The 57,517-nt window shown below is 64.7% G+C and carries 49 protein-coding genes (1 of these 49 cut by a window edge); 20 read left to right on the forward strand and 29 right to left on the reverse strand.

Features of this window, described 5'->3' with window-relative positions:
• The 4 genes from PMI15_RS03155 to PMI15_RS03170 all read left to right on the forward strand — a co-directional run.
• On the forward strand, positions 1-491 hold a 491-nt coding region (locus PMI15_RS03155; protein WP_036837314.1), incomplete at its 5' end, for a histidine phosphatase family protein.
• Positions 492-512: 21 nt separating this feature from the next.
• Positions 513-1,481: a 5'-nucleotidase gene (locus PMI15_RS03160; protein ID WP_007863576.1), complete on the forward strand. Its 969-nt coding sequence runs from the start codon at positions 513-515 to the stop codon at positions 1,479-1,481.
• Positions 1,482-1,507: 26 nt separating this feature from the next.
• Positions 1,508-3,319 carry an ABC transporter ATP-binding protein/permease gene (locus PMI15_RS03165; protein ID WP_007863579.1) on the forward strand — a complete coding sequence of 604 codons (1,812 nt, stop codon included), beginning with the start codon at positions 1,508-1,510 and terminating at the stop codon, positions 3,317-3,319.
• On the forward strand, positions 3,312-4,928 hold the full coding sequence (locus tag PMI15_RS03170; RefSeq protein WP_007863581.1) for an MFS transporter: 1,617 nt from the start codon (positions 3,312-3,314) through the stop codon (positions 4,926-4,928). The genes PMI15_RS03165 and PMI15_RS03170 overlap by 8 nt, the downstream gene beginning before the upstream one ends.
• A 47-nt stretch (positions 4,929-4,975) precedes the next feature.
• Here PMI15_RS03170 and queC read toward each other — a convergent pair whose 3' ends face one another.
• Together queC and PMI15_RS03180 are read right to left on the reverse strand one after the other, a co-directional pair.
• Complete coding sequence (queC, locus tag PMI15_RS03175; protein ID WP_007863583.1) at positions 4,976-5,698, reverse strand: 7-cyano-7-deazaguanine synthase QueC; 723 nt, start codon at positions 5,696-5,698, stop codon at positions 4,976-4,978.
• 22 nt (positions 5,699-5,720) lie between these two features.
• Entirely contained in the window at positions 5,721-6,899 is a 1,179-nt protein-coding gene (locus PMI15_RS03180) for a fumarylacetoacetate hydrolase family protein (protein ID WP_007863585.1), read from the reverse strand.
• A gap of 148 nt (positions 6,900-7,047) precedes the next feature.
• Between PMI15_RS03180 and PMI15_RS03185 the strand changes: the two genes are divergently transcribed.
• The 4 genes from PMI15_RS03185 (at position 7,048) to PMI15_RS03200 (ending at position 10,253) form a co-directional block, all read left to right on the forward strand.
• Positions 7,048-7,821, forward strand: a complete 774-nt coding sequence (locus tag PMI15_RS03185) for a 2-keto-4-pentenoate hydratase (protein WP_007863587.1) — start codon at positions 7,048-7,050, stop codon at positions 7,819-7,821.
• A gap of 102 nt (positions 7,822-7,923) precedes the next feature.
• Positions 7,924-8,727, forward strand: a complete 804-nt coding sequence (locus PMI15_RS03190; protein ID WP_007863591.1) for an isocitrate lyase/phosphoenolpyruvate mutase family protein — start codon at positions 7,924-7,926, stop codon at positions 8,725-8,727.
• Between the two features lie 160 nt (positions 8,728-8,887).
• Positions 8,888-9,334, forward strand: a complete 447-nt coding sequence (locus PMI15_RS03195; protein WP_007863593.1) for a carboxymuconolactone decarboxylase family protein — start codon at positions 8,888-8,890, stop codon at positions 9,332-9,334.
• Positions 9,335-9,356: 22 nt separating this feature from the next.
• Positions 9,357-10,253 carry a sigma-70 family RNA polymerase sigma factor gene (locus PMI15_RS03200; RefSeq protein ID WP_007863596.1) on the forward strand — a complete coding sequence of 299 codons (897 nt, stop codon included), beginning with the start codon at positions 9,357-9,359 and terminating at the stop codon, positions 10,251-10,253.
• Positions 10,254-10,255: 2 nt separating this feature from the next.
• Here the strand turns inward: PMI15_RS03200 and PMI15_RS03205 are convergent, their stop codons facing one another.
• Both PMI15_RS03205 and PMI15_RS03210 read right to left on the reverse strand, forming a co-directional pair.
• A complete protein-coding gene (locus tag PMI15_RS03205) occupies positions 10,256-10,666 on the reverse strand; it encodes a DoxX family protein (RefSeq protein WP_007863597.1) in 411 nt (136 codons plus the stop codon).
• Positions 10,667-10,729: 63 nt separating this feature from the next.
• Positions 10,730-11,632 carry a LysR substrate-binding domain-containing protein gene (locus PMI15_RS03210; protein ID WP_007863599.1) on the reverse strand — a complete coding sequence of 301 codons (903 nt, stop codon included), beginning with the start codon at positions 11,630-11,632 and terminating at the stop codon, positions 10,730-10,732.
• Between the two features lie 187 nt (positions 11,633-11,819).
• Between PMI15_RS03210 and PMI15_RS03215 the strand changes: the two genes are divergently transcribed.
• The 6 genes from PMI15_RS03215 (at position 11,820) to PMI15_RS03240 (ending at position 19,052) form a co-directional block, all read left to right on the forward strand.
• Positions 11,820-12,731 carry a hypothetical protein gene (locus PMI15_RS03215; RefSeq protein ID WP_007863601.1) on the forward strand — a complete coding sequence of 304 codons (912 nt, stop codon included), beginning with the start codon at positions 11,820-11,822 and terminating at the stop codon, positions 12,729-12,731.
• A 36-nt stretch (positions 12,732-12,767) separates the two neighbouring features.
• Positions 12,768-13,712, forward strand: coding sequence for an ABC transporter permease (locus PMI15_RS03220; protein ID WP_007863602.1), 945 nt, complete (start codon positions 12,768-12,770; stop codon positions 13,710-13,712).
• Positions 13,709-14,530: an ABC transporter permease gene (locus PMI15_RS03225; protein WP_007863605.1), complete on the forward strand. Its 822-nt coding sequence runs from the start codon at positions 13,709-13,711 to the stop codon at positions 14,528-14,530. The genes PMI15_RS03220 and PMI15_RS03225 overlap by 4 nt, the downstream gene beginning before the upstream one ends.
• Positions 14,527-16,191 carry an ABC transporter ATP-binding protein gene (locus PMI15_RS03230; RefSeq protein WP_007863608.1) on the forward strand — a complete coding sequence of 555 codons (1,665 nt, stop codon included), beginning with the start codon at positions 14,527-14,529 and terminating at the stop codon, positions 16,189-16,191. The genes PMI15_RS03225 and PMI15_RS03230 overlap by 4 nt, the downstream gene beginning before the upstream one ends.
• Positions 16,192-16,233: 42 nt before the next feature.
• On the forward strand, positions 16,234-17,793 hold the full coding sequence (locus PMI15_RS03235; protein ID WP_007863611.1) for an ABC transporter substrate-binding protein: 1,560 nt from the start codon (positions 16,234-16,236) through the stop codon (positions 17,791-17,793).
• Positions 17,794-17,918: 125 nt separating this feature from the next.
• Positions 17,919-19,052, forward strand: a complete 1,134-nt coding sequence (locus tag PMI15_RS03240; protein WP_007863613.1) for a C45 family peptidase — start codon at positions 17,919-17,921, stop codon at positions 19,050-19,052.
• Positions 19,053-19,068: 16 nt separating this feature from the next.
• Here PMI15_RS03240 and PMI15_RS03245 read toward each other — a convergent pair whose 3' ends face one another.
• Positions 19,069-21,342 carry a hypothetical protein gene (locus PMI15_RS03245; protein ID WP_007863615.1) on the reverse strand — a complete coding sequence of 758 codons (2,274 nt, stop codon included), beginning with the start codon at positions 21,340-21,342 and terminating at the stop codon, positions 19,069-19,071.
• A 411-nt stretch (positions 21,343-21,753) separates the two neighbouring features.
• On the opposite strand from PMI15_RS03245, the gene PMI15_RS03250 reads away from it, so the two are divergent.
• Positions 21,754-22,041 carry a hypothetical protein gene (locus tag PMI15_RS03250; protein WP_007863616.1) on the forward strand — a complete coding sequence of 96 codons (288 nt, stop codon included), beginning with the start codon at positions 21,754-21,756 and terminating at the stop codon, positions 22,039-22,041.
• Positions 22,042-22,088: 47 nt separating this feature from the next.
• On the opposite strand, the gene PMI15_RS03255 is transcribed toward PMI15_RS03250, so the two are convergent.
• The 23 genes from PMI15_RS03255 to PMI15_RS03365 form a co-directional block, all read right to left on the reverse strand.
• The gene (locus tag PMI15_RS03255) at positions 22,089-22,493 is read right to left on the reverse strand and encodes a hypothetical protein (RefSeq protein ID WP_007863618.1); all 405 of its coding nucleotides are present in this window, start codon (positions 22,491-22,493) and stop codon (positions 22,089-22,091) included.
• Between the two features lie 2 nt (positions 22,494-22,495).
• A complete protein-coding gene (locus PMI15_RS03260) occupies positions 22,496-24,880 on the reverse strand; it encodes a tetratricopeptide repeat protein (protein ID WP_007863621.1) in 2,385 nt (794 codons plus the stop codon).
• Positions 24,881-25,038: 158 nt separating this feature from the next.
• Complete coding sequence (locus PMI15_RS03265; protein ID WP_007863622.1) at positions 25,039-25,368, reverse strand: hypothetical protein; 330 nt, start codon at positions 25,366-25,368, stop codon at positions 25,039-25,041.
• Between the two features lies 1 nt (position 25,369).
• Positions 25,370-27,640 carry a hypothetical protein gene (locus tag PMI15_RS23925; RefSeq protein ID WP_007863623.1) on the reverse strand — a complete coding sequence of 757 codons (2,271 nt, stop codon included), beginning with the start codon at positions 27,638-27,640 and terminating at the stop codon, positions 25,370-25,372.
• 50 nt (positions 27,641-27,690) lie between these two features.
• Positions 27,691-28,860, reverse strand: a complete 1,170-nt coding sequence (locus PMI15_RS03275) for an HlyD family efflux transporter periplasmic adaptor subunit (protein ID WP_007863624.1) — start codon at positions 28,858-28,860, stop codon at positions 27,691-27,693.
• A complete protein-coding gene (locus tag PMI15_RS03280; protein ID WP_007863625.1) occupies positions 28,857-31,031 on the reverse strand; it encodes an ATP-binding cassette domain-containing protein in 2,175 nt (724 codons plus the stop codon). Before PMI15_RS03280 ends, PMI15_RS03275 begins: the two co-directional genes overlap by 4 nt.
• A complete protein-coding gene (locus tag PMI15_RS03285) occupies positions 31,028-32,395 on the reverse strand; it encodes a TolC family protein (protein WP_007863626.1) in 1,368 nt (455 codons plus the stop codon). Before PMI15_RS03285 ends, PMI15_RS03280 begins: the two co-directional genes overlap by 4 nt.
• A gap of 538 nt (positions 32,396-32,933) precedes the next feature.
• A complete protein-coding gene (locus PMI15_RS03290; RefSeq protein WP_157214520.1) occupies positions 32,934-34,364 on the reverse strand; it encodes an HlyD family type I secretion periplasmic adaptor subunit in 1,431 nt (476 codons plus the stop codon).
• 2 nt (positions 34,365-34,366) lie between these two features.
• Positions 34,367-36,553: a type I secretion system permease/ATPase gene (locus PMI15_RS03295; RefSeq protein WP_007863629.1), complete on the reverse strand. Its 2,187-nt coding sequence runs from the start codon at positions 36,551-36,553 to the stop codon at positions 34,367-34,369.
• A gap of 263 nt (positions 36,554-36,816) precedes the next feature.
• Positions 36,817-37,530 carry a Crp/Fnr family transcriptional regulator gene (locus PMI15_RS03300; RefSeq protein WP_157214522.1) on the reverse strand — a complete coding sequence of 238 codons (714 nt, stop codon included), beginning with the start codon at positions 37,528-37,530 and terminating at the stop codon, positions 36,817-36,819.
• 136 nt (positions 37,531-37,666) lie between these two features.
• The gene (locus PMI15_RS25255; protein WP_157214523.1) at positions 37,667-38,446 is read right to left on the reverse strand and encodes a hypothetical protein; all 780 of its coding nucleotides are present in this window, start codon (positions 38,444-38,446) and stop codon (positions 37,667-37,669) included.
• Complete coding sequence (locus PMI15_RS03310) at positions 38,415-39,515, reverse strand: FAD-binding oxidoreductase (protein ID WP_007863653.1); 1,101 nt, start codon at positions 39,513-39,515, stop codon at positions 38,415-38,417. Before PMI15_RS03310 ends, PMI15_RS25255 begins: the two co-directional genes overlap by 32 nt.
• Positions 39,512-40,447, reverse strand: a complete 936-nt coding sequence (locus PMI15_RS03315) for a 4-hydroxyproline epimerase (protein ID WP_007863660.1) — start codon at positions 40,445-40,447, stop codon at positions 39,512-39,514. Before PMI15_RS03315 ends, PMI15_RS03310 begins: the two co-directional genes overlap by 4 nt.
• A 322-nt stretch (positions 40,448-40,769) precedes the next feature.
• Positions 40,770-41,321 (reverse strand): hypothetical protein, encoded by a 552-nt coding sequence (locus PMI15_RS03320; RefSeq protein ID WP_036837321.1) that lies wholly within the window; start codon positions 41,319-41,321, stop codon positions 40,770-40,772.
• A gap of 359 nt (positions 41,322-41,680) precedes the next feature.
• Entirely contained in the window at positions 41,681-42,913 is a 1,233-nt protein-coding gene (locus PMI15_RS03325; protein ID WP_007863662.1) for an ABC transporter substrate-binding protein, read from the reverse strand.
• A gap of 41 nt (positions 42,914-42,954) precedes the next feature.
• Entirely contained in the window at positions 42,955-44,898 is a 1,944-nt protein-coding gene (locus tag PMI15_RS03330; RefSeq protein ID WP_157214524.1) for a HAMP domain-containing protein, read from the reverse strand.
• Between the two features lie 272 nt (positions 44,899-45,170).
• On the reverse strand, positions 45,171-46,232 hold the full coding sequence (locus PMI15_RS03335; RefSeq protein WP_007863666.1) for a bifunctional nicotinamide-nucleotide adenylyltransferase/Nudix hydroxylase: 1,062 nt from the start codon (positions 46,230-46,232) through the stop codon (positions 45,171-45,173).
• Positions 46,233-46,238: 6 nt separating this feature from the next.
• Entirely contained in the window at positions 46,239-47,939 is a 1,701-nt protein-coding gene (locus tag PMI15_RS03340) for an NAD+ synthase (RefSeq protein WP_007863668.1), read from the reverse strand.
• Between the two features lie 15 nt (positions 47,940-47,954).
• Entirely contained in the window at positions 47,955-49,148 is a 1,194-nt protein-coding gene (gene pncB / locus PMI15_RS03345; protein WP_007863670.1) for a nicotinate phosphoribosyltransferase, read from the reverse strand.
• Positions 49,149-49,214: 66 nt separating this feature from the next.
• On the reverse strand, positions 49,215-49,706 hold the full coding sequence (locus PMI15_RS03350; RefSeq protein ID WP_007863672.1) for an NADAR family protein: 492 nt from the start codon (positions 49,704-49,706) through the stop codon (positions 49,215-49,217).
• 27 nt (positions 49,707-49,733) lie between these two features.
• On the reverse strand, positions 49,734-50,597 hold the full coding sequence (locus PMI15_RS03355; protein WP_007863674.1) for a hypothetical protein: 864 nt from the start codon (positions 50,595-50,597) through the stop codon (positions 49,734-49,736).
• Positions 50,598-50,668: 71 nt separating this feature from the next.
• Positions 50,669-51,601: a hypothetical protein gene (locus PMI15_RS03360; RefSeq protein WP_007863676.1), complete on the reverse strand. Its 933-nt coding sequence runs from the start codon at positions 51,599-51,601 to the stop codon at positions 50,669-50,671.
• A 24-nt stretch (positions 51,602-51,625) separates the two neighbouring features.
• Complete coding sequence (locus PMI15_RS03365) at positions 51,626-52,678, reverse strand: SPFH domain-containing protein (RefSeq protein ID WP_007863678.1); 1,053 nt, start codon at positions 52,676-52,678, stop codon at positions 51,626-51,628.
• A 130-nt stretch (positions 52,679-52,808) separates the two neighbouring features.
• On the opposite strand from PMI15_RS03365, the gene PMI15_RS03370 reads away from it, so the two are divergent.
• Positions 52,809-53,525 (forward strand): NUDIX domain-containing protein, encoded by a 717-nt coding sequence (locus tag PMI15_RS03370; protein WP_007863680.1) that lies wholly within the window; start codon positions 52,809-52,811, stop codon positions 53,523-53,525.
• A gap of 27 nt (positions 53,526-53,552) precedes the next feature.
• On the opposite strand, the gene PMI15_RS03375 is transcribed toward PMI15_RS03370, so the two are convergent.
• Positions 53,553-54,116, reverse strand: coding sequence for an RNA 2'-phosphotransferase (locus PMI15_RS03375; RefSeq protein WP_007863682.1), 564 nt, complete (start codon positions 54,114-54,116; stop codon positions 53,553-53,555).
• A 123-nt stretch (positions 54,117-54,239) separates the two neighbouring features.
• On the opposite strand from PMI15_RS03375, the gene PMI15_RS03380 reads away from it, so the two are divergent.
• The 4 genes from PMI15_RS03380 to PMI15_RS03395 form a co-directional block, all read left to right on the forward strand.
• Positions 54,240-55,145, forward strand: a complete 906-nt coding sequence (locus PMI15_RS03380) for an ADP-ribosylglycohydrolase family protein (protein ID WP_007863683.1) — start codon at positions 54,240-54,242, stop codon at positions 55,143-55,145.
• Between the two features lie 198 nt (positions 55,146-55,343).
• Entirely contained in the window at positions 55,344-55,877 is a 534-nt protein-coding gene (locus PMI15_RS03385) for a thioredoxin family protein (protein WP_007863684.1), read from the forward strand.
• Positions 55,878-55,938: 61 nt separating this feature from the next.
• A complete protein-coding gene (locus tag PMI15_RS03390) occupies positions 55,939-56,679 on the forward strand; it encodes a response regulator (RefSeq protein WP_007863685.1) in 741 nt (246 codons plus the stop codon).
• A protein-coding gene (locus PMI15_RS03395; protein WP_007863687.1) for a HAMP domain-containing sensor histidine kinase crosses the window boundary here: on the forward strand, positions 56,676-57,517 show its 5' portion. The gene runs 484 nt beyond the window's last position; the window shows 842 of its 1,326 coding nt (coding positions 1-842); the start codon lies at positions 56,676-56,678; the stop codon falls past the right edge of the window. Before PMI15_RS03390 ends, PMI15_RS03395 begins: the two co-directional genes overlap by 4 nt.

A 57,517-nucleotide genomic window follows, 5' to 3' on the forward strand; every position in this document is an offset into this window, starting at 1 on the left:
ACGTGGCGGCCGACGCAGCCGCCACCACCGAATGCGCGCAGGCACTGGCCAGGCTGCTTCCCCCCGGCACCCGCGTCAGCCATTCCCCGCTGCAACGATGCGCACAACTGGCGCAAGCCCTGCACGAATTGCGGCCCGACCTGGCCTGCGCCAGCGACCCCCGGCTGCAGGAAATCGACTTCGGCGCCTGGGAAGGCCGCGCCTGGCAAGACATCGCCCCGGCCGAACTGCAGTCCTGGACAGACGGCTTTGCCGACTACGCCGTGGGCGGCAGCGGCGAAAGCACAAGCCAGGTGATGGCGCGCGTCGCCGCGGCCTTTGATGAACTGCAAGGCCGTTCCGACACGCTGTGGATCACGCACGCCGGTGTCGTACGCGCCGTGGAACTGATCGCACGCGGCGTGCGTCAGATCGCCAGGGCCGACGAGTGGCCTCCAGGTGCGCCGGCGTACGGACAATGGTGCACACTCGAACTAAACACCCACTCCTGAAACCCAGACAAGGCACAAAAAATGGCAGCAACCCTGGATGGTCAGCTCGTGGTGGCGATCTCGTCGCGCGCGCTGTTTGATTTTGAGGAAGAAAACCAGGTCTTTGAAAGCGGCATGACGGCCGCGCCGCCGCCCGGCGTCAAAAAAGACGCGGCCTATATGAAGCTGCAGCTCGAACGCCTGGACGTGCCGGCCAAGCCCGGCGTGGCCTTCTCGCTGGTCAAAAAGCTGCTGGCCTTCAACGACGCGCCCGAAAGCGCCGGCGAGGCCGCCAGCCCCGCGGCGCCCGCGCAGCGTGTGGAAGTCGTGATCCTCTCGCGCAACGACCCGGTCTCGGGCATGCGCGTGTTCCGCTCGGCCCAACACTACGGCCTCAAGATAGAGCGCGGCACCTTCAACCGCGGCGAAGCGCCCTGGCGCTACCTCAAGCCGCTGCACGCCAACCTGTTTTTGTCGGCCCACCTGAGCGACGTGCGCGACGCGCTGGCCGCGGGCGTGCCGGCCGCGCAGGTCTACCCGCATTCGGTACGCGCCAGCGATGCCCATCCCAACGAAGTGCGCATCGCCTTTGACGGCGACGCGGTGCTGTTCTCGGACGAGGCCGAGCGTGTGTTTCAGGCCCAGGGCCTGTCCGCCTTCCAGCAGCACGAGCGCGACAAAGCCTCGCAGCCGCTGCTGGCCGGCCCCTTCAAGCCCCTGCTTGAAGCCCTGCACCGGTTGCAGCAGGTCGGCACCTCGCACATGCGCATACGCACGGCGCTGGTCACCGCACGCAGCGCCCCGGCGCACGAGCGCGCCATACGCACGCTGATGGACTGGAACATCGAGGTTGATGAGGCCATGTTCCTGGGCGGCCTGGCCAAGGGCGAGTTCCTGCGCGAATTCGAGCCCGACTTCTTTTTTGACGACCAGACCGGCCACGTCCATTCCGCCGCCCAGCACGTGCCCTCGGGCCATGTGGCCAGCGGCGTATCCAACCAGCTTTCCTGAACTTCGAACAACAAAGAACGCCCGCCATGAACCAGACGCCCCCTTCCGGCCTGCTCGCCAAGTTCAGCGCTTTCAGACAATTCTGCGCGAGGGTCTGGGCGCTTTCAGCGCCCTACTTCCGGTCGGAAGAAAAATGGAAGGCGCGCGGCCTGCTGCTTGCCATCGTGCTGCTCAACCTGGGAACGGTTTACATGGCGGTGCAGTTCAATGACTGGTACCGCGTGTTTTACGACGCGCTTGAAAAACGCGACCAGACCGTCTTCTGGCAGCAGATGGGCCGGTTCAGCTACCTCGCCTTTGGGGCGATCATCATCGCCGTCTACAAGTTCTACCTGACCCAGTTGCTCCAGATGCGCTGGCGCGCCTGGATGACCCGCGACTACCTGCAACGCTGGCTGTCGCACCATGCCTTCTACAAGATGGAACTGGCACGTTATTCCGCGGCCACCGACATCAACGCCAGCCCCGACAACCCGGACCAGCGCATCCAGGAAGACGTGCACTCTTTCACCACGTCCACGATCTCATTGAGCATGGGCGTGCTCAACGCGGTCGTGACGCTGGTCAGTTTTGTCGGCATCCTCTGGACCTTGTCGGGTCCGCTTGGCTTCACCCTGGGTGGCAGCAGCTACGTCATCCCGGGTTACATGGTCTGGGCCGCGGTCGCCTATTGCCTGGTCGGTAGCGTGCTGGCGCACTACATCGGCAGGCCGCTGATCAAACTCAACTTCATGCAGCAGCGCTATGAGGCCAACCTCCGCCACCATCTAGTGCGGGTGCGCGAGTACAGCGAATCCATTGCGCTGGACCATGGTGAGGCCGTGGAGCGCGGCCAACTCGACGGGCGCTTCACGACAGTCCTTGCAAACTACCTGAACCTGATACGCGCCAACAAGAAACTCATCTGGTTCCAGAGCTTCTTCGGCCAGGCCGCCTTGATCTTTCCTTTCCTGGTCGCGGCGCCCCGCTTCTTCAGCGGTGCCATCCAGCTGGGCCAGCTGATCCAAATTTCCTCGGCCTTCGGCAAAGTGCAGGATTCCCTCAGCTGGTTTGTCGACAACTACGACACGCTCGCCAGCTGGCGCGCCACCACCGACCGCCTGACCAGTTTTGAGGACAGCATGATCGCGCAGACCCAAGACAATGAAGCGCTTGTCACCACTGCATCAACCGAGCTTGAGTCCACAGGCCTCAAATTGGCGCTGCCCACAGGCGCAGTGCTGCTGGCGCAGGCCTCGTTGAAAGCCCACACCGGCGACCACATCCTTCTGAAAGGCCCGTCAGGCAGCGGCAAATCCACTCTGTTCCGCGCCTTCGCCGGCATCTGGCCTTTTGCCAGCGGCAGCATCGCCAAACCCGGCAATGCGATGTTCATTCCGCAACGCCCCTATTTCCCCAATGGCTCGCTGCGCGATGCACTGGCTTATCCGGAACCCGCCACAGCCTACAGCGATGACGCCCTCAGGCAGGCGCTGGAGGAGGCCCTGCTGCCCGACCTGGCGACAAGGCTTGACCAGGAAGACACCTGGAGCCAGAAGCTTTCGGGCGGTGAGCAGCAGCGCCTGGCGATCGCGCGCGTGCTGCTGAAAAAGCCCAAGTGGATCTTCGCCGATGAAGCCACCAGCGCACTCGACGAAACCGCCGAAAAGACGCTGTACGAGCGTTTGCTCACGCTCGTGAAATCGTCGGGCGGCGCCATCATCTCCATTGCCCACCGGCCCAACGTTGCGGCCTTTCACGACAAACAATGGACGCTGCAAAAGCAGCCGCCCGGCTCAGCCGCCCTGTACAGCCTGACGGCCAGTCAGATCCCCGGAGGAAGCGCCGCGCATGCCTGAAGAAATGTCCAGACCTCCCGCGCCGGAGCCCGCCGACCTCTCCGCCTGGGCGCCCATCAAGCGCCCGGTGTTCCGCATGCTGTGGAGCACCTGGCTGGTCGCCAACATCTGCATGTGGATGAACGACGTGGCGGCCGCCTGGATGATGACCTCCATGACCACCTCACCGATCTGGGTGGCGCTGGTGCAGTCGGCCTCCACCTTGCCGGTGTTCCTGCTGGGCCTGCCCAGCGGCGCGCTGGCCGACATCCTGGACAGGCGGCGCTACTTCATCATGACGCAGTTCTGGGTGGCCGTGGTGGCCACGCTGCTGTCCATCACCGTGATCTCGGGCGTGATGACGCCGCCGCTGCTGCTGGCCCTGACGTTTGCCAACGGCGTGGGCCTGGCGATGCGCTGGCCGGTATTCGCCGCCATCGTGCCCGAACTCGTGCCGCGCGTACAGCTGCCCGCCGCGCTGGCGCTCAACGGCGTGTCCATGAACGCCTCGCGCATCGTCGGCCCGCTGGTGGCCGGCGCGCTGATCGCCGGTGCCGGCACCGAATACGTTTTTGTGCTCAACGCCGTGCTGTCGGTGATCTCCGGCTTTGTCATCATGCGCTGGCGGCGCGACCATGCGCCCAGCCCGCTGGGGCGCGAGCGCCTGGTCAGCGCCATGCGCGTGGGCCTGCAGTTCGTCGGCCAGTCGGCGCGCCTGCGCTCGGTGCTGCTGCGCATCGCCATCTTCTTTTTCCACTCCACCGCCCTGCTGGCGCTGCTGCCGTTGGTGGCGCGCGGCCTGCACGGCGGCGACGCCGGCACCTTCACCCTGCTGCTGGCCTCCATGGGCGCGGGTGCCATCGTGGCCGCGCTCAACCTGCCGCGGCTGCGCCAGATGATGCCGCGCGACGTGCTGGTGATGCGTTCCACGATGCTGCAGTCAGTCTCCATGGCGGTCATGGCGTTTGCGCCCAATGCCTGGGTGGCGGTGCCGGCCATGGTGCTCAACGGCATGGCCTGGATCACTTGCGCGAATTCGCTCAGCGTATCGGCCCAGCTGGCCCTGCCCGACTGGGTGCGCGCCCGCGGCATGTCCATGTACCAGATGGCCATCATGGGTGCCAGCGCCGCGGGCGCCGCGTTGTGGGGCCATGTGTCTACCCTGAGCAGCGTCTCCACCGGCCTGCTGGTTGCCGCCGCCAGCGGCACGGTGGTGATGCTGGTGGCGCAGCGCCTGGTGTCCGACCTCAGCATCGAGGAGGACATGACGCCCTCGCGCCAGTTCAAGGCACCCGTGGCCGAAGAGCCGCCCGGCGTGGGCAATGTGGTGGTGACGATTGAATACCTGATAGACCCGGCGCGCGCCGACGACTTCCGCGCGCTGATGCAGGAAAGCCGGCGCAGCCGTTTGCGCCAGGGCGCGCTCGAATGGGAACTGCTGCGCGACGTGAACAAGCCCGGCCGCTTTGTCGAGCAGATCGTCGACGAATCATGGACCGAACACCTGCGCCGCTTCGACCGTGTCACCGCGAGCGACGTGGTGCTGCGGGAGCGCAAGCTGGCGTTTCATATCGGCGAGGAGCCGCCGGTGGTATCACGCTGTGTCGTGGAAAGCCTTGTGCGGACTTAGGCGGGCGTTACTCCTTCCCCCAGAGGGGGAAGGAGCAAGACTGCAGCTCAGCCTACTGCTGCGTAACGCTCAAAGCCACGCGCGCGCAACTCGCAGGCCGGGCAAGTCCCGCAACCATAACCCCAGGCATGCCGGTGCACACGGTCGCCCAGGTAGCAGGTGTGGGTGTGCTCGATGATCAGGTTCACCAGCGCTTCTCCGCCCTGCGGCTCACCCGACTTCTCGCCGACCTCGTGCGCCAGCCGCCAGGTGTCGGCCTTGTCTATCCACATCAGCGGGGTTTCGATCAGGAAGCGTTTGTCCATGCCCAGCGAGAGCGCCAGCTGCATGGCTTTCATGGTGTCGTCGCGGCAATCCGGGTAGCCCGAAAAATCGGTTTCGCAGACGCCGGTGACCAGCACCTGCAGGTCGCGCCGGTAGGCCAGCGCCGCCGCCAGCGTGAGGAAGAGCAGGTTGCGCCCCGGCACAAAGGTATTGGGCAGGCCCGAGCTTTCCATCTTGAAGGCCACGTCGCGGGTCAGCGAGGTGTCGCTGACCTGGCCCAGCACCGCCAGGTCCAGCAAATGGTCTTCGCCGAGCTTGTGGGCCCATTGCGGAAACTGCGCCTTGATTTCGCGCAGCACATTGAGGCGCGCCTCCAGCTCCACCTTGTGGCGCTGGCCGTAGTCAAAGGCCACGGTCTCCACGCGTTCGTATTTGGACAGCGCCAGGGCCAGGCAGGTGGTGGAATCCTGCCCGCCTGAGAATAAAACGAGTGCGGATGTATGCATGCCGATCGCCTCCTTCCTGTGCTTACAGCAGCTTTCGCTTCGCCAGGCTTTGCATCAGCGCCGAGATGCCGAAGGTCCAGGGCGCGGCCTTGTCGGAGGTGGTCACGCGGTTAACCAGGCTGCCCAGCTGCGGCGTGGCCACCGTCACCACGTCGCCCACCACGTGGGTAAAGCCCTGGCCGGGGCCGTGGCGGTCCTGCGTGGGTGCGAACATGGTGCCCAAAAAGAGCATGAAGCCGTCAGGGTACTGGTGGTTGGCGCCTATGGCCTGGGCCACCAGGTCCAACGGGTCGCGGCTGATCTTGCTGAGCGAGCTGCCGCCCTTCATCTCAAAACCCTCGGTGCCGGTGACCGTCATGTTCAGGTCGCTGCGGCGCACGTGGCTGATGTTGAATTTGTCGTCGAACAGGCGGATGAAAGGGCCTATGGCGCAGGAGGCGTTGTTGTCCTTGGCCTTGCCCAGCAGCAATGCGCTGCGGCCTTCGAAGTCGCGCAGATTGACGTCGTTGCCCAGCGCCGCGCCCACCGTCTCGCCGCGCGAATTGACGGCCAGCACGATCTCGGGCTCGGGGTTGTTCCAGTGGCTGTGCGGGTGTATGCCCACTTCGGCGCCGGTGCCCACCGCACTCAGCGGCTGGCTCTTGGTGAAGATTTCGGCGTCGGGGCCTATGCCCACTTCCAGGTACTGCGACCACACGCCCTGGGCGATCAGCACTTCCTTGAGTTTGTCCGCCTCGGGCGAGCCGGGCTTGATGCTGCTGAGGTTGTCGCCGATCACGCCGACCACGGCCTTGCGCACCGCCTCGGCCTTGCTGGCGTCGCCGCGCGCCTGCTCCTCGATCACACGCTCCAGCATGGAGGCCACAAAGGTCACGCCCGCCGCCTTGAGCGCCTGCAGGTCGCAGGGTGCCAGCAGCCAGGGCAGCGCGGGCTTGCGCGCATCGGCCGCGGAATTGGCCAGCACCTCGGCCGTGCCCGCCAGGCGCGGCAGCGAAGGCGCGGCAGCACGTACGGCCTTGGCCACATCAGGCAGTTCCAGCAACTGGCTGGCCGTCGGCGCCACGCTGGACAGGTCGAACACGCTGTCGGGTGTAGCCAGCACGAGCACCGGCCCCGTGCCCTCCACCCATACGCGCCCGACCAGCAGGGCATCAGCGGCATCAACAGGCAGGACGGAAGCAAGGCTCAGGGAGTTTTTCATGGTGGTAATGAGAAGAAGTGTGCCCAAAAACCGGGCCGAAGCCGCCAATACTACAGGGACTGCAGGGAAAGGGCGGAGTGGCGCCGCCGCTACACTGAAATGCCTGCGGCTCAGGCCGACCGCCTCCCAACTCCCTCCTCCCATCACCATGCCCCTCACTCCCGAACAAATCACGCAAGCCGCCACGGAACTGACCGCCCGGCGCAACAGCGGCAAGCCCGGCCCTCGCCTGCCCGAAAACTGCCGCCCGCTGGAACTCGAGGACGCCTGGCAGGTGCAGCTTGCCGTCACCCGCAGCCTGGGCCAGGCGGTGGGCGGCTGGAAGGCCTCGCCACCCAGCCCCGGCAAACTCGTGGTCGCACCGATTTACCAGCCCGCCATCAGCCGTGCCACCGTGTGCAGCGTGGCGTTTCCGGCGGACAGGGACCTGGGCAGCGTGAAGGTCGAGCCCGAGCTGGCCTTTGTGCTGGCGAAGGATTTGCCCGCGCGCGAGCAGCCCTACACCGAGGCAGACATCGACGCGGCCGTAGGCAGCGTACATGCGGCACTCGAGATCTGCGCAAGCCGCTATGCCGATCCGGCAGGCCTTCCTTTTCCCGAGATGCTGGCCGACGGCCTGGTCAACAACGGTGTGTGGCTGGGGCCCGAACTGGCCGCGCCCGAGGCCGCGGCCTTTGAGCTGCACTGGCAGGCCGGCGATGAGCCCCGGCAAACCGCCCAGGCCCGGCACCCCAACGGCGACCCGCGCGCGCCGCTCTACTGGCTGGCGAATTTTTTGTGCGAGCGCGGCCTGGGCCTGAAGGCCGGCCAGGTCGTCATCACCGGTTCCTATGCCGGCGTGCTCACGGTGCCGGCCGGCCAGCCCCTGAAATTCGACTACGCGGGCCTGGCCCGTTTTGAGCTGGAATTCCGCAGGGGCTGAGCGGCTTTCCCAAAGTGCTTGGTATATAGGGCAGGAAATGGCCGGCACCGACGCCGCGCCTTGCTAAGCTGGTGCTTTCCTTTTTATCCAGCGGAGACACTCATGCAAGCCCTTCACCACCAGCAATTCCTGAAACTCCACCAGGCCGGCAACCTGCTGCTGTTGCCCAATGCCTGGGATGCCGCCAGCGCGAAGATTTTTGAGGCATCCGGCGCCGGCGCCGTCGCGACCAGCAGCGCCTCGCTGGCCTGGGCCTGCGGTTATGCCGACGGCGGCGCGCTGCCGTCCGAGGAATTGCTGCACGCCGTCGGCAACATCGCGCGTGTCCTGAAAGTACCGCTCACGGTGGACATGGAAGACGGCTATAGCGCCGACCCGGCTGAAGTGGGCCGGCTGGCCGCCGAACTTGCGGGCAAAGGCGCCGTGGGCATCAACATCGAAGACGGCAGCGAGGCCCCCGCGCTGCTGGCGGGCAAGATAGGCGCCATACGCGCCGCGCTCAAAGGCAAGCCGCTGTTCATCAACGCGCGCACCGACGTCTACCTGCGCCGGCTCAAGGTCGAAGGCAGCCCGGCCCAGGCCAGTGTTGAGCGTCTCAAGCTCTACCAGGCAGCCGGCGCCGACGGCGCTTTTGTGCCGGGCCTCACGGCCCTGCCCGAGGTGCAGGAGATCAGCGCGGCCGTCAGCATGCCGCTGAATGTGATGGCCATGCCCGGCCTGCCGGCGATTGCCGCGCTGCGGGCGGCCGGCGTGCGGCGCCTCAGCGCGGGCCCGGCCCCCTTCCAGGTGGCTTATGAACATGCCAAAACCAGCGTCGAGGCCTTGCTCAAACAAGACCTGTCGCCGCTGCTGGGCCCCAAGCTCGACTATTCGGCGATGAACGCCCTGCTGGCAACCGACCGCTGATTCCAGGGCGCCGTCCCCGCCGCCGTCGCCTGAATCCCCCGGGGTTCAGGCGATTTTTCATTGAAGGGGATTTTTTGGGGCCAGGCGTCACAAACGACGGGGCAGGATCGTCAATACGGTGTGACACCCAACTTTTAGACTTTTTTGAAAGGAAACCACCGTGACTGCCACCACCACCGCCAACACCGCCCCCGTCCGTATCGACCTCGCCATTCCCGAGGTTTACCCCGCCCTGCTCAAGGCCAGTGAAACCATAGGCAGCCAGGGCCTGGACAAAAAACTGCACCACCTGATCCACCTGCGCGCCTCGCAAATCAACGGCTGCGCCTTCTGCGTGAAGATGCACCTGCGCGAAGCCCGTGAAGACGGCGAAACCCAGGATAGGCTGGACCGCCTCGTCGTCTGGGCCCATGTGAACGACTTCAGCGAAGCCGAAAAAGCCGCGCTGGCCTGGACCGAAGCGCTGACCGAGCTCGACCACAAGACCGATTACGCCAGCCTGCGCGGCCGCCTGCGCCAATCGTTCTCCGACAAGGAAATCGGCGCGCTGACCGCTACCATAGGCATGATCAACCTCTGGAACCGCATGCAGGTCTCGGCTCACTAAGGCAAGCTAAGGTTCACGCACCATGACAAGCATCGACCCCACCGCCGTGTTTGAAGAAAGGCGCAGGCATCTATTCGGCCTCGCCTACCGCATCCTCGGTTCGCGGGCCGATGCCGAAGACGCCGTCCAGGACGTCTTCATCAAATGGCTGGCGGCCGACCACGCCAGCATCGCGACGCCGGCCGCCTGGCTCACCACCCTCTGCACACGGCATTGCATAGACATGCTGCGCGATGCCCAGCGCAGCCGGGTCGACTATGTCGGCACCTGGCTGCCCGAACCGATCCAGACCAGCACCGACGAAACGCCGGAAACGCATGCGCTGCTGGCTTCATCCCTGAGCATGGCTTTTTTGCTGCTGCTGGAGCGGCTCACGCCCAAGGAGCGCGCCGCCTACCTGCTCTATGAGATTTTTGACACGCCCTACCCGCAGATCGCCGAGATGCTGGACATGGAAGAGGCCGCCTGCCGCAAGCTGGTGTCGCGCGCCAGCGTCAACATCGCCCAGGGCAAGGTGCGGCACGTGACACCGCCCCAGGTGCAGGACGGCCTGCTCAGTGCTTTTCGCGAAGCCATCACCGCGGGCAGCACCGAGGCGCTCGCCAGCCTGCTGTCGGACGACATCGCCGTCTGCGCCGACAGCGGCGGCAAGGTCAGTTCCATCGAAGGCGTTTTTCAAGGCAAGGGCAGCGTACTCACCCTCATCAGCACCCAGCTGGCGCGCTACTGGGCCGCCTACGAATGGCTGCCCTGCGAGATCAATGGCGGCCACGCCATCCTGCTGCGCGCGAACAACGGCGAGATCGCCGCGGCCATCACCTTCGCCTACAACGAAGAAGGCAAGGCTACCAACATCTACATCATGCGCAACCCCGACAAGCTCGACGGCCTGCATTTCGGGCCGGAGGCAGTGGCCTAGGCTTATTTGCGCGAAGCCCGCAAGGCGTCAAGTCCCCAGGCGCCACCGCCCGCCGCGGCCAGGAACAGGAAGACAAAGCAGAACAACACAGCCGACTCGCCGCCGTTCAGCATGGGCGACAGCACAAAGCCCTTGGAGGCATGGCCGATGAAATAGGCAAATGCCAGCAATCCGGACAACACAAAAGCCACGGGCCGCGTGAACAGGCCCAGCAACAGCAACGCGCCGCCAAAGAGTTCCAGAATGCCGGCCGCGCCCAGCATGGACATCAATTGAAGGTTGTCAAAGTAGGCCACATGGGGAAAGCCCAGCAGCTTGGCCGAGCCGTGCTGGATCAGCAGGTAGGCCGAGACGATGCGCAGGACGGACAGCGCGCGTGAAGTGAGTTGGTTGTTGTTGCCGGCAAACGCCATGGGAATCCTCCGTTAAAAGGATGTGTGACGGGGGCGGCGCCAAAAAGTTCAGTGCGCCTTGGCTCAGCGCGCGGCCGGCGCCGCGCTTTTTTCGGCCAGCAGCTGCACCAGGTGCTGGCGTATCACCGAGGTGATGTGCTCGCGCTTGCCCTGCTCAAGCATGCCGATCAGCCGCGTCGGGGGCCGGCCCGGCAGCGGCAGCACACGCAGCAGCGCATCGTTGGCCCAGTCGGCATTTTTGGCGTGCGGCACGATGGTGATGCCGACGTTCTGGCGCACCAGTTCGATGATGGCCGACATCGAACTGAGCTCCAGGAAATCATGTGGGACCACGCCCAGCTTGCGCAAGGTCTGCTCTATGCGTATGCCGCTGGGCGTGCGCCTGTCGAAGCGCAGGAAGGGCTGCTCGCGCAGCAGGTTCCTGAAGTCGCTGCCCGGCGGCGCGATCTGGACATTCGCGACGACCGTGAGCGGCTCGGTGTAGAGCGGTGTCCAAAGCATGCCCTTGAGTTCCTGCTCCGGGTCTTCAACAAACACCGCCGCATCGAGATCGCCGCTTTTGACACTGCGCGCCAGGCTGCTCGACTCCTGCATCACCAGCCGCACATTGAGGCGCGGGTACAGCGGCTTCATCCTGACCAAGGTGTGCGAGAGCAGCCCCATCGCCGAAAAAATGGAGCCCATCGTCACCGTGCCGGCGATCTCGCCCTCATCGTCCAGGCCTTCCCGCATCTGGTCGTAGTAGCCGACGATTTTTTCGGCGTGGGGAATCAGCGCGCGGCCGGAGACCGACAGCACCACGCCGCGCCCGGAGCGCTCGAAGAGCACGGTCTTGAGTTCGGTCTCCAGCGCGCGCATCTGCAGCCCCACGGCCGCCTGCGTCAGCGCGACGCGGTCGGACGCCGCGGCGAAAGAGCCGCCTTGCGCCACGACGAGAAAAGTCCTCAGGAAGCGGATGGTGCTCACGCGGGATCGGCCTCAATACAAAAGAATAACTTTATCATCTAACAACATAATATAGATATATTTTTTAAACCGGATGGAGAACAATCCGCCTTAACAGGGTTGTGTGACGGACCGGTGTCTCTCCCACCAACACTTGCAGCGCGGCATCAAACAGGCCGCTTTCGAATCTTTTTTGTGGTGGTGATGTATGTCTGAAGTGCTCTCAGCGAATGCCGCAACGGCGCCAAGCCCGTCTTTCGGCGACAAACGCGCGGCGGCCATTTACGACCTGGGCCACAGCACGATTTTTGCGTCGCGCACCGACCCGCGCTTTTCCTATTGCACCTATGCGCCGCCGCACCTGCACGAGGCCAAGCAGCCCATGCAGCTGGTGGTGGTGGTGCACGGCACGGGCCGCGCCTTCACCGAATACCGCGACGCCTTCGCCGCCTTCGCCAAATGGAACGACTGCATCGTGCTGTGCCCGCTGTTCCCGGCCGGCCCGCAGGGCGACGGCAACCGCGACGGCTTCAAGCACCTGCGCGAAGCCGACATCCGCTACGACCAGATCCTGCTGAGCATGGTCGACGAGGTGGCGGTCAAGTTCGGCTGCGATTTTTCCAAGTTCGCGCTCTTCGGGTACTCCGGCGGCGGCCAGTTCGTCAACCGCTTCGGCCTGCTGCACCCCGAGCGCCTCTGGGCGCTGTCCATAGGCGCGCCGGGCTCGGTCACGCTGATAGACCCCCAGCAGGACTGGTGGGTGGGCGTGCGCGATTTCGAAAAACGCTTCGGCAAGCCCCTGAACCTGGCCGCCCTCAAGGAGCTGCCGGTGCACATGGTGGTCGGCAAGGCCGACATGGAAACCTGGGAGATCACCCACCGCGAAGGCGGCAAGTTCTACATGGCCGGCGCCAACGACGCGGGGAGCACGCGGCCCGAACGGCTGGAGACCCTGCGCAAGTCCTTTGTACAGGCCGGCGTGAATGTCACCCTGGACCTGGTCGACAACGTGCCGCACGACGGCCTGGCCTGCGTCGGCACGGTGCAGGACTTCCTCGCCGCCGTGCTGGGCGACCTGCGCATAGACCAGCGTCGCCAGGCAATCAGCCGGGCGCCCTGATGCCCTCCACATCCCAGCCCTGAAAGCCAGACCCCCATGCTACGTTTCGCGCTGGCCCGCCTGGTGATGGCGATACCGACCCTGCTGATCGTGGCGGTCGCGGTCTTTGTGCTGATACGGCTGATTCCCGGCGACCCGGCCCAGCTGCTGCTGGGCGACCTGGCCGACCCGGTGCGTCTGGCCGACCTGCGGGCCCAGCTCGGCCTGGACAAAAGCTGGCCGGTGCAGTTCGGCATCTGGGGCCGCCATGTGCTGGGCGGCGACCTGGGCGTGTCCATCACCACCGGCGAGCCCGTGCTGCAGCTGGTGCTGAGCCGCTTTGCGGTCAGCGCGCAAATCGTGCTGGTCGCCGTGTTCTTCGCCGCGGTGGTTGCGGTGCCCGCCGGCATGATCGCCGCCTGGAAGCAAAACCGCCTGCCCGACCTGATGCTGGTCGGCGCGGCCACCCTGCTGGTGTCCATCCCGACTTTCTGGCTGGGCCTGTTGCTGCTGCTGTTTTTCGGCCTCAAGCTCGAATGGCTGCCGGTGGTCGGTTATGTCTCGGTCATGAACGACTGGAAGTCCGGCCTGCTTTATCTCCTGATGCCGATACTCACGCTGTTCCTTCATGAGATCGGCGTGCTGATACGCATGGCCAGGGCCAGCACGCTGGAAGTGCTGCGGCTGGACTACATCACCCATGCGCGCGCCAAGGGCCTGTCCGAGCGCGCCGTGCTGGTGCACCACGCATTTCGCAACTCCTTCGGCCCGACCTGGACCTTGATAGGCCTGGTGCTGGGCAACCTGCTGGGCGGCGTGGCCGTGGTCGAGACCGTGTTCACGATTCCCGGCCTGGGCCGCCTGCTGGTCGATGCCATCTTCGCGCGCGACTACCCGGTGATCCAGGGCTGCCTGCTGCTGGTGGCCGTGATCTATGTGGTCACCAACCTGGTGATTGACCTCTGCTATCCGATCTTCGACCCCAGGGTGCTCGCGGAATGAAAAAATTTCTCACTCCGCAGGCCCTGATCGGTTTGCTCATCATCGGGCTGATCCTCGCGGCGGCCGTCCTGGCCTTCTTCTGGACGCCGCATGAGCCGCTGAAGATCAACTTCATGGCGCGCCTGAAGCCGCCCAGCGCCACCTATTGGCTGGGCACCGACGAGTTCGGCCGCGACGAGCTCTCGCGCCTGATGGCGGGCGCCTCCAACAGCATGTGGATCAGTTTCCTCACGGTACTCTTTTCCATCACCATGGGCACGGCCATCGGCGTTTTGACCGGCTTTGTGCGCGGCTGGACCGACCGCGTCATCATGGCCTTCATCAACGCCCTGCTGGCCTTCCCCGGCCTGCTGCTGGCGCTGGCGCTACTGGCGGTCTTCGGCGCCAACAAATACGGCATCATCCTGGCGCTGGGCCTGGCCTACACGCCCTCCGTCACGCGCATTGTGCGCGGCACGGTGATGTCGCTGCGCGAAAAGGAGTTCATCGAATCCTCGCGCGTGCTCGGCAATTCAGAGCTTTACACCATGTTCCGCCACGTGCTGCCCAACTGCGTGGCACCGCTCACGGTGCTGGCGACCTCGATGTTCGGCTGGGTCATCCTCGCGGAAAGCGCGCTGTCCTTCCTGGGCCTGGGCGTGCCGCCGCCGGCGCCCACCTGGGGCAATATGCTGGCCGCGGCCCGGCCTTTCATGGCGCAGGCGACCTACCTTTCCATCTTCCCGGGCCTGTGCATCGCGCTCACGCTGCTGGGCATCAACTTCCTGGGCGATGCAGTGCGCGACCTGCTGGACCCGCGCATGAGGGGCATCGAATGACGCAACTGGTGGATGTCTCGGCCTTAAGCCTTTCCATAGGCAAAGGCGGCCGTGAAATCGTGCGCAACGTGTCGTTTACCGTCGCACCCGGCGAGATCGTCGGCATCGTCGGCGAATCGGGCAGCGGCAAGACCCAGGCGGCGCGCGCCATCATGGGCCTCACGCCGCAGCCGCTGGTACGCAGCGCCGGCCGCATTTTGTTTGAAGGCGAGGACATGGCGGCCGTGGGCGACGCACGGCTGCGCAAGCTGCGCGGCGCGCGCATAGGCATGGTGTTCCAGGAACCCATGACCTCGCTGAACCCCTCGATGACAATCGGCCGCCAGCTCGACGAGGGCCTGGCCCTGCATAGGCCCGAGCTTTCGCCGGCCGCGCGCCGCGACAAAGCGCTGGCCATGCTCGCGCGCGTCGGCATCAGCGACCCGCAGGCCGCGCTGGCCGCCTGGCCGCATGAATTTTCTGGCGGCATGCGCCAGCGCATGATGCTGGCCTCGGTCATGCTGCTGGAGCCCGCGCTGCTGATCGCCGACGAGCCGACCACGGCCCTGGACGCGCTGGTGCAGCGCGACGTGCTGGAACTGATGGTCGGGCTCACGCGCGAACACAACACCGCCGTGCTGCTGATCAGCCACGACCTGCCCATGGTCGCGCGCTACACCCAGCGCATGATCGTCATGCAGCAGGGCGAGGTCGTCGAAGCCGGCGACACCGCCGCCCTGCTGGCCGGCCCCAAGCAGGACTACACCCGCAAGCTGCTCGAAGCCATCCCGCGCCGGCAGGCCGCACGCGCGATTGCCGACGACCAGCCCGTCATCGAAGTGCGCAAGCTCGTCTTCGACTATCCCGGCAAGCGCAAGTTGTTCGCCAAAACCACGGCCAAGCGCGTGCTGCACGGCATAGACCTGGTGGTGCGCCCGCGCGAGATTGTCGCGGTGGTGGGCGGCTCGGGCTCAGGCAAGACCACGTTGGGCCGCGCGATTGCCGGCCTGCTTAAGCCCACCGAGGGCGACATTCGCTTCCGCGGCCGTGCCATCACCCGCAGCGACGCGGGCTGGCTGGACTACCGGCTCAATTGCCAGATGGTGTTCCAGGACCCGTATTCCTCGCTGAACCCGCGCATGAACATAGGCCAGCTGGTAGGCGAAGGCCTGCGGCTGGTGCCCGGCCTGTCTTCAGCCGAGAAGCAGACACGCGTGGCAAAGATGCTCGATGAAGTCGGCTTGCAGCCGCAGCACGCACAGCGCTACGCACATGAACTCTCGGGCGGCCAGCGCCAGCGCGTGGCGATTGCCCGCGCGCTGATACGCGAGCCGGCCTTTGTGATCGCCGACGAGCCGGTATCGGCCCTGGACGTCACGGTGCGCGCCCAGGTGCTGGCACTGCTGGCCGAGCTGCAGGAGCGCCACGGCTTTGCCTGCCTGTTTATCAGCCACGACCTGGGCGTGGTGGAGCAGGTGGCCGACCGCGTGGTCGTGATGCAGGCCGGCCGCATCATCGAACAAGGCAGCCGCGACGAGGTCTTCGATCATCCGCAACACGCTTACACACGCAAGCTGCTCTCGGCGATTCCCGCGCTGACGCCCACCGGCCAGGGCGGCATGCAGCTCAGGTGGCGTTTTGATGAACCCGATGCGCCGGCGGGCGCCCTGCAACCCGCCTGATCACTGTTTTTCGTCCGATTTCCGATTCTTAAGGAGCTTCCCATGCTTTCCCTGCGATTGAATTTTCTGGGCGCTGCCGTGCTGACGGCCTGCGCCGCGGCCCAGGCCCAGGCACCCGCGCAGATCGTGGTCGCGCAGCCGGCCGACATACGCTCGACCAACCCGGGCGTGAACCGCGACAACACCACCGACGGCGTGGTGCTCAACATCGTCGAAGGCCTGGTCGCCCACCACGAGAACGGCACCATAGGCCCGCTGCTGGCGCGCTCCATTGTCACCAGCCCCGACGGCCTGACCTACATCTTCAAGCTGCGCACCAACGTGAAGTTCCACAATGGCGAGCCCATGACCTCGGCCGACGTGCTGTGGAGCTGGAAACGCTACATGGACCCGAAAACCGACTGGCGCTGCCTCAGCGAGTTCGACGGCCGCTCCGGTGTCAAAGTGACCTCCGTCACGGCACCCGACGCGCAGACCGTGGTCATGCAGCTGGACAAACCCTCCGCCGTCTTCCTCGACAACCTGGCGCGCACCGACTGCGGCATGACGGCCATCCTGCACAAAAAATCCGTCAAGGAAGACGGCAGCTGGGACAAGCCCATAGGCACGGGCCCCTTCAAATTCGAGGAATGGAAGCGCGGCGAATACGTGACCCTGAGCGCCTTCGCCGACTACCAGTCGCCGCCCGGCAGCAAACCCGACGGCTACCTGGGGCTGAAGAAACCGCTGGTCGAGCAGGTCAAGTTCCTGACCGTTCCCGACATGTCGACCTCCAAGGCCGGCCTGCAGTCCGGCGCCATCGACGCCGGCCAGATCACCTCCTCCGACGTGCAGGAACTCAAGGCCAACAAAAACCTCACGGTGATCGGCGCCGTCGACGCGGGCAAGAACACGCTGCTGATGCAGACCAACGACCCGCTGCTCAAAGACGAACGCATACGCCAGGCCATCGCCCTGTCGCTGGACATGAACCAGCTGGTCGCGGCCTCGTCCGAAGGGCTGGCCAAGGTCAACAACTCGGCCATCCAGGGAACTTCGGCCTTCTACAGCGCGGCGCAGAAAAAAGGCTACCGCTATGACCCGGCCAAGGCCAAACAACTGCTGAAGGAAGCCGGCTACAAGGGCCAGCCCATCGTGATCCAGGCCAACAAGCGCGCCCATGTGCCCAGCTTCTCGGTCGCGGTGATGAGCCAGGCCATGATGCAGGCCGTGGGCATCAACGCGCAGATCGAGGTACTCGAATGGGCAACCCAGCTGGACCGCTACAACAGCGGCAACTACCAGCTGAGCTCTTTCACTTATTCCTCGCGCCTGGACCCGGCCCTGAGCTATGAGCAGTTCTCGGGCAACAAGGCCAAGCAACCGCGCAAGGTCTGGGACGACCCGGCCGCGCAAAAGCTGATCGACCAGAGCTTTGCCGAAGCCGACCCGAAAAAGCGCCAGGCTTTGTTCGACCAGCTGCACGCCATGATGATCGCCAAGACACCGCTGGTCATCCTCTACAACGTGACCGACTCCTGGGCCGTGCGCAAGCGCGTGTCCGGCTTCACGGTGTGGGAAGGCAAGCCGCTGCTCTGGAACACCAAGCTGGCCGGCAAGTAATTTTCAGCATCCTCTTTCACTCGCCTTGATGCGCACCGCGCGCAAGGCACGGACAGGCACGCCTCGCGGCGGCCACTATCGCCTCCAGGCACTTCTTCCGACACGCTTTACGGGTAGCGCAGCACATGGCAAACATTGAACAATTTCCCTTTATCTCGGTTTCCGGCAGCCCGCGCGAACGCGGCCTGCAGTACGGTCGCCAGGCCGCCGGCCGGGTGCGCGGCAGCGCGCGCCTCTACGGCCAGACCCTGGTTAACCTGGGCTACAGCGAGCAGGCGCGCGCGCGCCTGATTGACTTCTTCGCCAAGGAAATCGGCGATTTCGCGCCGCACTACATCGACGAGATGCGCGGTATCGCCGAAGGCGCGGGCGTGGACTTCCAGGACATCGTGATGATCAATGCCCGCACCGAGGTGCTGGCCAAGGCGCGCGCAGAGAAAGTCCAGCAGGCAGACAAGGAGCCCGGCGACGGCTGCACAGGCGCGCTGATACTGCCCGAGCGTTCGGCCAACGGCAACCTCCTGCACGGGCAGAACTGGGACTGGCGCGCCGAATGCGTCGAAACCGCCGTCGTGCTGCGCGTGCGCAACGACCACGGCCCCGACTTCCTGACCTTTGTCGAGGCCGGCGGGCTGGCCCGCAGCGGCTTCAACAGCGCGGGCGTATCCATCACCGCCAACTACCTGGAGTCGGACCGCGACTTCAAGCAGCTGGGCGTGCCGCTGTCGCTGATACGCCGCAAGGTGCTGGAGCAGGAGATTTTTTCGCTGGCCATGAAGGCCGTGGCGGCCACGCCCAAGTCCTGCTCCAACAACCTCATGCTGGGCATGGCGCAGGGCTTCGGCATCGACTTCGAATGCACGACCAATGAGTCTTTCCCGATTTACCCTGGCGCAGACAACCTCATCGTGCACGCCAACCACTGGATGAGCCCGGTCGCGCTCAGCAAGCTGGTGGACCTGGGCATTTCCCAGTCGCCGGACAGCCACTACCGCGACTGGCGCGTGCGCAAGCTGCTCAATGCCAAGGACAAGCTGAGCCGCCAGGATTTGAAGAACGCCTTTTTTGACGACTTCGGCCTGCCCTATTCCGTCTGCCGCCCGCCGCGCCTGGGCAGCCACGACAACCTCTCGGCCTCGGTGGCCATGGTCATCATGGAACCCGCCGCCGGCGAGATGGAAGTCGCGCCCCTGCCGGCGCTGAACCGCGTGTTCACCTGCTACAGCCTGACGCAGGAGCCGCGGCTCTCCGCAGCCTGAAACAGCCTTCCATGAATTAGAGTACCGCGGCAAGCTGGTCCAGGTCCAGCGATGGGACGAACTTGGGGTTGACATAGCGCTTGCGGATCTCGGCTTCAGAGAATTCCACCATGTCCGCACTCTTGGCACTTGCGCCGCCGCCGGCGATCCAGGCGCTTTCCCAGATGTGGGCCAGGTTGCGTATGCCCAGGGCCATGACCTTGGCGGTATTGGCGCCGAACTGCTCCCACAGGCCGTCTACCACCGCGCGCGAGGCGCCCTCGCCGAGTTCGACGTAGGCGTCGCAGATCTCTGAAGGCGGGATCAACCGGGCGACGTCATCCATGAGCTTGACGGTGGCGACCGCAGCCTTTTGCCCTTCGTCGATCTTGGCCAGCGCGGCGGCCGGCTTGGCCAGCACTTTGTCGATGGCCTCGAACAGTTCGGCGGCCTTGGCGTCAATCATCTTGGTTTCGTAGACCGAATGCACGCCCTTGGCGGGCCAGTCTTTTTTGGGCTTGCCGGTGCTGGTGACGCCTTCGGTGGCCTGGTCCTGGTAGCCGTCGGCCAGGAAAGAGCCGTGCAGCGGCTGGCAGGCGTCGCCCACATAGTGCGCCAGCAGCCCCGCCGCGGCCACATAGCTGGCGTAGTCCTTCTTCTCGACATAAGCGACCATGGCGTCGTAGAACTGCCAGACGCGAAAAGGCAGGCAGCCGCGCGACTTGGAGGCCGTGGAGCCCACGCTGTCGTAAAAGCCCTGCCAGTATTCCACCGTCACCCTGTCCGTATCCTGCATGCACAGCTCGCGCAAGCTGGGCCCGTCGCCGGGGCCGGGCACGTCGATGTCGGCATAGTGGGTGGGGTGTTCCGGCCCGCTGTTAAAGCCGGTGTCGCGCCCGCCCTTGACCTTGCCGGGCTGCTTTTTCCAGATCACGTCGGGCACGTCGGCCAGGGCGATAAAACCCGTCGTGTCCTTGAGCGCCTCGTTGATCTTGCCGGGTGCGATGTCGGCGCGATCAAAGCTGATGCGCAGCGCATTGGCCGCCAGCAGCTTGGCGAGTTTTTTGTCCTTGACCTGCTCGACTGCGACATTGCCTATGCTGTAGTGGCCGGTCGCGCCCCAGTAGGGCTGGGCCGCCGTGTTGTGGGCCGACACCAGCTCCACGTCCAGCAGCTTGCAGACATTGCTGAGGTTGGTCGCCAGCGCGAAGTTGTAGGCCCCGCCGTCGACACTGAAAGTCTGCGCGCCCCATTCCACCGCGAGCGGGCGGTAGGAAACCTTGCCCGGCACACCTTTGCTGTCTTTCTCTTCTTCCGCCTTGAGGTGCCAGACCGTGCCGGAGTCGCCAGGCTGGGTCTGGTGGGCCGGGTCTTGCGGCGCGATCAGCAAATCGGCCACGTAGTCATAACCGCCCACCGATTTGTAGCGGTAAAACAGCGCCTTGATGCGTCCCTCCAGGTGGCCCGAGGCCGCGCCGAAAGCGGAGACCGGGTGGTCTATCAGTTGCAAGCCCAGGTTCTGCTCGTTAAGGTCCGCCAGTGCGCCTATCTCGCCTATGCCATAGACACTGCTGGTCCAGTCCCGGGCGTCGTCGACCTCGACCAGGCCGACGTCCAGGTTCAGATAGGTCTGCTTGCCCGCAAAAGACGGATAGACCTCGGTAAAGGGCAAACGCGTGAGCTGGCGCTCGGAGGCATGGCCGACCTCGACCTCCTCGCCGCGCAGACGCGCATGGACGGGCTCGCCGGGCTCGCCGCAGACATGGCGGTTGGTCAGCGCATACATTGTGTGGCCGTCGCTGACCAGGCAGCCGGCGCTGGCGCTGCGCACCAGACCCTGGTTGCGGATCAGCAGCGGAAAGCCGCCGCCTATGGCCGCCTCCGGCCAGATCCATGAGGGCAGCGGCTTGCGGGCCGGGGCCTGCGGCTCCACCTTGACCACGCAGACCGGCACCACGCGGCCGTCGGGCAAATAAAGAATCCTGGGCACCATGTCCTGCGGGTGCAGCTTGCTGCTGGCGAAAGCTTTTTCCTCCACCCACTCATCCACCATGACCAGCATGCAGGGCCAGGAATAGGGTCGCACCTCGGAGTTGGCGAAAGTGCGCTCCACCTTTTTTTTGCCTGTGGATTTTTTGACCGGGTTTTTCGCGTCCGGCCAGGGGTCGCTGCGCCGTATCAGGTACAAACCCACCGCCGTGCCCACGACATTGCGCTTGTTGAGCATGTGCACGTGGAACTGGTTGCGCGCGTCCAGCAGGTCGCGCACGGAAAGGCTGGCGTAGCTGTTCTGGCTGCTCAGGATGTCCATGGAATTCCTCCGTGTGTTGAGGCTCAGGCCAGCAGGCATTGTGCGCAGCCGGATGGGCCTGATCAATCCTCCAATAGGAGGAGAAAAACAGCTTCACCGGGTTTTGTGACGCGGGTATGTCCAGGCCGCCGCCAACGGGGCATGCAAGCAATAAAACAAGCAATGCAAAAAAAGCATGGCCAAAGCAATGTCTTTCTGGCGACATTGCGAGATCATTCAAGTTACAGCAAGCCAAGGCCATGCGCGCGACATTGAGGGCAAAACCCGTGGCGCATGGGCCTCTTGCAGCGTCCCAAACCATGCGGACCCCATGTGCATCGCCGCGACCCGCTTCGATACACAAGCCAAGCGAAAGCCAACTCCCGCCGCCGGCCATGACGGTGCCGGGGAAACCACAACAGGGTGAATGACATGGAAGCCGTCAATGCAAGCCATGCAATGTCAATTTATCTGCCTCTTGCGCTGTATGTCGTTATCGCCGTCATCGGCTGGCGGCTGATGAAATGGCGCCGCAAGTGCAAGGCCCAGAGAGCCGTTTACTGGCAAGCCTGCTACATCAAGCTGGACAGCCTCGCCAGGTCCCACCGCCTGCGGGCCGCCGAGTTCGAGATCCAGGCCGAGAAATTCCGCCTGCGCTGGCAGCGGGAGCAGCGTGCCCTGCACAAAAAACGGTTTGACGAGATGTTTCTCAAACGATAGGCCCATGCCGGCCGTCGCGGCCGGCCGCGCCCTCGCCCTGGGAGGCCTCAGTTGCGGCCAAACTTTTTTTTACCCAGGTAGCCGAGGGCGGCAATGCCCAGCAGAACACCCCACTTGGTATACCAGGCGGCCCACCAGGGCAGCGTCTCCTCGTGAAGCGGGGCGGATGGCAGGTCTTTGACGGCCCAGAAGTCCAGGGCCGGCCACCAGCACAGCCACAGCAGCGACAGCAGCAGGGGCCAGACCGCCCGCGGGCCCAGCCAGGCAAAGTCATCCCTCAGTTTCCATGAAAGCCCGGTGAGCACCACCAGCACGGCCAGGCGTGCCAGCACCGGGCCGCCGGCGGTCATATCCAGGCCTAGATAGGCTGAAAATTTCCAGGCAACAAAGGCCGCCAGCGCCACCACGGCCACAAAAAGAAGCCAGCTGTCTTCACTGTCGACCTTGCCCATGCCTAGTCTCTTTTTTGATGGTTGATTTTTTTCGTCGAAGGCCGTAAAGCTCGCGCCTTGCGGGGCGGCCGCTTCGCGGGTGGGCGTGCCGACCACTCGCCCAGCGCGGCCGCCACCTCGTCAATCGTGCGGTGCCATTCCTCCCCTTCGGCCTGCCTGAACAAGCGCAAGCTGGGATACCAGGCCGAATCGTTTCCTTCCAGCCCCCAACGCCAATCCGTGTCTATCACGGGCAACAACACCCAGCAGGGTTTACCCAGCGCGCCGGCCAGGTGGGCGACGGCGGTGTCCACGCAGATGACCAGGTCCAGCTGGCTCACGATGGCGGCCGTGTCCGCGAAATCCTCCATCAACCCGCCGAGGGCCGCCAGCGGCTGACCCGCGGGCGGCTGCGCGGCCTCTTCCTCGCCCTGGCCTTTTTGCAAGCTGACAAAGCTGAGGCCGGGCACGGACCAGAGCGGCGCCAGGCTGGCCAGCCCGGGAAGCGAGCGGTTGCCGTCATTGCCGTGGCCCGGGCTGCCTTTCCAGACCAGCCCGATCTTGCGCCCCGCCGCCGGCAGGCGTTCACGCCAGCGCGCCACACGCTCCGGCAATACGCGCACATAGGGCAGGGGCGCTTCGCCTATGGTGTCGGCCGTCACCGAAAAATGCAGCGGCAGGCTCATCACAAAACACCAGCAGTCATGCGCGGCCAGGCTGTCCTCGTCGGTCACCACCGCGTCCACCCCTTCCACGGTTTCCAGCAGCGGAACCAGTGGCGCGCGGCACAGCAGGGTCAGGCGCGAGACGCCGCGCGCCTTGAGCAGAGGGGCGTAGCGCACAAACTGGATGTAGTCGCCGAACCCCTGCTCGGGCCAGATCAGCAATGACTTGCCCGCCAGCGATTCTCCCTGCCATTGCGGCCAGGGCAGCGAGGGAAAGGGAACCGCGACGGTCTTGCGCTCCGGCGCATAACGCGACTCATACAGCGGCCAGGCCTCGGTGTAGCGCTGCGTGCTCAGCAGCAGCAGGCACAGGCTGAGGCGGGCCTCGACATAGCCGGGATTGAGTTCCAGCGCGCGCCGGTGCGCCGCCTCGGCCTCCGCCAGGCGCTGGTTGGTCTTGAGCATGATGCCCAGGTTGTTGTGGATTTCGGCCCGCTCGGGCTGGAAGGCCAGCGCGTGCCGGTAGGTCGCCTCCGCCTCGGCCAGGCGCCCGTCGCGCTTGAGCAGGATGCCGAGGTTGTTGTGCGCCTCGGCGTAGTCCGGCTTGAGCGCCAGCGCCCGCCGGTAAGCCGCTTCCGCGTCAAGGGGGCGCCCGCTGTCTTTGAGCAGGTTGCCCAGGTTGTGATGGGCGTCGGGGTAAGCAGGCCGCAGTTCCACGGCCCGCCGGAAGACGTCCTCCGCCTCCGGCAAACGCCCACTGCTCTGTAGCAGCAGGCCCAGGTTGTTGCAGGCCTCGGCATAGTCGGGCTTCAGTGCCAGGGCCTGCCGGTAGGCCGCCTCCGCCTCCGGCAGGCGCCGGGCCAGCTGCAGCAGGTTGCCCAGGTTGCTGTGCGCTTCCGCGTAGTCGGGCCGCAGCGACAGCGCGCGCCGGTAAACCGCCTCCGCTTCAGGCGAGCGCCCTTCACTCTTGAGCAACACCCCCAGGTTGTTATGCGCTTCGGCATACTCGGGCCAGGCCTCAAGCGCTTCGCGGTAGGCCGCTTCCGCCTCGATGGAGCGCCGGTTTTTCTGGTGCCGGTTGCCCAGGTCGTTCAGGGCCCTGGCATGGCCGGGCGTGGAGGGCGTCGCCCGGCCCTGCGACGCGCCGGCTTCGCGCATGCGCCAGCTGCTTTTCAGCAGGATGCCCAGGTTGTTGTGGGCCTCGGCATAGTCGGGCCTGAGCTGCAGCGCACGCCGGTAGGCTGCCTCAGCCTCGTCCAGGCGCCCGCTTTTCCTCAGCAGGTTGCCCAGGTTGTTGAGCGCCTCCGCATAGTCGGGCCTGAGCGCCAGCGCGCGGCGGTAGGCCGCCTCGGCTTCGTCCGGGCGCCGGTTATCCTTTAAAAAAATCCCGAAGTTGTTGTGGGCCGCCGCGTCCTCGGGGTCCAGCGCCAGCGCGCGCCGGAAAGCGGCTTCCGCTTCGTCCGGCTGCCCGCGGTGCTTCAGCACATTGCCCAGGTTGGCCAGAAAAGCTGCCCTTTCCTCCAGCGCAAGCGCCTGGCGAATCCGCGCTTCCGCCTCGGCAAGCTCCGCTTTCTGCAGGTGCGCCACACCCAGCATGTGCAAGGCGTCCGCCTGGGCGCCGTCGGCCTGCAACACCTGGAGGTAGCCGGTTTTGGCCTCGTCCAGCCGGCCCCGCCGGTGGGCGGCCAGTGCCGATTGAAACAGGGCGGCATGGGAAGCAGGCAAGTCGTGCGTGGTGTTCATGGTGGTGCCAAATTCACAAATTGAAGCGCACGGAGGTTTCCCCCGCGCGCTTGCAGGTCCTCGTCAAGAACGCTTGCCGGGCATCCTCACCAGATCGCCGAACCGCCGCGGAACGGCATTACCCGCCTCCCCCACATCCGTCCTTCAGGCGGCCGCGCTCAAATGAACACCCAGCGCCCGGACCACCGGCGACACTCACCCGGGGTTTCCTGGTTGAATATCTTCAAGCTGCGATACCACGGGCTGTCCTCGCGCGGCGCCATCCAGCGCCAGCAGGCGTCAAAACGCGACAGCATCCAGGTCGGGCGGGCCAGGCTGGCGGCCAAGTGGACGCCGGCCAGCCGCCAGGCTTGCACCGACTCCGGCTGCGCCGCCAGCACCTCGTGCACCAGGCGTTCGCAGTCGGCCCAGCGCTTGCCGGCAGAGGCGCGGTTGGCCGCACGCAGGAACCTGCCGGCCACCGTGGAAATGGCCTGCCCTTCGTCCATGTCAGATCACATTGGCCGTCACAGCGGTATTGACCAGCAGGGTGACCGTATGCCCGCTGTGCATGTACTGGTACACGTCATAGGTCGTGCCGCTAATGACCACGTCATTGGTCGAGGCATTGCCCGCGCTGGAAGTCACCACGTTGAGGGTGGTACCGTCCACGTCCGTCAGGCTGCTGCCGTTCGCTGGCGTCGTCAGCGCTTCAGTCATGGCGTTCAGGTTCATGATGTCGCCCGCATTGCCCGTGATGCGTATGGTGTCGGCCACCGTGTTGCCGCTGGTGACGCTGGTGAAGTCCAGTACGTCTTGCAGACTCAGGTTCAGCGTCTGGTTGCCCGCGGCCGTCATGCTGATGATGCCGCCTGTACTGACCGTGATGTTGCGCGTGCCCGCGACGCTCGTATTGCCGGCCAGGTCGGTTTGTGTGGCCGAGAGGGTCTCCGCCCCCTGGTGCATGGCCGCGATGTCGGCAATCGTCGGGCTGTAGCTCCAGGTCGTTCCCGTGACCGTGGCCGCGTGCGCAGCGCCGCCGAAGCTCAGCGTCACCGTGGCGCCGGTTTCGTTGGTGCCGGTGATGCTGCTGAAGACTTCCGTGCTGTCGATGACGTCGTTGCTCGCCACGATGTCGATCACCGGCGCCGCAGGCGCCGTGGTGTCAACGATGTAGTTGAGGTCGCTTGCAATGGCGGCGTGGGTCAGGACGACGTCCTTGCTGGCGCTGTCCTTGATGGCGCCGCCGTTGAGCGTCAGGCCGTTGGCCACCACCCCAAGGCCGTTGCCGTCCGTCTCCCCCGCCAGGATGGTGTAGGTAAAGGTCAGCGCCGTGCTGCCGCTGCCGCTGACGTAATCGTCCGTGGCGACCACCGCCATGGTGGGTGCCGCAGGGGCCGTGGTATCCACCTTGAAGCTGGCGCTGTCCGCAAGGGCGGTGTGCGTCAGGACGGCGTCATTGCTGGCGCTGTCTTTGATGGTGCCGCTGTTGAGCGCCAGGCTGTTGGCCGCCACGGCAATGCCGTTGGCATCCGTCTGCCCCGCCAGTATGGTGTAGGTGAAGGTCAGCTCGGTTCCACCGCTGCCGCTCACGTAGTTGGCCTGCACCGTGCTGCCGCTTATGTTCAGCGCCAGCTGTGGCGTGCCCGTCACCGTGACTGCCTCGCTGAAGGTGACCGTGGCCGTCACGATGTCATTCGCGTTCAGTGTGTTGTTCTGCACTCCCGCAGAACTCAGCGCCACGCCAGCCACCGTCGCCCCGCTGGCATTGACCGTGATGGCCCGCGTGCCCGCAACGCTCAAATTGCCGGCCAGGTCGGTCTGCGTGGCCGACAGGGTCTCCGCCCCCTGGCCCATGGCCGTGATGTCCGCACCCACCAGACTGTAGCTCCAGACGCCCGAGCCGTTCGCCGTCACCGTGTGCACATTGCCCGCGCCCAGCGTGAGCGCCACGCTCGCGTTGGCCTCCGCCGTCCCCGTGATGACGCTGGCGGCTTCCAACGCGTTGTCGCCGCCACTAAACGATGTGACGTTGGTCCACGTGGGGTGCGCCGTGCCGATGTCGCTGAACACCACCTGCTGGTTTGTGCCGCCGTCGCTGTTGTTGACCTCGCGCAGCAGCGTGTTGGTGGCGATGGAGCCGCCGTAAATGGCATCGGTCACGCCCGAGGCGATAACCTTGCCCTGGGCGTCGTAAATCCGGTAATTAAGCGCCGCGGTGACCGGGCCGGCGAAAGCGGAAATACTCACGGCAAAGGTGCTCACTGTCGCGGCGGCGGCAGTCACGGCAGCGGTACCCCCGCCGCCGCCGGCGATCGCCGCCAGGCCCAGCCCACCGCCAGCAATGGGAAGCCATGCCGCGCCGCCAGAACCAGCTGCGCCGGAAGCACTGGCCGCCGTGGCTTCTTCCGCGGGCGCGGCGGCTTCGGTGGTGTTGGCGGCGACCACGTCGTACGAACTGTCGACGGACGATTCGGCATTCTGGTCGCCTTCAGATTCACCGAGGCGTTTTTTGCGCAGGAGCTTGTCGGCAGATTGACGGGCCTGGCTGGCGGCGGCTTCCTGTTCCATCTGGATGGCAGCGGCGGCGTTGGGCGCTGGCGCCTTGCCGGCCGTCGCAGGTTTTGCTGACTGGACGGCTTTTTCGGCGGAAGTGGCCTGCTGGACAAACACCTGCGGCGGGACGGTGTGCGCGGCGGCGACCGTGACGGGCAGGTTTTCCGCGTGCACCGGATTTGCGGTGGCAACGGTTTGCTTGTCGGCTTGATGGGGCTGGTTCATGGCAGGTCTCCTGGTTAAAAAAGAAAAGGAAAGAAAAGAAAATCAAACGATCAACGTTCGGAAAAGGCTTCGGAAAAAGTCTTGGTGATGGGCTTGGTGAGGTAGCGGAAAATCGAGTGGCTGGTGCCGCGGATATCGATGCTGGCGGTCATGCCAGGCTGGATTTCGATGGGCTTGTGCCCGCTCACGTGGTGCCGCTGCGCCGGGTCGAGCTGCACCTGCACGCGGTAGTAGATGTTTTCGCCGGTGCGCGTTTCCTCGGTAAGGGCGTCGGCGCTGACGTATTTCACGGTGCCCGACAAGACGCCGTAGATGGCGTAGTCGTAGGCATCAAGCTTGACGGCGGCTGGCTGGCCCACATGGATGCTGGCGATGTCGGCGGGCTTGAACTTGCCCTCCACCACGAGGTCGCTCCCGCTGGGGGTGAGTTCCATGACGACGTCGCCGGCCTTGACCCGTGAGCCGAGGGTGGTGAAGCGGATGTTGCGCACGGTGGCGTCCGCGGGCGCGCGGATCTCGGTGCGCTCATAGGTGGTAGCGCGGTCGGCGAGCACCTGTTCCTGGGTGGCCAGGTCTTCCTCGGCCTTGGTCATTTCGGCCTGGGCATCCTGGAAGTACTTGTTGCGCCGGTTGGTGATCTGGCCTTCGAGCTCGGCGACCTGTTTTTGCAGACGGATGATTTCAACGCGGGAGATGTCGCCACTCTTGAGCAAGGGCTCGCTGATGGAGAGTTCGTCGCGCGTGGAGGCCAGCATGGACTGCAGCGCGGCGGCTTCCTGGTTGACGGCACGCTGGCGGCGCTGGAAAAGCTCGGTCTGGTTGCTGACGAAGGACGGGAACTGCTGAACCTCCGGAGGAAACACCAAGGGCCGCCCCAGGACTTCGGCGTGCAGGCGTACCAGCGCGGCCTTGAGCGCAGCGACCTTGGCACGGCTGTCGCTGAGCGAGGCCAGCCCTTGTTCGCGCTCGAGCATGACGAGTACGTCGCCCTTCTTGACGCGGCCGCCTTCGCGCACCAGAAATTTCTCGATCACGCCGTCGTTGGCGGCCTGCACGAGCTGGGTGCGCGAGCTGGCGATCACCTGGCCGGTGCTGCGCGCGATCTGCTCGACGTCGAACCACAAGCTCCATGCGACAAAGCAGCCGATGATGAGAATAAGCAAGGCGATGAGGCGTTGTGCCGACCGCAAAGCCGGTGATGTGGGGTATGGGGATTTCATGCGGCAGCCTCCTGTGGCGCGCCGGGATGGCCGGCGGCGGCCGGGGGACGGGAACGGGCGGCAAGCTGCTGCAGCACCAGCGCCTTGGGACCGTCCATGACGACGCCGGTGGGCGACAGGATGACCAGCCTGTCCACCATTTGCAGCAAAGCGGGTTTGTGGGTCACGATGACGAGCGTCTCGTCGATCTGCACACTGGCGCGCAAGGCCGCGATGGTGCGCGCCTCCAGGGTTTCGTCCATGGAGGCAGTGGGCTCATCAAGCAACCAGACGTCGGGAGCAGCCAGCACCATGCGCGTCAGGGCAATCAGCTGCTTTTGCCCGCCCGAGACGCCTGTGCCGCCTTCGGCAATTGGCATGTCGAAGCCTTTGGGATGCGAGGCAATCACCTGCCGCAGGCCCGTGAGTTCGCAGGCGGCGAGCAGATGCTGCTCGGTCTTGCCGAGAACCCCGGTGGTGAGGTTGTCGCGCAAGGTTCCGGCGAACAGGCGCACGTCCTGCGGAAGATAGCCCAGGCGGTCGCTGAGGTGGGGCCGGGAGATGTGCTGCAGGTCGATGCCGTCGAGCGAGACTCGGCCCTTGGAGGGCATGTACATGCCGGACATCAGCTTGAGCAGGGTGCTTTTTCCGCTACCGACAGGCCCGAGCAGGCCGACCTTTTCGCCAGGCTTGATGTGCAGGTTTTCCAGTTGCAGCACGGTGGCGTGGCCGCGGTAGCCGAATTCAAGGTTTTGCACGGCCACTTCACCACGCAGGCGGTCTATGGCCAGGGGACGTTCGACGGCGTGGTTGTCCTGCTCCAGGCTGAAGATGTGCGAGAGGCTGCGCATGGCCGACTTGGCATTGGCCCACTGCACCATCAAACCGGGCAGCATCCCGGCCGGCGTGAGCACGCGGCCGGAGATGATGGAGCAGGCAATGATGCCGCCGGAAGTCAGAGAAGTCGACGTGGAGGCCACATAAGCGCCGGTGGCGACCAGCAGCACATAGCTGATCTGCTGCAAAAATCCGGCGTAGTAGCTGGCCGAATCGCCCAGATGGCGCAGCCGCATGTCTTCGTCGATGTTGATGCGGGTCAGGCCGTTCCAGCGCGCCAGGAACTGCCAGCCGGCGCCGCTGGCCTTGATGGATTCCGCGCCTTCGACCGCTTCGACCAGCAGGCCGAGCTTACGGTTGGAAGCGGCCTGGCCTGAGAGCGCATGGCGCTCCATGCCGCGGCGAAAGAGAAACCCCACAGCCAGCGCCACGATGAAAAACACCACCGGCACTGCGGCAACCAGGGGACCGCCCAGCAGGTAAATCACAACCAGGAAAAGAATGGCGAAGGGCGTATCGACCAGCAGGTAGAGGGTGACCGAGGACGCGAAGGACCTGATCATCTCGTAGCTGCGCAGCTGGGCGGACAACGTCCCGACGCTGGCGGGAAATTGGTCCATGCGCACACGCAGCAACCGTTCGAAAATGCTGTGCGAAAGATTGGCGTCCATGGAACGGATGGAATGCTCCGTGATGGTGGCGCGCGCGAATTTGGCGATCAACTCCAGCAGAATGCCTATGGCAATACCGGCCGTAAGCGCATACAGCGTGGACAGTCCTTGCGTGGGAATCACACGGTCGTAAACCTGCATGCTGTACAGCGAGGTCAGCAAGCCGAAAAGATTGATGACGACGGAGGCGATGGCCGCGTGGATGAAATACCGCCGGTTGTCGCGCAGCGCGCCGCGAAACAGTTCGCCCGCGGTGCGGTACAGGCTATCGCCCGTGGCGTGGCTTGCCTGAATTTCGGTGTAAAGCGCGTCTTCAGGCAGCACAGTGACGTGGCGATGGCCCGATTCGTCCTCAAGTAGCCAACCGCCGGCGGGCGTGTGCTGGTGAAGAATGAACACGCCGACGTCGGGGTGGACGGCGACAGCGGGCAGCCTGGCGGCCGCCCGGCCTTCCGTCCAGGTTTGGGAGCGCGCACCCATGGATGCAAAAGCATAATCCGCACAGGCTTGCAGCCTGTCGCGGGTGAGGCCTTGCTCCTGCGCGGCGGCCAGGCGGGTTTGGAGCTCTGCCACCATGTGCGATTTCATGGGCCGCAAGTCCTTGACGATGTCGGGCAGGCGGCGGGCCAGCCACAGCACGCTGCGCGTGGCATGCGATGTCGTATTGGGCGATGGAGTGCTCATGGGAGTTCGCTTTCTGGGGACCACATGGGTATGCCGAGCAGGAGGCCCAGGCGGTAATAGGCGCCCACGCTGACGGAGCGGGCCTCGACTTCGGCCTGCTCAGACTGAGCGATCTCACGCACGGAATTGAGCAGATCTATCCAGCTGCGGCGGCCACTGACAAAGAGACGCCGGTTGGAGGCGAGGACTTCGGTTGCGCCTTCGCGGCTGCGCTGCAGCTCGGGCAGGCGGCGCTGGTTGGATTCCAGGTCGCGCCACTCGGCTTCCACACGCTCGCTGATGTCGCGCCGGCCGGCCTCGGCGGTGCCTTGAACCGCCGACAGGTGCCGCTCTGCGGCCTCGATCTGGGAGCCCAGGGACAAGCCCGAACCAGGCGCATACTGCACCGACACGAAGACACGGTTGCCGGCCGCGGCGGAGCCCAGGTACTCGCCGACCTGGCGCTCCAGCCGCAGGGAAACCGTGGGCCACATCGCGGCACGCGTGCGGTCTATCTCGATGGCAGCCAGGCGCGTGTCGATTTCAGCCAGGCGCAGGTGGGGGTTGTCTTGCAGTGCACGCTCCAGCAGGCGCGCGAGCATGGGAGGGCGCGGCGGGGCGGCCGGCAGTTCGATCTCGCCAGGCTGCAGCGGCCGGCCTATCGCGCTGCTCAATTGCGCCAGGGCGGAACGCTCGAGGGCGCGAAAGGATTCAAGGTCGGCCTGGGCCTGAGCCAGCCGCGTACGTACCATATTGACGTCGGCTGCGGCGGAGACTTCGGCCTGGTTGCGCCGCTCTATCATGCGCAGCAGTTCATTGAGTGTCGCGACGTTACGTTCTTGTGCGATACGGCGGCCGGCGTTCAACAGATAGGACTGGACAGTGTTGGCCACGCGTGTGGCCAGCGTGATCTGCGTGTCCGAAATGGCCTCGCGGGCGCGCAGCTCGCGCAGTTCGGAAAGCCGCAGGTCGGCGGTGAGCCTGCCGCCAGTCCACAGGGGTTGGGTCAGGCGGAATGTCGTAGCGCTGCGCCCGGACAGGGAATCGGTCTGCACCCCTGGAGCGGGCCAGAACTGCATGCGCGCGGCTTCGATCATGCTTTGCGCGGATTGCTGGTCGAAGCGTGCGCTGGCGACAGTGGGATGGGTATCGACGGCCAGCTGCAGCAATTGGCGCAGGCCCAGGCTTGCGGTGGTCTGCGGGCCGGAACCGACCTTATCGGTCTGCGCATAGAGCGCACCGCAGGTGGTGCATTGCACCGTCAGTGCAAGCTGCACACCAGGAAGCCCGGCCGAGGTGGACACCGGAGCGCCGCTTTCGCCGTACGCCTGGACGGTGCCGTTGCAGCCCGGAAGCAGCAGCGCAAGAACGATCAATGCTTTCATGGAAACGCGCTGCGGTGGGTCAACGGCCCGCAGGGCACGCGGGATGGAACGCTTGTTCGGTAGGGCCATGCAGACGGGCGGCGTTCAAGGCCTCGCCCCTCCCCGGTTCGGTTTTTGTTGGTGCGGCTTTGGGGCGTTTAGGGATGGATAAACGTGATTTGCAGGCCTCGGATCGCCTGGCCTCATAGGCCGGAATCTCTTTGTTTCCGTACGCGGTTACAAGACAGGAGTGCAAGAGCTGGGCCATGAAAAATCTTCTAAGTTGGAGACCGCCGGAGAGCGAAGGAATAAGCTGGTTTCAGCTTATCGATATCTGTTACGTGGTTTTTAGAGATGGTCTTTCTGCGGACAATGTTTGTCGGTTTCCACTTTTCATTTGAAATAGAAGCTTGCTGATGGAAGGCATGGTTCCGCCAGGCACGCGGGGACCGGGCACAAAAATTTCCCGTCTTGTCCGTTGGAGGGCTACCGGCCGGTGGATTGCCCGACAGATGGACAGGGTCTGGCGAACCGGCTTCAACGTCAGGCGCGAGCGCGCTTAACGCTCCCGCAAACCTTCTTGCGCGGCCTGCACCAGCGGGCTGAGGAAGAAAGAGATCACCCGGCGCTGCCCGGTCTTGATCTCGACATGGGCCACCATGCCAAAGCCCAGCGGCACATCGGCGCCGTCGACGGCGATGCTGGTGCGCGACAGCTGCACGCGCACGGCATAGAGCAGGCCGCGCTTCTCGTCGGCGATGGCATCGCGGGAAACGTCAAGCACCACACCAGGTATGGCGCCGTAAGTGGTGTAGGGAAAGGTTTCGAGCTTGACGGCGACTTCCTGGCCCGCGCGCACAAAACCGATGTCCTTGTTTTCCAGCATGGCTTCCACTTCGAGCGGGTGCTCCCCGGGCACGATGACCATCAGCTGTTGTGCGGGCGTGACGACGCCACCCACGGTATGCAGCGCCAGTTGCTGCACAGTTCCGGTGACCGGCGCGAGCATCCGGGTCAGGCTGCCGCGCCCCTGGGCTTTGCTCAGTTCCTGCTCCAGCGCGGCGGCGCGCTGCTGGCCCTCCTTGAGGCTGTCGAGGGTTGCGCGGCGAATCTCGGCCTTGAAGGCTTCGCTCTGGTGGCGGCTCTCCGCGACCGCGGCCTGCAGTTGCCGCACGCGCTCGCTCTGTACCGCCAATTCGCCCGACTGCTCGAGATAGGCCTGCTGGCGCTCAAGAAAAGTATGCTGAGCCACATAGCCGTCCCCGGCCAGTTTGTCCAGGTCAGAGGCACGCTGCCGCATCATGGGTAAAGTAGCCTGCAATTTGGCCACCTGCTCCCGGCTGGCGCGCAACTCGGCCTGGCGGGTGGTGATTTCCGCTTCGCTGCGCGTGAGCTTGGCGAGGTATTCGCCATATTGCCCGTCGAGCATGCGCGCCGCTTCGCGGTGCTGCTCGGCCGAGGCCTGGGACAGCTGCGGCAGGACCGGGGCCTTTCCGCGGGTCATCGCATCCAGAAGCGCACCCGCGCGCGCCACCTGCAACAGGGCGGCTTCGAGTTCGGCGCGCGAGCGCTCAATGTCGGCGGCCTCGGTGGTGGCGTCGAGTTCCACCAGAAGATCGCCAGCCTTGACGGCTTGCCCGTCTTTCACATGGATGGCCTTGACCACCGCCGCACTGAGCGGTTGCACCACCTTGGTATACCCGCTGGGGACGATTTTTCCGCTGGCAACCGCGACGATATCGATTTTCCCGAACACGCTCCAGGTGGCGGCGATGAGCGCAAACGCGATGAGCAACCACATAAAGATGCGCGGCGCGGCAGGCACAGGCGTCTCCTGCACCGCGAGCACGGCGGGCAAGAACTGCGCCTCGGCGGCCTTGTAACCGCGCGTGTCGGTGTCCCGGCGGCCTTGCCAGGCCAGGGCGAAGACGGCCTTGTAGCGCTCCAGCAATTCGCGCATCGCGCCCAGGCGTTGTTTAAAGCGGTCCATCGTCATGCCCCCTGCATCGCATGCAGGTGCGCGTACTGCCCACCCGGCAGGCCCAGCAGTTCCTCGTGCGTGCCTTGCTCGACAATCTGGCCCTTGTCGACAACCACGATGCGGTTCGCATCCCGGACGGTGGAGAGCCGGTGCGCGATGATGAGAACCGTGCGCCCGGCACAGATGGACTTCATGTTGTCCTTGAGAATACGTTCGGATTCGTAGTCCAGCGCGCTGGTGGCCTCATCGAATATCAGGATCCGGGGATTGCCAATCAACGCGCGCGCGATAGCGATGCGCTGGCGCTGACCGCCTGACAGGGTGGCGCCGTGCTCGCCCACCAGGGTGTCATAGGCCTCGGGAAGTTCGATGATGAATTCATGGGCGCCGGCCAGCTTGGCGGCGGCGATGACCGCCTCAAGCGACATTCCGGTGTTGACCAGCGCGATGTTGTCGCGAATGCTGCGGTTGAACAGCATGTTCTCCTGCAACACCACGCCGAGCTGGCGCCGCACCGTGGTAGCGTCGGTGGTGGCGAGATCGACGCCGTCTATCAGCACGCGTCCCTGGTCGGGGATGTACATGCGCTGCACCAGCTTGGTCAGCGTGCTCTTGCCGGAGCCGGACCGGCCCACGATGCCGACGACCTCACCCGCGGCGACATCAAAACTGATGCCGCGCAAGACCTGCGGCGCGTCGGGCCGGTAGCGAAAGCTCACGGCGTCGAACTCGATATGGCCCTCGATCCGGGGCATGGCGCTCTTGTTGCCGGCGATCTCGGGCCGGGTGTTCAGGATGTCGCCCAGGCGCTGCATGGAAATGCCGACCTGCTGGAACTCCGTCCACAGCTGCGCCAGTCTGATCACGGGGGCCGCGACGTAGCCGGCGAGCATGTTGAAGGCGATCAGTTGCCCCACGGACAATTTTCCCTCCACCACCAGTTGTGCGCCCAGCCAGATGGTGGCCACGGTGACCAGCTTGCTGACCAGCGAAACGCCGTTGTTGGCCAGGGTGCCTATGGTGGTGGTGCGAAAGCCGGCTGCGACGTAGGCGGCAAGCTGGTTGTCCCATTTCTGCGCCCATTGCGGCTGGACCGCCATGGACTTGACGGTGTCTATGCCGCCTATGGTTTCGACCAGGAAAGCCTGGTTTTCGGCGCCGCGGTTGAATTTTTCGTTGAGCCGAGCGCGCAGGACAGGCGTGAACAGCACCGAGAGCAGCGCATAGCAGGGCAGCGACACCACCACGACCAGCGTCAGCCAGACACTGTAATAAAGCATCACCGCGAGAAAGACCACGGAGAACAACAGGTCGAGCACCACGGTGATGGCATTGCCGGTCAGAAAAGAACGTATGGTCTCCAGCTCGCGGATGCGGGCCACCGAATCGCCCACGCGCCTGGCCGTGAAGTAGGCCATGGGAAGGCCGAGCAGATGGCGAAACAGCCGCGCGCCCAGTTCCACGTCGATGCGGCTGGAGGTGTGGGCAAAGACGTAGCTGCGCAGGCCGGTGAGTACCACGTCGAACACCGAGATGACCAGCAGGCCTATGCAGACGACGTGCAGCGTGGTGAGGCCGTTGTGCACCAGCACCTTGTCCATCACCACCTGGAAGAACAGCGGCGTGACCAGCATGAAGAACTGGAGTACGAAGGACACCAGCAACACCTCGACCAGAGGCCGGCGGTACTTGACGACCGCGGGGAGAAACCAGCTGAAGTCGAACTTGGCCATTTCGCCCGCCAGCGACGCGCGCGAGGTGATCTGGATCAACTCACCCGACCAGCGCTCAAAGAGCGCCGCCAGTTCCAGCACCTGCGGGCCCGATGCGCCCGGCTCCTGAACCAGGGCCTTGTCCTGGTCGACCCGCGCGAGGATAAAAAAACCGCCGTCTTTGGCAGCAGCAATGGCCGGCAGCGCCGCCAGTGCCAGCCGCGCGCGCGACGGCTGCCTGCGCGCGGCCACCAGCCCCAGGCTTTTGGCGGCGTTGAGAATGTCGACGACATCCATGGCCTGGCCGTCACGGCTGAATTCATGCCGCAGTTTTTCGGGATCCGCGGCAACCGCGTGGAACTGGGAGAGCATCACAAGACAGGCGAGCCCGCTGTCTTGCACCGCAGCAGGCGCCGGCTGTGCAGCCGACGATTGGGCGCGCGAATTGCCCGGCGGCAAGACCGAAACCACTGTGTTCATGACCATCCGCTACTCCCTCCCCTTGCGCCGTCTGCTCCGTGCAAGTCCGCGGCGGCGAACGCCCCGGTGTGCCAGCACGCAGCACTTCTACCTTACGAGCGTGCCGTGTGTTGTCTATGGCAAGCCGATAAGGCGCTTTTATGCGGTACCACTTTGGCAGTACACAGCATGGGAATCGAGCATAGTTTTCCGAACGGGGTGAAGCGAAGGACATTGTCTTTGCGCAGACAATGTGTGGGCGATTTATCGGGACACCGCCCCGGACGGCGTCAAGGCACTGCGGCCTCCTGCATCAGCACAATGAGCTCTTCCAGCGTGGGCTTGGTGATATTCATGCGGGCTTGCCGGTGTTTGCGGGAAAAGCGCAACCAGGTTTCCAGCGAACGCAATTCCAGCATGCCGTAGTTCACGCGCAACCAGCCGGCCGAAACGAGGTGATGCACGGCTTCGGAGAAGACACTGCGCGACACCCCGCAGACAGACGCGATGACGGTCTGCTTGACGGGAATCTCCACGGATGTGCCTTCCAACCCGTGCGTGGGTGGGCGCGACGAGTTGTAATACAGCGCTTCAGCGAACAGCGCCAGGCCCATGACCACCCGCAGCGGCGGGCTGCCCTGCTTCATGAGCACGATCATTTCCGAGTGCTGCCGGCTGCGCCAGGCCATCAGCAGGGCGATATAGCGGGAAAATTCCGGCTCGTCCTGAAATGCCGCCAGCGTGTCGGTTGCCGGCACGCACACCGCGCGGACCGGGGCCAGGCACACATAGTCCAGGCACGAGTGATAACGATTGAGCAAGGGCTCTTCGCCAAACCAGGTGCGGGGGCCGTAAATATTGACCTGGATGCAGCCGCCCTCCTGCAAAGGAACGCTGGCGCCCACCAAGCCGGAGACGATATAAGTCCAGGCGGCTACCTGGCCGCCCTTGGGCCAGATGACGTCGCCGGCATCGAAGGCCGTCATCTTCACACGGGACAGCATTTGCAGCGCAGAGCGCTCGCCGATTCCCAAGCCCGTCAACAATTGATATATGTATGCGCCAGACATCCCTATCCCCTTAACGTCGGAAAGCACTGGCAAGCACTTCCGCTTTTTTTGATTTCACACGGAACACGAATCAGGAGAGCGCCTTGACCGGCATGAAGGGCATGGGCGTCGTGTCAACCCACACGCCTGGCCGGTATTGGGCGTTGCGGTCTTTTTGCGGCGATCCCGGCGGCCGGCTGGGCATGAAGCGCAGCAGGTCGTTCAATGCGGCCGCATCAGGCAGCACCGGCAAGGAAAGCACCGAGTCCCGCCGCCCCGTGAGCACAACGGTTTCGGCGCCGCATCCATCGACCAGCAACTTGAGTTGCCTCCAGTCCAGGCGCGCCGCATTGATAAGCGTCACATCGGGGCAGGACCGGCCGTTGGAGCCATCGGCCCGCCATTCAGCCCAATGCACGGCTTTGCCTTTGTCGCGCCCCATCTGCGCCCGGAGTGCCTGGAGCACCGCTTCGTCCTCCGCCAGAAACTGACTGAGCTCGATAAAGTACATCATGATGGTTGTCCCCTTGAATGGCTGAGCAGGTTCATGTCCTGCCATCGATGGGCGTCGATGGCGGTCGCCTGGAAGCGATGAACCAAGCATAGGCCGCTCAAGAACAATTGGGCGCAACATTGTCCGCACGAAGGCAATCTCGGTGCCTTTTTGAAAATTCGCATGCGGCCTAGGGCATTCCCGGTAGCGCTGGGCAGAAACGTAGAGGCGTGATGCGCGGGCCGGCGTTGCGGAGCTTGCCGTCAACATGCCAGGTCGCGGCGCTTGCGGATGCACAGCCATCACGACGATACGCGGCAGCTTGCGGGCCGGCTCGCCGCAGCAATCATGCGGCCGCCAGAAAACGCTGCATGCCATAGGGCGCAGCCTCGAAGGGCGGCGCCGCGCCGGTGAGCTGCGCCGCCAGCAGGCGGGCCGTGGCCGGGGCCGTGGTCACGCCCAGGCCTTCATGGCCCACGGCCAGCCACAGGCCTGGCTGGCGCGGATGGCGGCCGATGATGGGCAGGCCATCCGGCGTGGCGGCGCGAAATCCCGTCCAGGTGCGCACGGTGTTGAGGCCGGCCAGCGCCGGCAGGTAGTCCAGCGCGCGGCCCAGCATGCGTGCAAGCATGGGCGCCTCCACCGCCGGGTCCGTGGTGTCGAACTGGCGCGAGGAGCCTATCAGCAACTGGCCGGTCGGTCGCGGCTGCACGTTGAAGGCCACTGATGCGCCGTCGCTGTGGTGCGCGCTGCTGATATAGCCGAGCTCGACCAGCTGGTGGTGCACCGTGCCCGGGTAGCGGTCGGTGATCGCGAGGTGGCCCTTCTTGGGGCGTATCGGCAGGTCGGGACAAAGACGGCCCGCCTCTATGCCTGCGGCCAGCAGCACGGCGCCAGCGCTGCGCCAGCTGCCGTCCGCCAGGCGCACGCGGGATCCTTCGATGGCGGCAACCTCCGCCTGCTCCAAAGTGATGGCGCGCGGCGCCTGCGCAAGCAGCCAGCGCGCGGCATTGGGCGCATACACCACACTGTCACCGCTGACCTTGAGTGCCCCGGCCAGGCCCGGGCGCAGCGCTGGCTCAGCCGCGGCCAGCGCGGCGGCGCCCAGCAGTTCGCAAGCGACGCCGTGGGCCTGCAGGCAACGCCGCTTGTTTTCGGCGACGGTCATTTCAGCATCGTTGGCGGCCAGCCACAGCGTGCCGCAGGCGGCGAAGGCGCAATCGGCGTTCATGCGCGGCGCCCAGTCATGCCAGAGCTTCAGCGATTCATGGCTGAGCGTCAGCTCCGCCGGGTTGTCGTCCATCACCACCAGGTGGCCCATGCCGGCTTGCGTGGCGCCGCCCAAGCCGGCATCGAGCACCAGCACGCTGAGACCCGCGCGCGCGAGCTCATGCGCGCAGGCCGCGCCCACGATTCCGGCACCTATCACGATCACGTCGGCATTCACAGGCGTATGCCCCAGGCGAAAGGGTCGCCGTCCTCGATCAGCAAGGTTGCCTCGGCGCTCATGTGGGCGCGCCCGCGCAAGGTCGGGATAACCTGGCCGTCCTCCACGGCGTAACTGGCCTCGAAGCGGCTGCCGATGATGCTCGCCTGGTGCCAGACCTCTCCGGGCGCAAGCTTGCCGTCGGCGGCCAGGCAGGCGATCTTGGCGCTGGTCCCGGTGCCGCAAGGCGAGCGGTCGTAGGCCTTGCCGGGGCACAGGACGAAGTTGCGGCTGTCCGCACCGCCGTCGTCGTCCGCGAAGAGCTCGATATGGTCTATCTCCGCACCGCCATCGCCCGTGATGCCCTGGGCCGCCAGTGCTTCGCGCAGCGACACGCTGTACGCGGTGAGGGCCTCCAGCCTGTCGCTGGCCACGCGCTGGCCGTGTTCGCTCGCCAGGAAAAACCAGTTGCCGCCCCAGGCCACGTCGCCGCGCACCGTGCCGTAACCCGGCACGTCGACGGCCACCTGGTGCAAGTGCCGCCAGGCGGGCACATTGCGCACGCTCACCGAGCCGTCGCCATGCAGCGTGGCCGTGACGGTGCCGACCGGTGTCTCGATGCGGTGCGCGCCGGGCCTGATCAAGCCCATGTAGGCCAGCGAGGCCACCAGCCCTATGGTGCCGTGCCCGCACATGCCCAGGTAACCGGTGTTGTTGAAAAAGATCACGCCGGCGGCGCTGGCCGGGTCCACCGGCTTGCACAGCAACGCGCCCACCACCACATCGCTGCCGCGCGGCTCCAGCACGGCGGCGGCCCGCCAGTCGTCGTGCCGCTGCGCCAGCAGCGCGCGGCGCTCGGCCATGCTGCCCTTGCCCAGATCGGGAAAACCATCAATAACAAGGCGCGTCGGTTCGCCGCCGGTGTGGGAGTCAATGACTTTGATTTGCTTCATGGTGCAAGCCTGCGGTGTTGGTTCGGTGATGAGCTTACTTCTTCAGCCGTGCAGCACGGCACGGGAAACCGTGGCGCACCTGGCGCCGGACGGATGACGGCCCGGCAAAATTCCCGGGCGCAAGAATGAATCAGGCAAATATTCCTAAAACAAAGGGATTAAATTTAGTCATATTTAATATATTAATGAAATATTAAAATTGACTTTACAGGGTATCAAGCAGCTTGCCAAGCCGCCTTTTTTGCGCTTGGCGGGTAAATTTGTAAAACCGCCGGAACGTCCGGCGGCGAGCGGTGTGGACGCGGGCGCGACCGCCCTGGCCTCAGAGCGCAGCGAGACTCAGTTCCCGGGGAGCGTCCATCCTGGAGATCCTGCGCCGCTGGGGCCTGGAAAAAGCACAGGCACCGAGAATATGCAGGAGATCCTCCTGCACAAAGGAAGTGCCCAGGTACATCGGGCTGACGCGGGAGAGCTGGGTGCGGAAGTGGTCGATGAGCGCGCGCCGGCAAGTGACGGGTATGACGGTGACGGCGCGGGACGCCGCCAGCTGCGCCAGAAAAGCTTCCATCGCCGTGCTTCGGTTTGCGCTCATGTGCTGCTCGCGCAGGCGCACAAAAACCACACAATGCCGGAAGGTCTCGAACATCCACGGCGCGCCCGTCAGCGGCGTGGCGTCTATGCGCGTGATCAGCCTCGAGGCGGACAGCATTTGCAGCCGGCTGTGAAAATCCTCGACGGCGAGTTCGTGAAACTCCACGAGCAGCACGCGAACACCAATTCCTTTGTGCAAGGTATTGAATTCAAAAGAGTCTCTGGCACTCATAGGTATCCCCTGCTTCGCCGAGGCCTGGTGCGGATTGACTAAGAGGAACATGGGCGGCACCAGCCGGTCGGCGTCGCCGCAGTGTCTGCGAGAACGCCGGGATGTACAGGGGACTTTGTCTACGCGCGGGCAATGCTTGCCGGAAAACACAACTATTTATGTATGCCCCGCAAGCTTTCTGGCGCCGGGCGTCCGCAAGAATTTCCGCTGATCAACACTAAATGTCCGCAGAAACACATTGTCGGCTTGCCCACGCCGGCACGATTTTTACAATGACCACGACGCTCCGGCGTTCCTTGTTCTCATCCCAGACAAGGCTGCTGTCAAGCAGTTCAAGCCCCTGCAGTGACCTCTACTGCAGGGGCTTTTTTTGGGCACCTGAACGAACAGGCGGCCGAACAGCGTCCCGGCTAAGCCCTGTCCTTCCAGCGCTGTATTTCCCACGACGGCAGGCCGCGCAGGTCGCCGACCCTGGCGCTCTGGAATTCCGCGAGCGCCGGTTTCGCGCCCAGCCTGTCGTAAGCCAGCTTGACCAGCGGCGCGGTCTTGACGAACACACTTTTAACCTGGGCCCAGTTGAGCGGCTCGGGGATGATCCTGGCGCCGGCGATCATTTTTGAAGTCGCGAGCAGGGACAGCGCGTCGCCCTCTGTCGACCAGGCCCAGCCGCGGCGGAACACCACCTCGTCGCGCACCACCTTGGCGCCCTCCGCCGGCGACAGGCCCCAATAGGACTTGACCAGCTGCGACACCACGCTGGGGTCCGTCTCGCTGAGCACGCCCACGGCTTCCTGCTGCGCCAGCAAAAAGGCCAGCACCAGGTTGGGGTGCTTTTCCACCAGGCTGTTGTGCGCGATGCGGAAGGACCGGTGCAGGTAGTAACCGTCGGGGTAGAAGGGCGAGTGCTTCACCGAGGGCAGCAGGATGCCGGCCCCCTTGCCTTCCGGCCCGTCGTAATGGCTCTCCGTGTAGCCGTAGGAATTCATGATGGCCACCGTGCCGGTCGCCTGCGCCTTCAGGAAGGCCGGGTAGACGGCCAGCGTCGCATCCATCCCGGCCGGCACCTGCGCCGCCTCGGGCAGGGTCGGCAGGTGCACCATGCGTATGCCGTGGGCGGCCGGGTCCGGGTTGCCCAGTTCGTAGCGCAGGATCTGCGTGAACGCGTTGTACGGGTCCGCGCCCATCAGCGTTCCCACTGTCTTGCCCTTGAGGTCCTGCACATTGCGAATCGGCGAATCCTTGCGTGTGCACAGCAAAAACCGCAGCCGCCCCTCCGCCACCGACACCAGGCTGAAAGGATGCTGCGCCACGATGGCGCGTATCGTCGGCGTATTGCCCCACATCGCCATGTCGAGCTGGCCCGCGGCCAGCGCCTCCACCTGCGGCGCGGCCGCGGGGTAGGTCCGGTAGTCCATGGTCAGGTCGTAGCCGAACTCAGCCGCGTGCTTCTCAATCAGCCGCTTGCTGATCATGTATTGCGTGACCGGCGAATTGCCCGCCGCCCACGGCACCCAGCCATAGGACATGGTGAAAGGCCTGCCGGCCTGGGCGCGCGCCATGCAGCCCACCCCGAGCGCGCAGGCCAGCCCGGCACCCCGGCCCAACCAGTGCCTGCGTGTCGACATCGATGATCCGCCGTTCATGGAGACCTCTCTTTCAGCCCGGTGAACCTGCGCCATGAGGCCTAGGCCTGCGCCATCGCCGCGCCCGCCCGATCCTGTTTCGCCTCAGGTTCATGCACTATCCGCTCCAGCAGTTCATATACCTCATACAGCTCGCCGCGCGGGCCCAGCGGCACCGTGGCCGCCAGCCGGAAGCGGAAGTAGCGCGCCGCCGCCAGCGCCACAGAGCGGCTGGCCGCCACGCTCAGCCCCAGCGCGTTCGCCTGCCGCGCCAGCGCGCGCGCGTTGTCCAGCGGCGCGCCCACCGCGGTGAAGGTCAGGTGGTCCCAGGTGCCGAAATTGCCCACCGTCGCACTGCCGAAATCCAGGCCGAAGCACGGCGGCTTCACAGGCGCGTCCAGCCCTTCGGCCAGCGCCTGCATCGCATCCACCGCGCGCAGAGCCGCCTCACAGGCGTAACCCGCGGGGTTGGAGACATTCAGCGGCGTGTTCCACAGCGCCACCGCCGTGCAGCTTTCATAGCGGTCCATCATGCCCTTGCCCTGCGCCACCTCCACCGCGAAGATCTGCAAATAATGATCGGCATGCGGCGACCAGCTCACCGCCGTGGCGTGGTGCTCGTCCAGCGCGGCGCACAGCACCGCCAGCTCGCGCTGCTCGACCCCGGCCTGCGGCGTCAGGCGATTCGCGATGAAATGTTTCACCAGCGGCCGCGGCACATAGCGCGAGAACCCCTGCAGCGCGATGCGCGCCAGCGCCAGCGATTCCTGCAGGCGCCGCACCTCCGAAATATCGCTGTCCTGCGGGATGTCGCTGTCGAACTCGAACTCGCGGATGTGCTTGGCCGAACGCACCAGGTTCTTCAAAGGCGTCGCCAGCCGGTTCGCCATCCAGAACAGCATGGGCAGCAGCATCAGCAGCCCGGCCGCGCCCACCCCCAGCAGCATCCAGCGCATGCGCCGCACCTGCGCCAGCAACATGTTCTGGTCAGACACCAGCGCCACATAGGCCTTGTGGCTGAACACCCCCTCCATCGGCATCACCACCGCCGCGAAGCGCTGGCCCCCCGCACCTTCCAGTGAATGGATGGGCGTGTCCTGCGGCGAGCCGTCCGTCACCAGCTTTTGCAGCGAGCCGTACAAAGGATCGCTCAAGGTCGCCAGACTGAGCGGCGTGCCCGACTCCAGCAGACGGCGCAGCCGGTCCGCCTGCGACCATCCCCAGACCCGGCCCTGCCCGTCAAACAGGATCAGCTCGGCCCGGCTTTCCTCGCCGCGCGCATGCAAAAAATCCGACAAGCCGCCTACCGTGAACATCGCCGCCGCGACGCCGCCCCGGGGACCGCTGAGCGGACGCGACAGCGCCATGCCGAACTCCTCCGGAACCTTCAGCATAAAAGGATCGGTCGCCTGGAAGGTGCCCAGGTTCAGGTCGCTCGCGCCCTGGTACCACGGGCGGTCGCGCGGGTCGTAGCGCTCGCCCCAGGGCCGCCGCTGGCTCGCGATGGCCGTCATCTGCTGGTCGTAAAACACCCACTCCTCGACGCGTTTTTGCCGCTCGTCCACCCGGATGATCTGCTGCGCATAACGCGCCTCCGGCAGCGACTTGGCCCAGGCCCGGTCGCGCGCGCTGCGCAGCACCATGTTTTGCTGGAAGCTGCCGTCCGGATAGCCGAACACCAGCGAGCCTATGTGCGGGTAGCGCTGCTGCATGGACATCTGCATGCGCAGCACCGAAATATCGTTGTCGCCCTCCAGCCCCGCATGCGGATCGTTGGCGGTCGCCTCCAGCCAGGCGCGCGCCGGCTCCTGGAAACGCAGCAACTGCTCCTGCGTGCGCCGGCCCAGCTGCTCCAACTCGCGCTGCGCACCGTCGAACACGATGCGGCTCGCCGCCAGCTCCGCCAGCGCCATCAGCGCCACCACCAGCACCGTCACCAGCGCGGCATAGGTCCAGAACAGGTGGGCACGAATCGACCTGGCATGAAAGCTCGGCATCTTCATCACCGTTGTCTCCCTGCGGTGCTTGTTTGCCTTGCAAGATACGCCTCGCTAATGGCTTTGACAAGGTGATTGATACTGGCTTTGGGGTTCGTGGCCCGGCTTGAACAGTTTGTGACGTTTGTCAGGTGAATCGGGTGCCGCGATGCCTACTACAAATGGAGGATGAATTCACCATTTTGCGGAGCGCGCTGCGTGACACAAGAAGAGCAAGCCAATGCCTGTGCTTCGCCAGGATTCCAACCAACGCTAACTCAATGTCACAAATTCGCGCGACCTCAACCCCGTGCCGTCAACGAAAAGAAGAAATCCAGCATGTGGAAGTGATCGTCATGGAAGCGGTCTTCCATGCCGCTCAGGTCTTCAATGGGAACCCATTCGGCTGTCGCCGCATCGTCCGCTGCCTGCACTTCGGGCAAGCGGCGCGATCCCAGGTCAAAGAAGTGGGCGTGGGTGATCACACGGCCGCGCAGGCTGCGGTCCGGATGGTCGAACACGTGGACCGCTTTCAGGGCGTTTTTCATATCGCCTTCGAGCAGGCGCATCCGGGTTTCCTCTTCGAGCTCGCGCAGGGTTGACTGGTACACAGTTTCGCGTGGCTCGATGAATCCGCCGGGTACGGCGAACAAGCCCTTGCCCGGGGAGCGCCCGCGCTGGATCAGCAGCACCCGGCCGCTGCATTTCACGACCGCATCCACCGTCACAAACACCGGCGCATAGGGCGATCCAGCCCATTTGGCTTTTTCCTGCCTGAGGCTTTCCCATTCCTGCGCGAGCTCCTGGAAGTAGGGCAAGGCCGCCCAGGTGCGAAGAAACGCAACGGTGCTGGCCGGCGCCTGGCTCACCAGGGCGGCCAGCGCAGGCTCCAGCGAAGTGCCGGCATTGCCGAAGTAAGCGTCACGCAAGGCGCTGGCGTCAATCCTGCCCTGCGCTTCGACCGCATCGAGTGTCCAGCCCGGGAAGTGTTTCAGGTACTCGCTGGTCGCGTCCTTGAAATGTCCGACGAGCACAGGGGATGCACCGGCCTTTTCGCCGGCGAGCTCGGCCACACCCTGCTTGACCGCGGACACCCAGCGGTCCTGGTTGTAGTAGTCGCGCACCGGCAGAAAGCGGATCCGGCCCCGGTCCGCCTCGGGCAGCGCCAGGCGGATCATTTCCGCGCGCTCCTGCCAGGTGAAAGGGTTCTTGGGCGTGCGCGCCTGCCAGGCCGAGCCGAGCACGACGATGCACAGCGGGGCCGCGTCCAGTGCGCGCCGCAGCAAGGCAAGCTGCCCGTTGTGGAAAATCTGGAAACGGCCGATATAAACCGAGACCTCGTGTTTTTTGGGGCTTGATGTCATGGGAACCTAATTGAATTTGGCGGCGATCGGCATCTGGCGGCCGGAGCCGAAAGCGCGCGCACGCAAACGGATGATGGGGGGCGCCTGCCGGCGCTTGTACTCGTTGCGGGCGATCATGCCCTGGATACGTTCCATCATCGCGAGGCTCTCCGGGTCGCGGCGCAGCTGCGCGACGAAAGCCGAGGCTTTCTCGTACTCCCACGCGGCCAGGCGCCGGCCTTCGATCAAAAGTTTGAGCACTTCGTCGAGCACGGGGTAAGGTGGCAGGCTGTCCACGTCCTTCTGGTCGGGCGCCAGCTCCGCCGAAGGCGCTTTGTCAATGATGGCCTGGGGAATGATTTCCCTGCCGGCGGCTTCATTGAGGTGGCCGGCCAAGGCGAAGACCTCGGTTTTGTAGAGGTCGCCGATCAGGCCCAGCCCACCGTTGGTGTCGCCGTACAGCGTGCAGTAGCCTACCGAAATCTCGGACTTGTTGCCGGTGGTCAGCAGCAGGTGACCGAAGCTGTTCGAGTACTCCATCAGGATGGTGCCGCGCGCACGCGCCTGCAGGTTCTCCAGCGCGATGCCCCGCAGGGCTTGGCCGAAAGCCGCTTCAAAGCCGCCGGAAAACTCATTGACGATGTCGGCGATTGGATGGCGCACCAATTCCACACCCAGGTTGCGGCACAGGATTTCAGAGTCATCGACCGAGCCGGCCGATGAAAAGCGCGACGGCATGGTGATGGCCGTCACATTGGACGGGCCCAGCGCTTCGGCGGCCAGCGCCAGCGTCAGCGCCGAATCAATGCCGCCCGAGGAGCCGATCACCGCGCGGGTAAAACCACAGCGGCGCGCATAGTCCCGCAGGCCGAGCACGATCTGTCGCCGATAGAACGCCATGGTCGGCAGCCCTTCCACCGGAACGGCGGCGGGCTCATCCCCGGCCAGCGTCAGGAAGCGCCCGTTCTCAAAACGCAGGGTGGTCACGTCTTCGGCAAAGCGCTCGGCTTCAAACACCACACCGGCCTGCGGCTCCACGGCAAACGATGCGCCGTCATAGACGAGCTGGTCATGGCCACCGACCTGGTTGACGTAAAGAATGGGCAGCTGGTTGCGCTTGCTGGCGGCGCCGAAGATCTGGTGGCGTTGCTCGCGCTTGCCGATGTTGGACGGGCTGGCGTTGATGGAGATCACCAGGTCGGGCGCGGCGTCGCGCATGCGGTCAAACGGGTTGATCGCGTAATCCAGGCCCTCGTCGTTCCACCCGTCCTCACAGATCAGCACGCCCACCTTGGCGTCGCGTATGCGCAAGACTTTCGCGACGTCCTGGCCGGGCTCGAAGTGCCGGCGCTCGTCGAAGATGTTGTAGGTGGGCAGCAGCTGCTTGGCGTACTCCAGCAGCACTTCGCCGCCCTTGATCACGCACAGTGAGTTGCGCAGCTTCTTGCCCGGCGCTTTGCGGCGCGCGGGCAGGCCTATCACCCAGTAGAGATTCGGGATCTGGCGCGAAGCCAGCAGCAGGTCCTGCAGGGCCGCGTCGACGCGCTCCATAAAGCCCTCTTCTTCCAGCATGTCGCCCGGATAGTAGGCCGTGAGCGACATCTCGGAAAAGACAACGATGTCGGACTGGTCGGTCCAGGCCTTGCTGGCGGCCGTGACCATCTTGGCCACATTGCCTGAGAGGTCGCCGATGGTGAGGTTCAGCTGGGCAGCGGTGATTTTGAGCATGCGATCCTCAAGCCCTTAAGTTGAAACGGGAAAACGGAAGACCTGGCGCAAATAGGCCAGGAAGGTCTGGTCGTTGCACAGCGTCTTGCCCGGGCTGTCCGAGAGTTTGGCCACCGGCCTGGCATTGGCGCCGGTCAGCTTCATCACGATGTTCAGCGGCGTCAGCCCCACGTCGTTGGTCAGGTTGGTGCCTATGCCAAAGCCTGTCTGCGTGCGCGCGGCAAACGCGCGGTAGAGCTTGAGCGCGGTCGGCACGTCCAGCCCGTCCGAAAACACCAGGCGCTTGTTCTGCGCGTCGACACGCAGCTTGGCGTAGTGGGCCAGGGCCTTCTCACCCCAGACAAATGGGTCGCCCGAATCGTGGCGCAGGCCGTCAAACAGCTTGGCGAAGTAGAGGTCGAAGTCCGCGAGGAAGGCGTCCATGCCGACCACATCGGTCAGCGCCACACCGAGGTCGCCGCGGTATTCCTGCACCCAGTCTTCCAGCGCGGCGCGCTGGAAGTCGCGCAAAGTCATGCCCAAGGCCTGGTAGGTTTGCAGGTATTCGTGGGCCATGGTGCCAATCGGCACCAGGCTGAGTTCCTTGGCCAGCAGCACGTTGGAGGTGCCTTTGAAGTACTGCGGAATCTCGCGCTTGAGCGTGGTGACCACTTCGGTCTGCCAGTCGCGCGAGAAGCGGCGCCGCACACCGAAATCGAAGAACTCGAAGGGGTTGCGCAGCGCGGGTTCTTTCTCGAAGGCCCGCAGGATCTCAATCTTGCCCTGCAGGCGCTTGCGGCCTTCCACCAGGGCGGCGGCCTGGTCGGAGCGGCGGAAGTACAACTCGTTGACGATGGCCAGCACAAAAATTTCGAAGGCCATGGTGTGCACCTGCGGGCCCACGGCCTTGATCACCAGCGTGGGGCCCTCGGCCGTGGCGGTGATGAATTCGCGCTGGAATTCAAAGATTCGCAAAAAGTCCACGAAATCGCTTTTGATAAAGCGAAGCCCCCGTAGGTAGGCCAATTCCCCAGGCTGGAAGCGCAGCGTGCAGAGATGGTCGAGCTGCGCATTGACCTCTCCCAACAGTTCACTCAAGGGATAACCCGGCTGGTTGCGGCAGACAAAGCTGTATTCGGCCTCGGTCTGCGGATGCTTGTGCAGCATGGTTTGCCACATGGTGAACTTGTAGAGGTCGGTGTCCAGCAGGCTTTGGATGATGGGTTGCATAAGTGGCTTTGTGAAGGAAGGAGGTGGCAGTCAGGCGGTTGCCTGCAAGGTACTCAATGGGGCCGCTCACGGCGGCATAGCCTTGAGGGCATCCCGGACGCGGGTGAGTATGCGCCCCAGCTTGTTTTGACCCAGCCACTGTTTGGGGTCAAGGCAACGGGGGTCGGATTCTTCCAGGCCGATGCCCCATATGACGTCATCGGGAGCGGCCTCGACCAAGAGGGTGCCGTCGGTAGCCAGAAGCGCTGCCTTGCGGTCTTCATCCTGCGAGAATTTGGCAAACAGGCCAGGGAACATCAGGTCTTCCGCTTGAACTTGCCAGATAGCGTCTACGTAACCCTTGACCTGCCGGCCGAGCGCCTTCTGCTTGCGAGGGTTGGACTCAGCCATGACGAGCTCGGCGGTCGAGAGATCCCCGAACAGCATGGCCTTCGCAAACATCATGTACTGCTCACTGCAGTTGAAAGTCCGGCCATCGACGACGAAGTCGCCCCGGCTCCAGTTGCTGAACACCTCGTTCGTTCGCCAGAAGAGGGTCATGCCGGCAACAGTTCGCATGGTTGTCTTTCTTGAATTGCTTGTAGGTCAGGCGTTTGCTTGCAGAGTACTGAGCACGGCCACGCTGGTCGACAGCACGGCACCGCGGCTGGCCATGTCGTCCAGGAATGCTTTGTGCTGCGCTTCGAAGCCGCCGACGGGACTCATGCAGTCGGTCAGCAACACCACCTTGCCCGCCTTGCCGGACGGCAGGTTGGCGACGATGTGTTCGGTGGTTGCTTTCACACAGTGGCTGCTGGCTTCGCCGGCGATGATCAGCAGGTCGGCCTGGTCCAGCGACGCGATCAGGGCCGTGTTGAGCTGGGTGGCCGGGTCGTCCTCATCCGGCACCTCGGCCTGCATGGCGCTGTAGTGTTCCGTCCACGGGTTGCTGCCTTTGTTGATTTTTTGCACCATGGCCAGGCGGCTGTCCTCCCAGAGGTTGTAGGCGGCTTTCACGGCGGGGTGCACATTGTGGCCCCAGCTGCCGATTTCGCAGTGCACCGGCCAGACCATCAAGGTGTAGCGGCCGCGCCGCTCCAGCTCGTCGATATAGGCCAGGGCCCTGGGCAGCATGGCCGCATCTTTGGGCAGATAGTCGCCCTTGCGCACCTGCGCGGCGGTAATCGGCGTGAAGGGCCCCACGGCCGCACCGGCACCGGTCTTCCAGAAGGTCGGGTGGGCGATGTCAAACCTGTGGTGGGAATCCAGCGTCACGGCGATGGCGGAAAGGCCGGACGCGCCTTCGCGAATCAGCCCGGCCAGGCGCAGCATGTCCGCGTGGGCACCTGCCACGGGCAGGGCCGGCGATGTGGCTTGCCCCGTCACCGGATCGACGGGCAGCCAATCGGCCGGCAGGTCGCAAAAGTCGTTTTGCGGGTCGATGACCAGAAGCTGGATGTTTTTCTTCATGTTGTCCTCCGTTGAAATTCGTTGAGACTGATTGGGGCAATGCCGCTGATTCTCGCAGCAGCGGGTCCGCCTTATTCCACCAGGATTCCCTTGGTGGCACAAACCCCGATGCAGGCTTCCATGCCCGCGGTAAAGCGCAGGAAGTCCGATTCCATGCCGTCCGAGAAGATCACTCCGTTGTCCGGCATGCGCGAGCGCAGCGTCAGCACCTCCGTCTCCTCGATCTCGCCGTAGAGCAGCGAGGTCTGGGTGGCCCGGCTCGCAAAGGGCTCCCGCACCGCGAAGATCAAATGGTCGGTATCACGCGGCATGGGCTCGTAGCCCTCGCCGTGTCCATAGCCCGCGGCATTGGCAATGCCGACGGAGCCGGTGACTATGCTTTTCAGCCAGGCCGTGGAGCCCAGGCCGGTCGAGACGATCAGGCCTGAAGACGACTGTGCCTCCTTGGTGCCGCGGAACTCGATGTCGTAAAGCGCCGAGGTATGGCTTTTCGGGCCTATGAACAGGTCGTTGACGCCGCGCAGCACCTGCCCGTCGGACAGCCTGGCCTCCGCCATGGTGACCAGCGAGGTGGCGCGGCGGTCTCCGGCAACCCCGGGCAGTACCGAAGCGAGCTGTGAAGGCTCGAAAGGAAGCAGGACGCCGTCCCAACGTTTGGGCTCAGGGTTGACGCCCACCAGCGGCTGGCCGTTGAGGTACTTCAGCGTGTTGGCCACCATGCCGTCCTGGCCCAGCGTCACCACGATGTCGTCGGCCGCGAAGATGTAGTTGGTCAGGTGCGCGCGGTCGATGATCTGGTAGCGGCCCCAGGCCTGCAGCGCTTCGGCCACCACCCGCAGGCTGCGGGCGTAGGCCTCGTTCTCGCGCAGGTAATCGCTGAAGTCGGCGCCCAGGTGTTCCAGGTAGAACTGCGCCTGGCCCAGGGTCTGGTAGCGCGCCACCAGCTCTTCGAGCCGGGTCTGGCGCGTGACCAGCACCACCTTGCGGTTCTCGGCTGCAGACATGATGCTTTCCTTTCCTGCTTTCGCTTATTTGCGGGCCGCTGCCGCCTGCACCGGCCGGCCGGCGTTGGCACCGGCCAGCAGCGAGTTGAGCAGCTCGGGCGACATGTTCAGCTGGCCGATCTTTTCGGCCTTGTCGGCAATGCCGCCAAAGGCCTGGGCGATCAGCTGGGCCGGGTCCATGCCGGCGGAAGCCAGCGCCTGGATGGTGCGCGGGTCCACCGCCTGGAAGGTCTTCATGATGGCGTCCAGCCGCGCGGCTTCCGCCTCGGCCAGGGTGCGCGAGTTGGCGGCCTGGCCGTTCACATAGAGCTTGCGCTTTTCTTCGAGCGCAACGTCCGAATCCATCTGCTCGGTGCGCAGGGCGTTTTCCTTGCGCATCACCGAGGCCTTGGCGGCCATCTTGGCGTCCTCGATCTGGCTGCGCTTGTCTTCCACGGCGACTTCGGTGTCCAGCTCGTTCTCGCGGATGGACCGCTCGTTCTGGACCGCGGCCATGCGGCGCAGGTAGATGGCGTCGTCGGCGGCCTTGAGGTTGGCCTCGCGGGACTCAGCCTCCAACGCGCGGGCGATGTCCGGGGTCGGCTTGATGGCCAGGATGGACACGCCCAGAACCTGCAGCCCCAGCGCGGCAATCTCGGGCTGCGCGCCCAGGCTGGCTTCGGCATGGCGGGCAATCTCGGCGGAGGACAGCAAGGCCTCCTTGAGCGCCAGCGCCTGCACTTTCTGCTGGATGATGACCTGCACCTGCATGCCGACACGGTCACCGAGCTTGAGCGGGTCGTCCGACGCGTACCCCTGGCCGTTGGCCTTGAGCGAAAAGTCCATCAGCCGGGCCGTCAGCTGGGGAGCCTTGACCTGGTAGGTGACCTGGCCCTGTACCGTGACGTTCTGGAAGTCGGAGGTCACCAGGGTCAGCATAAAGGGGTGGTGGGCGCTGGCCACGGGCACCGCCACCACGGTGGAGGTGGGTGCGTAGTAATAGAAAGACTGGCCCGCGCCTTCCCGGACCACCTTGCCCCTTTTGAACTGGATCAAATGAACCGTGGGCTGTGACTTGATGAAGCGGATGCCTAACATGGTGCTTTCTCCTTCTGGTTAACTGCGTGATGGCCTTGATCCTCTTGATGGCCTATAGGTTGTACTGAACAACCTATTTATGAGTTGCATAATACAACTTAATTGGAATTTGTCAAACAGGAAGGCAAACATGGCCACCAAAAAGAGCACCCTGAGCTTTGAGCGACCGCTAACCACCGTGGACATCGTGATCTTCACGGTGCTGGACGAGCAGCTGCAGGTCCTGCTGGTCCAGCGCCCCGCGGGGCCTGAAGAGCCCTACCCGAATGCCTGGGCCTTGCCGGGCGGCTTTGTGGATGTCGACAAGGACGACTCGCTTGAAGCCTGCGCCAGGCGCAAGCTGCTCGACAAGACGGGGGTCCGGAGCCCCTACCTCGAACAGCTGGGCAGCTGGGGCGGCAAAACGCGCGACCCGCGTGGCTGGTCGGCCACGCATGCCTACTTCGCGCTGCTGGCCGCCGACTCCGTGAAGCTGGTGCAGGACGAGGCCAAGCCTGCCAAATGGCATCCGGTCGCCGAGCTGTCGCCGCGCAAGCGCCTGGCCTTTGACCACAGCGACATCCTGCAGGCGGCATTGGAGCGCTTGCGAAACAAGGTGGAATACACCTCGCTGCCGGCATTCCTCCTGCGGGAGCCGTTCACGCTGCCGCAACTGCAGAAGATGTATGAAGTGGTGCTGGGCCGGCCCATCGACAAGAGCGGTTTCCGCACCCGCGCCCTGGCCGCGGATTTTTTGAAGGAGGACGGTTCCCTGGACGTCGGCTCGCCCCGGCCCGCCATGGGCTACAGGCTGAAAGACCGCAGCGCGGTGATGTATTTCCCGAGGACCTTCAGTCCCCGGAGTTAAGGGTGAAGGCGAAGCCGGTAGCCAGCTTCACCCAAGGCTCCCGGCCTTAACGACGCTGAGGTAAACCGGCGGCACGTGGTCGGTCAGCCACACATTGTTGTCGGACCGGAAGAACAGATAGCCCTCCGCCGACATGCGCCCGCTGTCCACGAGGAGCAAGACGGGCTGGCCATACCGCCCGCCCACGGCGGTGGCGGTTTCGCTGCTTTCGCTCAGGTGCACATGATGGCGCTGGCGTTTGCTCAGGCCTTCCGCCAGTATCGCTTCGAGAAAACGCGATGCGGTGCCGTGATAAAGCCTCGCCGGCGGCGCCACCGGCGACAGGCCCAGTTCGACATCGACGGAGTGGCCCTGGTTGGCGCGGATGCGCAAGCCGTCTTCGCTGAAGGCGAAGCGCTTTTTATCACTGGTTTCGACGACCTCTTCGAGCAAGGCGCGGGAAAGAGCGTGCCCGGCCGAAGCGGCCCTGGCCAGCAGTTCGTCGATGCGAGCCCAACCGGCGGCGTCAAGTTCAAGCCCTATGGTGGACGGTTTGTGCCGCAGCACCAGGCTCAGAAACTTGCTGGCCGCGGTAAGGTGTTGTGATGTCATGATTTTCCTTTTATTGTTATTTTTCAGAAATAGGTTGTTTTAAACAACCTATAGAGTTGCATAATACAACCAATCAGGGAAAATGGCAAATGGAGAAAGAAACTGGGCATGGAGAATCATTCAATGGAAGACTGGGAGCGCTATCAAGCCTGTTTGCTGGGGTTGGCCTGCGGCGATGCCGTAGGAACGACCGTGGAGTTCATGTCCAGGGGCAGCTTCGAGGCGGTCACGGACATGGGCGGCGGCGGCCCGTTCGACCTGCGGCCCGGCGAGTGGACTGACGATACCTCGATGGCCTTGTGCCTGGCGGCGAGCCTTGTGCACTGCCATGGCTTCAACCCTACGGACCAAATGAACCGGTACTGCAATTGGCGCAGCATCGGATACATGAGCAGCAACGGCAGGTGTTTCGACATAGGCATCACGGTGGCTACCGCGCTCAATCGCTACCTTCTGACCAAGGACCCTTTCGCCGGCCAATCCGACCCCCGAACGGCCGGAAACGGCGCCTTGATGCGGCTGGCGCCTATTCCCATGTTTTACCGTCAGAGCGAAGCCGATACTTTTCGCTTTGCCGGCGAAAGCACGCGCACAACGCATGGCGCGCAGGAAGCCATAGAGTGCTCACGCCTGTTTGGCCTGCAGCTTCGAGCCGCATTGATCGGTGCCACCAAAGAAGCCATTCTTGCAACCACAGTACCCGAGCCCCTGTCCGCCAAGGTGGCCGCGATTGCCGCGGCGAAATTCATCAATAAGCCGCGGGAAGCAATCAAAGGATCCGGCTATTGCGTTGAGGCGCTGGAGGCCGCCCTTTGGTGCTTTGCCCATACTGCGTCTTTTGAGGAGGCCATCCTGGCGGCGGCGAACCTGGGTGACGACGCCGATACGACCGCCGCCATTTGCGGGCAAATAGCCGGCGCCCACTACGGCATCCGCTCCATTCCTCCTGGGTGGCTGGAACGCCTTGCCATGCGCGAGGAAATCGAACTTCTCGCCGACGGCTTGTTAAAAGCGTCGCGGGCCCTCTGAGCGCCCAGGGAGTCCTCCCTGCCGGTTGCGAGTCGGCCTTTTTGTATTCCACTGTATCCAAGCACCCCCCCGATACCCGGTCATGCGCACCAGCCTGGGCAGGACACACCGGGGATACCTTGCGGCATTCCAATGCCTGCATGGGCAGCGGCTTTCCCCGGCGCTGCCTTCCACCCCACTCACCCCAAGGAGTCGACCATGACCGCTCGCCGCCAATTTCTGGCCACCGCTGCCGCCGCCACAGCCGCCGCCTTTGCCATGCCTGATGCCTCGGCTTTCTTTTCGCTGGGCCGCGCGCCGGCGGCGGCACCTGAGTTCGCGGGCATAGACACCTGGCTCAATTCGGCGCCGCTGCGCATGGCCGACTTGCGGGGCAAGGTAGTGCTGGTCGACTTCTGGACCTACACCTGCATCAACTGCCTGAACCACCTGCCGGCCGTGAAGTCCTGGCATGAGAAGTACAAGGACAAGGGCCTAGTGACGGTGGGCGTGCACACGCCGGAGTTCGCGTACGAAAAATCGACAAAGAACGTGAAGGCCGCGATCGAGCGCCTGGGTATACAGCATGCCGTGGCGCAGGACAACAGCTACGCCACCTGGCGCGCCTTCAGCAACAACTACTGGCCGGCTGTCTACCTGGTCGACAAAACGGGCCATGTTGTCTACAGCCACTTCGGTGAGGGGCGCTACGCTGAGACCGAAAAAACCATACAGACTTTGCTGGCCCAGTGAGGTCCACCCCAACCCGGCCTGGGGGCACAATGCCGGGGTTGGGACTTTTCCAGGACGAGCCATGCAGCAGCCAGACCACATCCTCATTGTTGACGACGACCGCGAGATCCGGGAACTGCTGGGCAGCTACCTTGAAAAAAACGGCCTGCGCGTGACCAAGGCGGAGTCGGGCCGGCACATGCGCGCGGCGCTGGAGAGCGCGGCGGTCGACCTCATCGTGCTGGACCTCATGCTGCCCGGCGAGGACGGCCTCACCTTGTGCCGCGACCTGCGCGCCGGCAAGCACAAGGCCCTTCCCATATTGATGCTGACCGCGCGCAACGAGGAGGCTGACCGCATCCTGGGCCTGGAGATGGGCGCCGACGACTACCTGGCCAAGCCTTTCGCGGCACGCGAGCTGCTGGCGCGCATACGCTCGGTGCTGCGCCGCACGCGCATGCTGCCGCCGAACCTGCAGGTAGAGGAAAGCTCCCACCTGCTGAGCTTCGGCGACTGGCAGCTCGACACCACGGGCCGCCACCTGCTGGACGCCAGCGGCACGCTGGTGCCGCTCAGCGGCGCCGAATACCGGCTGCTGCGCGTCTTCCTGGACCACCCGCAGCGCGTGCTCAACCGCGACCAGTTGCTCAACCTCACGCAGGGGCGCGACGCCGAACTGTTCGAGCGCTCCATCGACCTGCTGGTGAGCCGGCTGCGCCAGCGCCTGGGTGACGGGGCGCGCGAGCCGCGCTACATCAAGACGGTGCGCAGCGAGGGTTATGTGTTCAGTGCCGCGGTGCAGGGCCGGCCGGGGGCCGCATGACGCAGGCCCGCCCGCGCTGGCCGCACAGCCTGTTCGCGCGGCTGATGCTGATCCTGCTGCTGGGCATACTGGCGGCCCAGGCCATGTCCTACCTGCTGGTGATGTATGAGCGTGGCCTGGTGGGCCGCGACCTGATGCTGGACAACCTCGAAAAAGACATTACCAGCTCCGTCGCCATCCTGGACCGGGTGCCGCCGGCCGAGCGCCCCAACTGGCTGCCGCTGATAGACCGCAAGAACTACCGCTACCAGCTGGACGGTGGCATCACCGAGCAGGGCGGCGACAACGAGATCGTCGCGCGCGTGAGCGCATCGATCGCCCATGCGGTGGACAAGCGCTACCAGGTCACGGTCAATGCGATTCCCGGCGACACCAAGCGCGTGCACATCCACCTGCGCCTGAGTGACGGCGCGCCACTGACCATCAACCTCTGGGCCGCGGCCACGCCGATCTCGCCCTGGCTGCCGGCGCTGCTGATGTTGCAGCTCTCGCTGCTGGCCATCTGCGCTTTTTTTGCGGTGCGCATCGCGACCCAGCCGCTGCGGCGGCTGGCCCATGCGGCCGACGCGCTGGGCCCCGACCTCAAAGGCACGACCCTGCCCGAGGGCGGCCCGACCGAGGTGGCGCGCGCCTCCAGCGCCTTCAACGCCATGCAGCGGCGCATCGCCGGCTACCTGGCCGAGCGCACGCAAATCCTCGCCGCCATCTCGCACGACCTGCAGACGCCCATCACGCGCATGCGCCTGCGCACCGACCTGATGGACGACGAAGAACAGCGCGGCAAGCTGCAGCACGACCTCGATGAAATGGTGGCCCTGGTGCGCGAGGCGCTGACCTA

The organism is Polaromonas sp. CF318 (genome assembly GCF_000282655.1).
Classification (GTDB): Bacteria; Pseudomonadota; Gammaproteobacteria; order Burkholderiales; family Burkholderiaceae_C; genus Polaromonas.

Bases quoted from the DNA above. Each gene is read 5' to 3' on its own strand.
- PMI15_RS03160 (WP_007863576.1), top strand. From the start codon at position 513: ATGGCAGCAACCCTGGATGGTCAGCTCGTGGTGGCGATCTCGTCGCGC.
- PMI15_RS03165 (WP_007863579.1), top strand. From the start codon at position 1,508: ATGAACCAGACGCCCCCTTCCGGCCTGCTCGCCAAGTTCAGCGCTTTC.
- PMI15_RS03170 (WP_007863581.1), top strand. From the start codon at position 3,312: ATGCCTGAAGAAATGTCCAGACCTCCCGCGCCGGAGCCCGCCGACCTC.
- queC (WP_007863583.1), bottom strand. From the start codon at position 5,698: ATGCATACATCCGCACTCGTTTTATTCTCAGGCGGGCAGGATTCCACC.
- PMI15_RS03180 (WP_007863585.1), bottom strand. From the start codon at position 6,899: ATGAAAAACTCCCTGAGCCTTGCTTCCGTCCTGCCTGTTGATGCCGCT.
- PMI15_RS03185 (WP_007863587.1), top strand. From the start codon at position 7,048: ATGCCCCTCACTCCCGAACAAATCACGCAAGCCGCCACGGAACTGACC.
- PMI15_RS03190 (WP_007863591.1), top strand. From the start codon at position 7,924: ATGCAAGCCCTTCACCACCAGCAATTCCTGAAACTCCACCAGGCCGGC.
- PMI15_RS03200 (WP_007863596.1), top strand. From the start codon at position 9,357: ATGACAAGCATCGACCCCACCGCCGTGTTTGAAGAAAGGCGCAGGCAT.
- PMI15_RS03205 (WP_007863597.1), bottom strand. From the start codon at position 10,666: ATGGCGTTTGCCGGCAACAACAACCAACTCACTTCACGCGCGCTGTCC.
- PMI15_RS03215 (WP_007863601.1), top strand. From the start codon at position 11,820: ATGTCTGAAGTGCTCTCAGCGAATGCCGCAACGGCGCCAAGCCCGTCT.
- PMI15_RS03220 (WP_007863602.1), top strand. From the start codon at position 12,768: ATGCTACGTTTCGCGCTGGCCCGCCTGGTGATGGCGATACCGACCCTG.
- PMI15_RS03225 (WP_007863605.1), top strand. From the start codon at position 13,709: ATGAAAAAATTTCTCACTCCGCAGGCCCTGATCGGTTTGCTCATCATC.
- PMI15_RS03230 (WP_007863608.1), top strand. From the start codon at position 14,527: ATGACGCAACTGGTGGATGTCTCGGCCTTAAGCCTTTCCATAGGCAAA.
- PMI15_RS03235 (WP_007863611.1), top strand. From the start codon at position 16,234: ATGCTTTCCCTGCGATTGAATTTTCTGGGCGCTGCCGTGCTGACGGCC.
- PMI15_RS03240 (WP_007863613.1), top strand. From the start codon at position 17,919: ATGGCAAACATTGAACAATTTCCCTTTATCTCGGTTTCCGGCAGCCCG.
- PMI15_RS03245 (WP_007863615.1), bottom strand. From the start codon at position 21,342: ATGGACATCCTGAGCAGCCAGAACAGCTACGCCAGCCTTTCCGTGCGC.
- PMI15_RS03250 (WP_007863616.1), top strand. From the start codon at position 21,754: ATGGAAGCCGTCAATGCAAGCCATGCAATGTCAATTTATCTGCCTCTT.
- PMI15_RS03255 (WP_007863618.1), bottom strand. From the start codon at position 22,493: ATGGGCAAGGTCGACAGTGAAGACAGCTGGCTTCTTTTTGTGGCCGTG.
- PMI15_RS03260 (WP_007863621.1), bottom strand. From the start codon at position 24,880: ATGAACACCACGCACGACTTGCCTGCTTCCCATGCCGCCCTGTTTCAA.
- PMI15_RS03265 (WP_007863622.1), bottom strand. From the start codon at position 25,368: ATGGACGAAGGGCAGGCCATTTCCACGGTGGCCGGCAGGTTCCTGCGT.
- PMI15_RS23925 (WP_007863623.1), bottom strand. From the start codon at position 27,640: ATGAACCAGCCCCATCAAGCCGACAAGCAAACCGTTGCCACCGCAAAT.
- PMI15_RS03275 (WP_007863624.1), bottom strand. From the start codon at position 28,860: ATGAAATCCCCATACCCCACATCACCGGCTTTGCGGTCGGCACAACGC.
- PMI15_RS03280 (WP_007863625.1), bottom strand. From the start codon at position 31,031: ATGAGCACTCCATCGCCCAATACGACATCGCATGCCACGCGCAGCGTG.
- PMI15_RS03285 (WP_007863626.1), bottom strand. From the start codon at position 32,395: ATGAAAGCATTGATCGTTCTTGCGCTGCTGCTTCCGGGCTGCAACGGC.
- PMI15_RS03290 (WP_157214520.1), bottom strand. From the start codon at position 34,364: ATGGACCGCTTTAAACAACGCCTGGGCGCGATGCGCGAATTGCTGGAG.
- PMI15_RS03295 (WP_007863629.1), bottom strand. From the start codon at position 36,553: ATGGTCATGAACACAGTGGTTTCGGTCTTGCCGCCGGGCAATTCGCGC.
- PMI15_RS03300 (WP_157214522.1), bottom strand. From the start codon at position 37,530: ATGCTGTCCCGTGTGAAGATGACGGCCTTCGATGCCGGCGACGTCATC.
- PMI15_RS25255 (WP_157214523.1), bottom strand. From the start codon at position 38,446: ATGGCATGCAGCGTTTTCTGGCGGCCGCATGATTGCTGCGGCGAGCCG.
- PMI15_RS03315 (WP_007863660.1), bottom strand. From the start codon at position 40,447: ATGAAGCAAATCAAAGTCATTGACTCCCACACCGGCGGCGAACCGACG.
- PMI15_RS03320 (WP_036837321.1), bottom strand. From the start codon at position 41,321: ATGTTCCTCTTAGTCAATCCGCACCAGGCCTCGGCGAAGCAGGGGATA.
- PMI15_RS03325 (WP_007863662.1), bottom strand. From the start codon at position 42,913: ATGAACGGCGGATCATCGATGTCGACACGCAGGCACTGGTTGGGCCGG.
- PMI15_RS03335 (WP_007863666.1), bottom strand. From the start codon at position 46,232: ATGACATCAAGCCCCAAAAAACACGAGGTCTCGGTTTATATCGGCCGT.
- PMI15_RS03340 (WP_007863668.1), bottom strand. From the start codon at position 47,939: ATGCTCAAAATCACCGCTGCCCAGCTGAACCTCACCATCGGCGACCTC.
- pncB (WP_007863670.1), bottom strand. From the start codon at position 49,148: ATGCAACCCATCATCCAAAGCCTGCTGGACACCGACCTCTACAAGTTC.
- PMI15_RS03350 (WP_007863672.1), bottom strand. From the start codon at position 49,706: ATGCGAACTGTTGCCGGCATGACCCTCTTCTGGCGAACGAACGAGGTG.
- PMI15_RS03355 (WP_007863674.1), bottom strand. From the start codon at position 50,597: ATGAAGAAAAACATCCAGCTTCTGGTCATCGACCCGCAAAACGACTTT.
- PMI15_RS03360 (WP_007863676.1), bottom strand. From the start codon at position 51,601: ATGTCTGCAGCCGAGAACCGCAAGGTGGTGCTGGTCACGCGCCAGACC.
- PMI15_RS03365 (WP_007863678.1), bottom strand. From the start codon at position 52,678: ATGTTAGGCATCCGCTTCATCAAGTCACAGCCCACGGTTCATTTGATC.
- PMI15_RS03370 (WP_007863680.1), top strand. From the start codon at position 52,809: ATGGCCACCAAAAAGAGCACCCTGAGCTTTGAGCGACCGCTAACCACC.
- PMI15_RS03375 (WP_007863682.1), bottom strand. From the start codon at position 54,116: ATGACATCACAACACCTTACCGCGGCCAGCAAGTTTCTGAGCCTGGTG.
- PMI15_RS03380 (WP_007863683.1), top strand. From the start codon at position 54,240: ATGGAAGACTGGGAGCGCTATCAAGCCTGTTTGCTGGGGTTGGCCTGC.
- PMI15_RS03385 (WP_007863684.1), top strand. From the start codon at position 55,344: ATGACCGCTCGCCGCCAATTTCTGGCCACCGCTGCCGCCGCCACAGCC.
- PMI15_RS03390 (WP_007863685.1), top strand. From the start codon at position 55,939: ATGCAGCAGCCAGACCACATCCTCATTGTTGACGACGACCGCGAGATC.